Annotated in this window: 51 protein-coding genes and 1 pseudogene (2 of these 52 cut by a window edge); 31 read left to right on the top strand and 21 right to left on the bottom strand. The window is 61.2% G+C overall.

The window, feature by feature from the left end; genetic code table 11:
* The 3 genes from AAEZ10_RS11270 to AAEZ10_RS11260 form a co-directional block, all read right to left on the bottom strand.
* A protein-coding gene (locus tag AAEZ10_RS11270; protein WP_076563682.1) for a LysE family translocator crosses the window boundary here: on the bottom strand, positions 1-294 show its beginning. The gene continues 321 nt to the left of window position 1, outside the view; the window shows 294 of its 615 coding nt (coding positions 1-294); it begins with the start codon at positions 292-294; its stop codon lies off the left edge, out of view.
* Positions 295-395: 101 nt separating this feature from the next.
* Entirely contained in the window at positions 396-665 is a 270-nt protein-coding gene (locus tag AAEZ10_RS11265; protein WP_073472521.1) for a hypothetical protein, read from the bottom strand.
* A 101-nt stretch (positions 666-766) separates the two neighbouring features.
* Positions 767-1,129, bottom strand: coding sequence for an antibiotic biosynthesis monooxygenase (locus AAEZ10_RS11260; RefSeq protein ID WP_016770724.1), 363 nt, complete (start codon positions 1,127-1,129; stop codon positions 767-769).
* Positions 1,130-1,222: 93 nt separating this feature from the next.
* Between AAEZ10_RS11260 and soxR the strand changes: the two genes are divergently transcribed.
* The 10 genes from soxR to AAEZ10_RS11210 all read left to right on the top strand — a co-directional run bounded on the left by soxR (position 1,223) and on the right by AAEZ10_RS11210 (position 8,723).
* Positions 1,223-1,675 carry a redox-sensitive transcriptional activator SoxR gene (gene soxR / locus AAEZ10_RS11255; RefSeq protein ID WP_350569200.1) on the top strand — a complete coding sequence of 151 codons (453 nt, stop codon included), beginning with the start codon at positions 1,223-1,225 and terminating at the stop codon, positions 1,673-1,675.
* A gap of 111 nt (positions 1,676-1,786) precedes the next feature.
* Positions 1,787-2,245 (top strand): VOC family protein, encoded by a 459-nt coding sequence (locus AAEZ10_RS11250; protein ID WP_073472514.1) that lies wholly within the window; start codon positions 1,787-1,789, stop codon positions 2,243-2,245.
* A gap of 214 nt (positions 2,246-2,459) precedes the next feature.
* Positions 2,460-3,659: a PepSY-associated TM helix domain-containing protein gene (locus AAEZ10_RS11245; protein ID WP_041478473.1), complete on the top strand. Its 1,200-nt coding sequence runs from the start codon at positions 2,460-2,462 to the stop codon at positions 3,657-3,659.
* Complete coding sequence (locus AAEZ10_RS11240) at positions 3,656-4,198, top strand: PA2404 family protein (RefSeq protein WP_073472512.1); 543 nt, start codon at positions 3,656-3,658, stop codon at positions 4,196-4,198. Before AAEZ10_RS11245 ends, AAEZ10_RS11240 begins: the two co-directional genes overlap by 4 nt.
* Positions 4,195-4,533 (top strand): hypothetical protein, encoded by a 339-nt coding sequence (locus tag AAEZ10_RS11235; RefSeq protein ID WP_016770802.1) that lies wholly within the window; start codon positions 4,195-4,197, stop codon positions 4,531-4,533. Before AAEZ10_RS11240 ends, AAEZ10_RS11235 begins: the two co-directional genes overlap by 4 nt.
* The gene (locus AAEZ10_RS11230; protein ID WP_350569197.1) at positions 4,530-5,105 is read left to right on the top strand and encodes a DUF6162 family protein; all 576 of its coding nucleotides are present in this window, start codon (positions 4,530-4,532) and stop codon (positions 5,103-5,105) included. Before AAEZ10_RS11235 ends, AAEZ10_RS11230 begins: the two co-directional genes overlap by 4 nt.
* Positions 5,106-5,140: 35 nt before the next feature.
* Positions 5,141-6,070 carry a metal ABC transporter substrate-binding protein gene (locus AAEZ10_RS11225; protein WP_056788579.1) on the top strand — a complete coding sequence of 310 codons (930 nt, stop codon included), beginning with the start codon at positions 5,141-5,143 and terminating at the stop codon, positions 6,068-6,070.
* The gene (locus AAEZ10_RS11220; RefSeq protein WP_350569194.1) at positions 6,067-6,918 is read left to right on the top strand and encodes a metal ABC transporter ATP-binding protein; all 852 of its coding nucleotides are present in this window, start codon (positions 6,067-6,069) and stop codon (positions 6,916-6,918) included. The genes AAEZ10_RS11225 and AAEZ10_RS11220 overlap by 4 nt, the downstream gene beginning before the upstream one ends.
* Complete coding sequence (locus tag AAEZ10_RS11215) at positions 6,918-7,817, top strand: metal ABC transporter permease (protein WP_007917717.1); 900 nt, start codon at positions 6,918-6,920, stop codon at positions 7,815-7,817. Before AAEZ10_RS11220 ends, AAEZ10_RS11215 begins: the two co-directional genes overlap by 1 nt.
* Entirely contained in the window at positions 7,818-8,723 is a 906-nt protein-coding gene (locus tag AAEZ10_RS11210) for a metal ABC transporter substrate-binding protein (RefSeq protein ID WP_024013667.1), read from the top strand.
* Between the two features lie 176 nt (positions 8,724-8,899).
* Here AAEZ10_RS11210 and AAEZ10_RS11205 read toward each other — a convergent pair whose 3' ends face one another.
* The 5 genes from AAEZ10_RS11205 to AAEZ10_RS11185 form a co-directional block, all read right to left on the bottom strand.
* Positions 8,900-9,124 (bottom strand): MbtH family protein, encoded by a 225-nt coding sequence (locus tag AAEZ10_RS11205; RefSeq protein WP_016770808.1) that lies wholly within the window; start codon positions 9,122-9,124, stop codon positions 8,900-8,902.
* An 82-nt stretch (positions 9,125-9,206) separates the two neighbouring features.
* The gene (locus AAEZ10_RS11200; RefSeq protein WP_122707200.1) at positions 9,207-10,619 is read right to left on the bottom strand and encodes an aspartate aminotransferase family protein; all 1,413 of its coding nucleotides are present in this window, start codon (positions 10,617-10,619) and stop codon (positions 9,207-9,209) included.
* A gap of 106 nt (positions 10,620-10,725) precedes the next feature.
* Positions 10,726-11,247 carry a GNAT family N-acetyltransferase gene (locus AAEZ10_RS11195; protein ID WP_122707202.1) on the bottom strand — a complete coding sequence of 174 codons (522 nt, stop codon included), beginning with the start codon at positions 11,245-11,247 and terminating at the stop codon, positions 10,726-10,728.
* 215 nt (positions 11,248-11,462) lie between these two features.
* On the bottom strand, positions 11,463-12,785 hold the full coding sequence (locus AAEZ10_RS11190) for an ATP-binding protein (protein WP_038860405.1): 1,323 nt from the start codon (positions 12,783-12,785) through the stop codon (positions 11,463-11,465).
* On the bottom strand, positions 12,785-13,465 hold the full coding sequence (locus tag AAEZ10_RS11185; RefSeq protein WP_016770812.1) for a response regulator: 681 nt from the start codon (positions 13,463-13,465) through the stop codon (positions 12,785-12,787). Before AAEZ10_RS11185 ends, AAEZ10_RS11190 begins: the two co-directional genes overlap by 1 nt.
* 253 nt (positions 13,466-13,718) lie before the next feature.
* Here AAEZ10_RS11185 and AAEZ10_RS11180 point away from each other — a divergent pair, with 253 nt between their 5' ends.
* The 4 genes from AAEZ10_RS11180 to dsbG all read left to right on the top strand — a co-directional run bounded on the left by AAEZ10_RS11180 (position 13,719) and on the right by dsbG (position 17,869).
* Positions 13,719-14,411: a hypothetical protein gene (locus AAEZ10_RS11180; RefSeq protein ID WP_071173086.1), complete on the top strand. Its 693-nt coding sequence runs from the start codon at positions 13,719-13,721 to the stop codon at positions 14,409-14,411.
* A gap of 97 nt (positions 14,412-14,508) precedes the next feature.
* Positions 14,509-16,242 carry a protein-disulfide reductase DsbD gene (dsbD, locus tag AAEZ10_RS11175; protein WP_350569190.1) on the top strand — a complete coding sequence of 578 codons (1,734 nt, stop codon included), beginning with the start codon at positions 14,509-14,511 and terminating at the stop codon, positions 16,240-16,242.
* Positions 16,242-17,123 carry a TlpA disulfide reductase family protein gene (locus AAEZ10_RS11170; protein ID WP_137216170.1) on the top strand — a complete coding sequence of 294 codons (882 nt, stop codon included), beginning with the start codon at positions 16,242-16,244 and terminating at the stop codon, positions 17,121-17,123. Before dsbD ends, AAEZ10_RS11170 begins: the two co-directional genes overlap by 1 nt.
* A complete protein-coding gene (dsbG, locus tag AAEZ10_RS11165; RefSeq protein WP_110601469.1) occupies positions 17,099-17,869 on the top strand; it encodes a thiol:disulfide interchange protein DsbG in 771 nt (256 codons plus the stop codon). The genes AAEZ10_RS11170 and dsbG overlap by 25 nt, the downstream gene beginning before the upstream one ends.
* A 126-nt stretch (positions 17,870-17,995) precedes the next feature.
* On the opposite strand, the gene AAEZ10_RS11160 is transcribed toward dsbG, so the two are convergent.
* The gene (locus AAEZ10_RS11160) at positions 17,996-18,808 is read right to left on the bottom strand and encodes an alpha/beta fold hydrolase (RefSeq protein ID WP_281895385.1); all 813 of its coding nucleotides are present in this window, start codon (positions 18,806-18,808) and stop codon (positions 17,996-17,998) included.
* A gap of 192 nt (positions 18,809-19,000) precedes the next feature.
* Positions 19,001-31,999 carry a non-ribosomal peptide synthetase gene (locus tag AAEZ10_RS11155; protein WP_350569187.1) on the bottom strand — a complete coding sequence of 4,333 codons (12,999 nt, stop codon included), beginning with the start codon at positions 31,997-31,999 and terminating at the stop codon, positions 19,001-19,003.
* A gap of 370 nt (positions 32,000-32,369) precedes the next feature.
* Between AAEZ10_RS11155 and AAEZ10_RS11150 the strand changes: the two genes are divergently transcribed.
* On the top strand, positions 32,370-32,924 hold the full coding sequence (locus AAEZ10_RS11150; protein WP_008088195.1) for an RNA polymerase factor sigma-70: 555 nt from the start codon (positions 32,370-32,372) through the stop codon (positions 32,922-32,924).
* A gap of 136 nt (positions 32,925-33,060) precedes the next feature.
* Here AAEZ10_RS11150 and AAEZ10_RS11145 read toward each other — a convergent pair whose 3' ends face one another.
* The 3 genes from AAEZ10_RS11145 to AAEZ10_RS11135 form a co-directional block, all read right to left on the bottom strand.
* On the bottom strand, positions 33,061-34,074 hold the full coding sequence (locus AAEZ10_RS11145; protein ID WP_350569185.1) for a GNAT family N-acetyltransferase: 1,014 nt from the start codon (positions 34,072-34,074) through the stop codon (positions 33,061-33,063).
* 85 nt (positions 34,075-34,159) lie between these two features.
* Positions 34,160-34,957 carry a substrate-binding periplasmic protein gene (locus AAEZ10_RS11140; RefSeq protein WP_073472484.1) on the bottom strand — a complete coding sequence of 266 codons (798 nt, stop codon included), beginning with the start codon at positions 34,955-34,957 and terminating at the stop codon, positions 34,160-34,162.
* A 94-nt stretch (positions 34,958-35,051) separates the two neighbouring features.
* Positions 35,052-35,675 carry a TetR/AcrR family transcriptional regulator gene (locus tag AAEZ10_RS11135; RefSeq protein WP_122707222.1) on the bottom strand — a complete coding sequence of 208 codons (624 nt, stop codon included), beginning with the start codon at positions 35,673-35,675 and terminating at the stop codon, positions 35,052-35,054.
* Between the two features lie 184 nt (positions 35,676-35,859).
* On the opposite strand from AAEZ10_RS11135, the gene AAEZ10_RS11130 reads away from it, so the two are divergent.
* The 9 genes and pseudogenes from AAEZ10_RS11130 to ppnP all read left to right on the top strand — a co-directional run bounded on the left by AAEZ10_RS11130 (position 35,860) and on the right by ppnP (position 45,186).
* Positions 35,860-37,644: an acyclic terpene utilization AtuA family protein gene (locus AAEZ10_RS11130; RefSeq protein ID WP_350569182.1), complete on the top strand. Its 1,785-nt coding sequence runs from the start codon at positions 35,860-35,862 to the stop codon at positions 37,642-37,644.
* Between the two features lie 12 nt (positions 37,645-37,656).
* Entirely contained in the window at positions 37,657-38,541 is an 885-nt protein-coding gene (locus AAEZ10_RS11125) for an SDR family oxidoreductase (RefSeq protein ID WP_073472477.1), read from the top strand.
* Between the two features lie 3 nt (positions 38,542-38,544).
* Entirely contained in the window at positions 38,545-40,161 is a 1,617-nt protein-coding gene (gene atuC, locus AAEZ10_RS11120) for a geranyl-CoA carboxylase subunit beta (protein WP_076563700.1), read from the top strand.
* Between the two features lie 30 nt (positions 40,162-40,191).
* Positions 40,192-41,349, top strand: coding sequence for a citronellyl-CoA dehydrogenase (gene atuD / locus AAEZ10_RS11115; protein WP_056788533.1), 1,158 nt, complete (start codon positions 40,192-40,194; stop codon positions 41,347-41,349).
* Positions 41,346-42,143: an enoyl-CoA hydratase/isomerase family protein gene (locus AAEZ10_RS11110; protein WP_350569179.1), complete on the top strand. Its 798-nt coding sequence runs from the start codon at positions 41,346-41,348 to the stop codon at positions 42,141-42,143. Before atuD ends, AAEZ10_RS11110 begins: the two co-directional genes overlap by 4 nt.
* A 112-nt stretch (positions 42,144-42,255) precedes the next feature.
* Positions 42,256-43,753 (top strand): annotated as a pseudogene (locus tag AAEZ10_RS11105) (acetyl-CoA carboxylase biotin carboxylase subunit); the annotation flags it as partial.
* Positions 43,726-44,217, top strand: a complete 492-nt coding sequence (locus tag AAEZ10_RS27925; RefSeq protein ID WP_502947685.1) for an acyl-CoA carboxylase biotin carboxyl carrier protein subunit — start codon at positions 43,726-43,728, stop codon at positions 44,215-44,217. The pseudogene AAEZ10_RS11105 and the gene AAEZ10_RS27925, both read left to right, overlap by 28 nt.
* A gap of 70 nt (positions 44,218-44,287) precedes the next feature.
* Complete coding sequence (locus AAEZ10_RS11100) at positions 44,288-44,830, top strand: 3'-5' exonuclease (protein WP_016770826.1); 543 nt, start codon at positions 44,288-44,290, stop codon at positions 44,828-44,830.
* Positions 44,831-44,901: 71 nt separating this feature from the next.
* Positions 44,902-45,186 (top strand): pyrimidine/purine nucleoside phosphorylase, encoded by a 285-nt coding sequence (gene ppnP / locus AAEZ10_RS11095; protein WP_024013687.1) that lies wholly within the window; start codon positions 44,902-44,904, stop codon positions 45,184-45,186.
* A 72-nt stretch (positions 45,187-45,258) separates the two neighbouring features.
* Here ppnP and AAEZ10_RS11090 read toward each other — a convergent pair whose 3' ends face one another.
* Positions 45,259-46,065 (bottom strand): MOSC N-terminal beta barrel domain-containing protein, encoded by an 807-nt coding sequence (locus AAEZ10_RS11090; RefSeq protein WP_122746639.1) that lies wholly within the window; start codon positions 46,063-46,065, stop codon positions 45,259-45,261.
* Positions 46,066-46,251: 186 nt separating this feature from the next.
* Positions 46,252-47,187: a chemotaxis protein CheV gene (locus AAEZ10_RS11085; protein WP_016770829.1), complete on the bottom strand. Its 936-nt coding sequence runs from the start codon at positions 47,185-47,187 to the stop codon at positions 46,252-46,254.
* 454 nt (positions 47,188-47,641) lie between these two features.
* Here AAEZ10_RS11085 and AAEZ10_RS11080 point away from each other — a divergent pair, with 454 nt between their 5' ends.
* The 3 genes from AAEZ10_RS11080 (at position 47,642) to AAEZ10_RS11070 (ending at position 50,126) form a co-directional block, all read left to right on the top strand.
* Positions 47,642-48,112, top strand: a complete 471-nt coding sequence (locus tag AAEZ10_RS11080; protein WP_110601741.1) for a hypothetical protein — start codon at positions 47,642-47,644, stop codon at positions 48,110-48,112.
* 464 nt (positions 48,113-48,576) lie between these two features.
* Positions 48,577-49,470 carry a sensor histidine kinase gene (locus AAEZ10_RS11075; protein ID WP_122700119.1) on the top strand — a complete coding sequence of 298 codons (894 nt, stop codon included), beginning with the start codon at positions 48,577-48,579 and terminating at the stop codon, positions 49,468-49,470.
* A complete protein-coding gene (locus tag AAEZ10_RS11070) occupies positions 49,467-50,126 on the top strand; it encodes a response regulator (RefSeq protein WP_041478445.1) in 660 nt (219 codons plus the stop codon). The genes AAEZ10_RS11075 and AAEZ10_RS11070 overlap by 4 nt, the downstream gene beginning before the upstream one ends.
* On the opposite strand, the gene yegS is transcribed toward AAEZ10_RS11070, so the two are convergent.
* Positions 50,110-51,027, bottom strand: coding sequence for a lipid kinase YegS (gene yegS / locus AAEZ10_RS11065; RefSeq protein WP_016770833.1), 918 nt, complete (start codon positions 51,025-51,027; stop codon positions 50,110-50,112). The two genes, AAEZ10_RS11070 and yegS, sit on opposite strands and share 17 nt — an antisense overlap.
* A 315-nt stretch (positions 51,028-51,342) precedes the next feature.
* Here yegS and AAEZ10_RS11060 point away from each other — a divergent pair, with 315 nt between their 5' ends.
* Positions 51,343-51,651: a hypothetical protein gene (locus tag AAEZ10_RS11060; protein ID WP_016770834.1), complete on the top strand. Its 309-nt coding sequence runs from the start codon at positions 51,343-51,345 to the stop codon at positions 51,649-51,651.
* A 59-nt stretch (positions 51,652-51,710) separates the two neighbouring features.
* On the opposite strand, the gene AAEZ10_RS11055 is transcribed toward AAEZ10_RS11060, so the two are convergent.
* Positions 51,711-52,937 carry a molybdopterin molybdotransferase MoeA gene (locus AAEZ10_RS11055; RefSeq protein WP_130929298.1) on the bottom strand — a complete coding sequence of 409 codons (1,227 nt, stop codon included), beginning with the start codon at positions 52,935-52,937 and terminating at the stop codon, positions 51,711-51,713.
* Positions 52,921-53,460 (bottom strand): molybdenum cofactor biosynthesis protein B, encoded by a 540-nt coding sequence (gene moaB / locus AAEZ10_RS11050; RefSeq protein WP_350569172.1) that lies wholly within the window; start codon positions 53,458-53,460, stop codon positions 52,921-52,923. Before moaB ends, AAEZ10_RS11055 begins: the two co-directional genes overlap by 17 nt.
* Before the next feature lie 81 nt (positions 53,461-53,541).
* On the opposite strand from moaB, the gene mobA reads away from it, so the two are divergent.
* Together mobA and AAEZ10_RS11040 are read left to right on the top strand one after the other, a co-directional pair.
* A complete protein-coding gene (gene mobA / locus AAEZ10_RS11045; RefSeq protein WP_350569170.1) occupies positions 53,542-54,144 on the top strand; it encodes a molybdenum cofactor guanylyltransferase MobA in 603 nt (200 codons plus the stop codon).
* Positions 54,145-54,222: 78 nt separating this feature from the next.
* Positions 54,223-54,444: a YgdI/YgdR family lipoprotein gene (locus AAEZ10_RS11040; RefSeq protein WP_016770600.1), complete on the top strand. Its 222-nt coding sequence runs from the start codon at positions 54,223-54,225 to the stop codon at positions 54,442-54,444.
* A gap of 82 nt (positions 54,445-54,526) precedes the next feature.
* On the opposite strand, the gene AAEZ10_RS11035 is transcribed toward AAEZ10_RS11040, so the two are convergent.
* The 3 genes from AAEZ10_RS11035 to AAEZ10_RS11025 all read right to left on the bottom strand — a co-directional run bounded on the left by AAEZ10_RS11035 (position 54,527) and on the right by AAEZ10_RS11025 (position 56,154).
* A complete protein-coding gene (locus tag AAEZ10_RS11035) occupies positions 54,527-55,417 on the bottom strand; it encodes a pseudouridine synthase (RefSeq protein ID WP_350569168.1) in 891 nt (296 codons plus the stop codon).
* A 70-nt stretch (positions 55,418-55,487) separates the two neighbouring features.
* Positions 55,488-55,805, bottom strand: coding sequence for a hypothetical protein (locus tag AAEZ10_RS11030; RefSeq protein WP_016770837.1), 318 nt, complete (start codon positions 55,803-55,805; stop codon positions 55,488-55,490).
* Positions 55,806-55,914: 109 nt separating this feature from the next.
* Positions 55,915-56,154, bottom strand: a complete 240-nt coding sequence (locus AAEZ10_RS11025) for a glutaredoxin family protein (protein ID WP_122746645.1) — start codon at positions 56,152-56,154, stop codon at positions 55,915-55,917.
* A gap of 198 nt (positions 56,155-56,352) precedes the next feature.
* Between AAEZ10_RS11025 and AAEZ10_RS11020 the strand changes: the two genes are divergently transcribed.
* Positions 56,353-56,841: the start of a cation:proton antiporter gene (locus AAEZ10_RS11020; protein ID WP_350569166.1), read on the top strand. It continues 1,224 nt past the right edge of the window; only the first 489 of its 1,713 coding nucleotides appear in the window; it begins with the start codon at positions 56,353-56,355; the stop codon falls past the right edge of the window.

Below are 56,841 nucleotides of genomic sequence, written 5' to 3'. Positions count from 1 at the left end.
GACCGGGCCGGAGTGGGCGATCTTCCACGCCAGATACAACAAATACGCCGCGCCGACATAACGCAGCACCGTATACAGAATCGGATAGGCCTGAAACACGGCGCCAAGGCCAAAGCCCACCGCTACCACCAACAGGAAGAAGCCGCAGCTGATGCCGAGCATGTGCGGAATGGTGCGGTTGAAACCGAAATTCACTCCGGATGCCAGCAACATGGTGTTGTTCGGCCCCGGTGTGATCGAGGTGACAAGGGCAAACAGGGCAAAGGCCAACAGCAGATCAAGCGAGAGGTTCATCGAGGCAGTCCATCCAGGGTCGTTCAGCTGTTGACCCTATCCCACACGGCCCGGCAAACCCACGGACAGTTAGGGAAAACTTCAAGCAGTACAGTTTGCTTTCAGCTCGGACGACCGTGCAGCTGTATGGCACGTTCGGCGCTCATCTCACCCTGTTGGTCGAAGCCGAAAGTCTTCTGCGGCTGACCGAGCAATCGGGCTTTTTTCGCGTGGTATTCGTCGAACGACAAGCCGCTGCGGTTCAGCGCTTCCAGCGCCAGTTCGCGGGATTCTTCAGCGGTGTAAGGGCGCAGCTCGGGCGAAACATGGCCGGCACAACCGGCAAGTACGGAAACAGCGAGCATCAGCGAAACAGTCAGTAAACGGTTCATGGGAGCGTCCTGGCGAGCAATGTGGGGTCGATGGAGAAAGGCTACGCCCGGGCACGCTCGCGCAGAAATCAACGCTCTCAATAGTGGCTATCAGCTTTGCGTTAATACTGGCTGACCGGCAAACGGCAGTGCAGCGCGTCGTCGTGGCTGCGGGCGATACTGCTGTGCACCTGGAACGAGTTGAAGGTCACAGTTTTCGCCCGATGGGTACGGATCAATTGCCAGAAATCCTCCTCGCCGCTTTCGAAACTGCGAAAGGCCGCCTCCCCCGCTTCGCGACTTTGCCACTGCAAAAAGCTCAGCACGCGGCGGCCGTCGTCGCTGGCCTGCACGCTGGCGCTGAGAAACCCGTCGTAACGCTGGGCCAGCCCCTCGGTCTGCGTGGCCAGTGCCGAGACCAGCGCCGCTTGCTGGCGGGGTTCGATTTCGAATTCGATCAATTGGGTAAAGCTGCGATTGCTCATGGAAAGCCCCCACTCATCTTGAAGCGAGCCTTGCGACCCGAAGAGCTGCAGGGTAAAACCTCTAGTTAAGTCAAGGTCAAGGGTATTTTCAGCATGATCAGCAAAGACCAGGTGCACAAGCCTCTCACCGTGGGTGAGGTTGCGGCGCGCAGTGGCGTCGCGGTCACGGCGCTGCACTTTTATGAAGCCAAAGGTTTGATCAAGAGTGAACGCAATGCCGGCAACCAGCGCCGCTATCCACGCGCCGTCCTGCGCCGGGTGGCGTTGATCAAAGTCGCGCAACGGCTGGGGATACCGCTGGCGGAAATCGGCGAAGCGCTGAAGATCCTGCCGCAGGATCGCGCGCCATCGGCGGCGGACTGGAAAATGCTGTCTGAACAATGGCAGCGCGAGCTCGACGAACGGATCAGGCAATTGACGCTGATGCGCGATCAGCTCACCGGGTGCATCGGCTGCGGCTGTCTGTCCATGGAAGCGTGTCCGTTACGCAATAAAGGCGACATGCTCAGTGACCGAGGGCCAGGCCCGCACTTTCGCGATGAGTGATGAGGCTGCTCGTCGGCGAACAATTTGCGCAGCGAGGACGGTTCTATAGTGATTGCTCCGGGTAAATCCGGTTTAACCACATCTGTTGAAAACAAAAACAGGGAGAACGTCATGAGCGTCAAACCCATTCCCGAGGGGTATCACAGCATTACCCCGTATCTCGGCATCCAACAGGCCGCCGAGGCCATCGAGTTCTACAAGAAAGCCTTCAATGCCAGCGAAGTCATGCGCCTGACCATGCCCGACGGCAACATCGGCCACGCCGAGCTGCGCATCGGCGACAGCGCGATCATGCTCGGCACGCCTTGCGACCAAGGGCCGTTGAGCAATCCGCAGCAGGCAGTGTCGATCGGCTTGCACCTGTATGTCACCGATGTCGACCAAGCCTTTCAACAGGCGCTGGATGCAGGGGCGCAAAGCGTCTCCGAGGTCAAAGACCAGTTTTACGGTGATCGCAGCGGCACGCTGAGAGATCCGTTCGGCCATCTGTGGTTTCTCGCCACGCACAAAGAGGATCTGAGCGAAGAGCAGATTCGCCAGCGTGCGATGGAGATGTTCAGCCAAGGCTGAGGGCTTTTTGCCTCGGATCGACCGGCAAAAATGCACTGCCGATGTAATTGCGAAACATTTACTTTCATATCCGCTTTCGGGATTTTCTTCGCTCATCCGTCTTATAGGAATGCAGGCCGTTCGCGTAGGCAAAAGCCACGAACGGCCTCCCGGGGAGTTCCGTGCTGCGAAGCCCGTAGCCCGGCCCCTTCCACCGCAATCAAGACGCGCAATCATGTCGAAGAAATCCCGTTCCAAACTGTGGTTCCTGGTGCATAGCTGGCTGGCGTTGCCGATCTGGTTCTTTGTGCTGATCGTCTGTGTCACCGGCACGCTGGCGGTGGTCAGCCAGGAGATTGTCTGGCTGGCCAACCCGCAAATGCGCGCCAGTCAGCCGTCGGACGATGCGCCGCGACTTAGCTACGACCAGATTCTCGCCGCGATCAAACAGGCCGAGCCGCAAACCCTGGTGCAGAGCATCAATCGTCCGGACGAGTCGCACTTTGCCCTCGATGTCGAAGTCAGCTACCCCGACGGGCGCTCGTTGACGGTCTATGTCAATCCGTACACGGGGGTCATTCAGGGCACCGCGCCGGCGTTCGATTTCAAGGCGTTCACCCGCGCCCTGCACGGCTGGTGGCTGGTGCCGTTCACCAACGGCTACAGCTGGGGCTGGTATCTGGTGTCATTGCTCGGCGTGCCGATGCTGGTGTCGCTGATTACCGGGCTGGTGGTCTACAAGCGCTTCTGGAAAGGTTTTCTGCGCCCGACCCTGCGCGTTCGCCATGGTGCGCGGATCTTCTGGGGCGACTTCCATCGCCTGTGCGGCATCTGGTCGATCTGGTTCATCGCGGTGATTTCCATCACCGGCATCTGGTTCCTGATCAAAGCGATCCTGTTCGATAACCAGATTTCCATTTCCAGCGAACCGATCATTCCGGCGATGTCCCGCGAAAGTGTGCCGATCTCGGCCGCCGGCACCCCGCCGCCGCGCATCAGCCTGGACCGCGCCATCGAAATCGCCCAGCAGAAGATTCCGGGGCTGGAAGCCAGCTACGTCAACCTGCCGGGCAATGCCTACTCGCACATGAGCGTCAGCGGCCGTGGCTGGTATCCGCTGATGTATCAGACCGCGACTCTCAACCCGTACAACGGCGAAATGGCTTCCTCACGGTTGCTGTCCGATCGGTCCTCGCTGGAATTCGTCACCGAATCCATGCGCCCGCTGCACACCGGTGACTTCGGTGGCATCTGGATCAAGTTGATCTGGTTCTTCTTCGGTCTGTTGCTGAGCATGATGATCCTCAGCGGCCTGCTGATCTGGACCAAGCGCACCGCGCTGGCCACCGCCAATGCGCTGAAACGCGAGGACAAGAAAAACCGCGTCACCGCCCAACCGGCGCTGCGCCGTGAAACTTCGGAGGCGAGCCTGTGAATAAAGCCATCTCGGTCACACCGCCGTCGCGCCTGTCGCGTTTCTGGCACAAGTGGCGTTTCCACATCAATGTCCTGCTGTTGCTGATCCCGCTGGGCTTCATGCCGAAATACTTTGCCGATGCTTCGCTGTTTCGCGGCGACAGTGGCCTGGGCCAGCGTGAAATAGGCAACGTTCAGGTCGGCCCGTGGAGCCTGCGCCTGGCCGAACTGCGTGACGAGGCGCCGCACCTTAGCGGTCCGGCCGGCTATATGAAGGATTTCACTGCCGCCGTTTGTGATACCTGCGTCGAGCAGGTCAAGGCTACTTACCTGCGCATCGGCAAGCCGCGCAGTCTGCGCGCCGCCGGCACGATCTTCTTCGGTACGCCTTATCGCATGGGCACGCAAATGCCGATCCCGGCGAAGACCAAACCTGACGCCGAGCTGTGGATCACCATGGAAGGCTGGGACGGCAGCATGCACCAAGCCGCGATTCCCCTGAGCCAAGCCTCCCCCGCCACGGTTGCGTGGCTGAACAAACAAGGAGCCAAACCATGACTCGCTCACCCCTTCAGACCCGTTTGCTCGCCAGCGCCGCGCTGCTGCTGAGCGCCGGTTTCAGCGCCAGCGCCCTGGCGCACAACCCGATGTGCGAATGCAAAGCCATCGATGCCGAACAGATCAAATGCACCGGCGGTTTCTCCGACGGCAGCGGCGCGCCGGGGGTGACCCTCGATGTGATCGGCTACGACGAAACCATTCTGGTGCCGGGCAAATTGGGTGATGACTCGACGCTGACGTTCAAGAAGCCCGGCAGCGAGTTCTATGTGCTGTTCGACGCCGGCCCAGGCCACGTGGTGGAAATCGACCAGGCGGATATCGAAGCCCCATGAGTAGCCCGACGACGCAAGTGGTACGCCCGGCCGGCGCCGGCCATGAAACCCTCAACGTGCTGCTGTTGTGCCTGCTGATCCTCGCGGTCGCCGGCTCGGTGGTGGCGTGGCGCGGGGTTTCCCATGAACCGGAGCCGGTCGCCAGCAACCAGTACGACGCCCGCCGCGATCTCAGCGCCGCCGAGCAAGGCATTTATGCCGACCTGCGCGTGACCCTCGACGAAATCCGCTTGCTGCGCGAAGAGCAACAAGCCCTGCCGACGCCACAAATGCTGGCCGACGAAGGTTTCGCGCCGTTCGCGCAGGACGCCAGTTCGGTCAGCCGTGGTGGTCACGCATGGCATATGCTCGCCGAACGCGCCTATTTCGGACGCAGTGCGACGCCTGATGTCGCCGGTTCATTTCTGATGCGTGTCGGCACTGACGCCAACGCGGCGCCGGACATCTGGCTCAAGCGCAGCGCCGATCCCGCGCCTGCTGAAGATCTGTCTGACGCCGCGCTGTCCGCCGCTGGCTGGAAACAGATCGTCGCGCAATTCGATGCCGGGGTTACCCGCGAACATCGCCATTGATTCCTCGCCTTTATCCGAGAGAAGACTGCTTGCCCATGTCCATTTCATCTCCTCGCCGTCCCTTGTTACGCCTGTTTCTGCTTGGCCTGTGCGCCTGCCTGCTGAGCCCGTTGGCCAGCGCCGAGCAAGGCAAACGCCTGCGCATCGGCATCACCCTGCATCCGTATTACAGCTACGTCGCCAACATCGTCGGCGACAAGGCCGAAGTGGTTCCGCTGATTCCTGCGGGCTTCAATCCGCACGCCTACGAACCGCGCGCCGAAGACATCAAGCGCATCAGCGGACTGGACGTGATCGTGCTCAACGGCGTCGGTCATGACGACTTCGCCGACCGGATGATCGCCGCCAGCGAAACTCCCAACGTCAAAACCATCGAAGCCAACGAAAACGTGCCATTGCTGGCGGCCACCGGTGTCGCTGCGCGCGGCGCCGGCAAAGTGGTCAATCCGCACACGTTCCTGTCGATCAGCGCCTCCATCGCCCAGGTCAACAACATCGCCCGCGAGCTGGGCAAGATCGATCCGGACAACGCCAAGACCTACACGCAAAACGCGCGCGCCTATGGCAAACGCCTGCGGCAGATGCGCGCCGACGCGTTGGCCAAACTGACCCAGGCGCCCAACGCCGAACTGCGCGTGGCCACTGTGCATGCGGCTTACGACTATCTGTTGCGTGAATTCGGTCTGGAAGTGACGGCCGTGGTCGAGCCGGCCCACGGCATCGAGCCAAGCCCGAGTCAGCTGAAAAAGACCATCGACCAGTTGCGTGAACTCGACGTCAAAGTGATCTTCTCCGAGATGGATTTCCCGTCCAGCTACGTCGACACCATCCAGCGCGAATCCGGAGTGAAGCTGTACCCGCTGTCGCACATTTCCTACGGCGAATACACCGCCGACAAGTACGAAAAGGAAATGACCGGCAACCTCAACACCGTGGTTCGGGCGATTCAGGAGTCGGGGGCATGACGTCGAAAGAAACCTTGATCCCTGACAACACCAATAACCCGGTGGGAGCGAGCCTGCTCGCGAAGGCGCCGGATCAGGCAACACCTTCGCTGAATGACGCACCGCATTCGCGAGCAGGCTCGCTCCCACAGGGGATAACCGGGCCATCGCTGGAGTTTACGGAAGTGAGCCTGACGCTGGGGCGCACGACGATTCTCGACAAGGTCAGCTTCCAGGTGCAGCCCGGCAGCGTGCATGCGCTGGTCGGCCCCAATGGTGGCGGCAAGAGTTCGCTGATCAAAACGCTGCTGGGGCAGATGCCGCATCAGGGCCAGCTCAGCCTGCACTGGCCCGGCGAGCCCGGCACCATTGGTTACGTTCCGCAGGCGCTGGAGTTTGATCGCGGCTTGCCGATGACCGTCGACGATTTCATGGCCGCCATGTGTCAACGCCGTCCGGCCTTTCTCGGTTTAAGCAAACACTACGCCGGCGCCATCGGCGAGGCACTGGAGCGCGTCGGCATGCAGGACAAGCGCAAGCGGCGCATGGGCGCGCTGTCCGGCGGCGAGCGGCAGCGGGTGCTGCTCGCGCAGGGCTTGATTCCGGCGCCGCAACTGCTGGTGCTCGACGAGCCGATGTCGGCCCTCGATGAGGCCGGGATCCAGGTGTTCGAACGTCTGCTGACTGACTGGCGCGCGGCGGGGATCACGGTGTTGTGGATTGAGCATGACCTGGAAGCGGTGGGTCGGCTGGCCGATCGGGTTACCGGCCTCAACCGCCGCGTGCTGTTCGATGCCACACCGCAACAGGCACTGACTCCGGAGCGTCTGCTGACGCTGTTTTCCACCCATCCACGGAGCGCGGTCTGATGAGTTACGAAGCCTTTCGTTTGATGGTCCAGGGTTGGGCGTCTTCCGGTTATCTGCCGGAAGCGCTGGCCTACGGCTTTGTCGTCAACGCCCTGCTCGCCGGCCTGCTGATCGGCCCGGTGCTGGGCGGGCTCGGCACGCTGGTGGTGGTCAAGCGCTTTGCATTCTTTTCCGAAGCAGTCGGCCATGCCGCGTTGACCGGTGTCGCCATCGGCATCCTGCTCGGCGAACCCTACACCGGCCCGTACGGCAGTCTGTTCGGCTACTGCCTGCTGTTCGGCATCCTGCTCAACTACCTGCGCAACCGCACCGGGCTGGCACCGGATACGCTGATCGGCGTGTTTCTCTCGGTGTCACTGGCACTGGGCGCGAGCCTGCTGCTGATTCTCGCCGGCAAGATCAACGTGCACATTCTGGAAAACGTGCTGTTCGGTTCGGTGTTGACCGTCAACGGCAATGATCTGGCGGTGCTGGCGATCGTCGGTTCGCTGGTCATGGCCCTCGCCCTGCCGCTGTACAACCGCATCATGCTCGCCAGTTTCAATCCGCAACTGGCGGCGGTGCGTGGCGTAGCGGTGAAGACCCTGGATTACCTGTTCGTGATCCTGGTGACCTTGATCACCGTCGCGGCAGTGAAGGTGATTGGCGCGATTCTGGTCGGTGCCTTGCTGGTGATTCCTGCGGCAGCGGCGCGCTTGCTCAGTCAGTCGCTGAAAGGGTTTTTCTGGTGCTCGGTGCTGATCGCTACCGTCAGCACCCTGTGCGGGATTCTTGCGCCGATCGTCTTCGATCTGCCGATCCCGTCCGGCGCCGCGATCATTCTGGTCGCCGGCATCGCTTTCGCCCTCGCCGCCATTGCGCGCGGCGTCGTCCCCAGCCTGAAAGGGAACCTTGGATAAATGGCTTTTTCATTGCGTAACCTGACTCTGGCCATGGCCCTGTGTGGCGTGGTCTGCACTCCGTTGATGGCGGCTGAAACTGCGAAACCGTTGCGCGTTCTGGCCTCGTTACCGATCACCTATGGATTGGGCGAAGCATTGCTCAAGGGTACCGACGTCAAACTTGAACGTGCGGCGCCGGCCAACCTTCCGGGTAGCCGTCAGACTGCGTATTTCACCGGCCGTGGCGCTCCGGCGCTGAGCAAACTGGCCACCGACGCGGACGCGGTAATCGGTCTGCGTTCGCTGTGGGCCGATGATCCGCTGTACCCGATCGCGCGGCGCAGCAATATCCGTATCGTCGAAGTCGACGCTGCGCGCCCGGTCGACGGCGCCCTGCCCGGCATCGCCGTGCAGCCGGGCCTGCAGGTTGATGGCCTAAACAGTCAGCCATGGCTGGCGAGCAACAACATGGGGCGCATGGCCGATGTGATGGCGGCGGACCTGGTGCGCCTGGCGCCGAGCGCCAAGCCTGCAATCGAAGCCAACCTGGCGGCGTTGAAACAGCGTTTGCTGAAACTCAGCGCGGACACCGAAGCGCGTCTGGCCGAGGCGGACAACCTGAGCGTGATGAGCCTGAGCGATCACTTCGGCTATCTGATTGGCAGCCTCAACCTTGAACTGGCTGGACAGGACGCGCGGCCTGATGCCGATTGGACCCCAGAGGAGTTGAAGAAGCTGACGGCGACGCTAAAGGACAATGACGTGGCAGTGGTGCTGCACCATCGCCAGCCCGCGGAGCCGGTGAAAGCAGCGATTGCCGAATCCGGCAGCCGTTTGGTGGTGTTGAGTACCGATGCGGCGGATCCGCTGGCGGAGCTGGAGGGGAATGTGGATTTGTTGCTCAAGGGGTTGAGCGGAGCGTAGTTTCAGTAAGTCCGCGTGATCGTTCTTCGCGAGCAGGCTCGCTCCCACAGTTGAAATGCGATTCCCTGTGGGAGCGAGCCTGCTCGCGAAGAGGCCCGCACCCACAACGTCACTCTCCAGACATGAAAAAACCCGCTGACCATCACTGGTCCAGCGGGTTTTTTATGCCCGGTCGCTTATTGCGCCGCGACTTGCGCATCCATCTTCTGGCGCAGGCTCAGTGGGCGCATGTCGGTCCAGACTTCTTCGATATAGGCCAGGCATTCCTTTTTCAGGCCGCTCTTGCCCACGGTGCGCCAGCCTTGCGGCACAGCTTTGTAATCGGGCCAGATCGAGTATTGCTCTTCGTGGTTGACCACGACCTGAAAGAGGATGTCCTCGCGGTCGAATACTGACGTCATGCTGGTTCTCCATCGTTGTAAGGTCGGCTGCACAAAGAATGCAGCCGGGTATGTAGAAAGAACGTTCGCCGCGCGGAAAAATTTACAGCGCGGTGGTGGCAGCGGCCAATGCGCGGCCGAAGATCTCGGCCACCCGATCGATTTCCGCGGCAGTGATCACCAGCGGCGGCAGGAAGCGCACCACCGCGCCATGGCGACCGCCCAGCTCCAGAATCAGGCCACGCTTGAGGCATTCACGCTGGACCAGCGGCGCCAGACGCGCAAACGCTGGCGGATGACCGAGCGCGTCGGGCGCGCCGTTCGGGTCGACCAGTTCAACGCCGAGCATCAGGCCGCGACCACGAATATCGCCCAGCTGCGGGAAGTCGCGTTGCAGGATGTGCAGATGCTCGCTGAGTCGATCACCCATGGCGGCTGCGTGCTCGCAAACCTTGTGCTCCAGCAGATAGCGCATCACCGCTGAACCGGCGGCCATGGCCATCTGATTGCCACGGAACGTGCCGGCATGGGCGCCGGGTTGCCAGGTGTCGAGCCAGTCGCGGTAAACCACCACCGCCAACGGCAGGCTGCCACCGATGGCTTTGGACAGTACAACCACATCCGGAACGATACCCGCGTGTTCAAAGGCAAACATCTTGCCGGTACGGGCGAAACCGCTCTGGATCTCATCAACGATCAACGCCACACCGGCCTTCTCGGTGATCCGGCGCAAGCCGCGCAACCACTCGACATCCGCTGGAATCACCCCGCCCTCACCCTGTACCGCCTCAACGATCACCGCCGCCGGCAATTGCACCCCGGCCTCGGGATCGTTGAGCAGGCTTTCCAGATAACTCAGATTGGCGTTGACGCCCGCTGCGCCGCCGAGACCGAACGGGCAACGGTAATCGTAGGGAAAAGGCATGAACTGCACGCCGTTGCTGAGCAACGCACCAAGTGGTTTTTTCGGCCCCAGGCTGCCCATCAGGCTCAACGCCCCCTGACTCATGCCGTGATAACCGCCGGAAAATGACAGCACGGTGCTGCGCCCGGTTGCGGTGCGCACCAGTTTCAGCGCTGCTTCCACGGCGTCGGTGCCGGTCGGGCCACAAAACTGGATCTTCGCTTGCGCCGCCAACTCCGTCGGTAGCAGCCCGAACAGGTCCTGGACGAATTGATCCTTGACTGGCGTAGTCAGGTCGAGGGTGTGCAGCGGCAACTCATCGGCCAGCACTTGCTGGATCGCCTCGATCACCACCGGGTGGTTATGCCCCAGCGCCAGCGTGCCGGCTCCAGCCAGGCAGTCGATGAATGTACGTCCTTCAACATCCTCGACATACAAGCCCTTGGCACGCTTGAGCGCCAAGGGAATACGCCGAGGATAACTGCGCGCGTTGGACTCCTGCCGGCTCTGCCGCGCCAACAACGGTGATTCGTTGAATTCGAATAACGTTTCCGCCGGCGCCGAGGCGACCCGGGCCGACGACGCTTCGATAAGACTGGTGGCGACTGACATCTCTCGACCCCTCAATTCGCTATGGATAGTGACCAGAACAGCACACCGACAGGTGCGCGTTCCGGTCGCGGGGCGCACTTGCAGGTTTTCCTGTTCTGGAAACGCTTCAGCGCGGTGCGGATTTACACCCGTGATCGAGTTGTCCGGCCGGTGAGGACAAAGGTTTGCGCAGCGGCACGGTTTGCAAGCCGTTGCAGAGACCGGGTAGCGCTGCCTGTTGGTAACCCAGGTGCCGATAGAACCCCTCGGCGGTGCGCGTGCTGTTGAGGTGAGCATTGCGCACACCGCGAACCCGCAACCAGCCTTCGACATTCTGCATCAGCGCCCGGCCGACGCCTCGGCGGAAGGATTCCGGCTGGACGTAACACAGCAGGATTTCGCCACTGACCCGAGCCATGCCGACACCAACCGGTTTGTCATCAAGCAAAGCGACGCAGAGATAGAAATGTGGGTCGGCGAGCCGGCTACTGATGAAATCGGCGGGAGAACGGTTGAGCCAGTCGCTGACGAGAAGTGGATGGTTGCGGTGATCGAGTGCACATCCGATACGGATCGAACGCTCGACAATACGGTTGATGATGCCGGTGTCGGCCAGGGTGGCCGGACGTATGCAGACGGGTGCTTCCATGGCGCAGTTCCCTCAATCCATTGAGTCAAAGCTGGGTTGACCTTAGCCCCAACCCTGGCGGATAGCGAACGCCGAGAAGTTACATTTGATGTGGCAGAACATGTTCTTTTGTGAGAGCGAGCCTGCTCGCGAAAGCGTCGGACCAGTCAACGTCGATGTTGAATGACTTCCGCATTCGCGAGCAGGCTCGCTCCCACAGGGGATCCAAGGTGAGATCAGAGGGTTTGCAACGGCATGGTCAGTTCGACCCGCAAGCCATCCGGGCGGCTGTCGAAATGCAGGGCACAATCACAGCGCTGGACAATCGCCTGGACAATCGCCAGCCCCAAGCCGCAGCCGGTGCTCTGGCCGTTGCGCCAGAAGCGCTGGGTCAGATGCTGCAAATCATCTGGCGCAATGCCAGGGCCATGGTCACGCACGACAAAACGCACGCGATTGCCGATGTTTTCCAGATGGACCTCGACCGCGCAATCTTCAGGCGTATGGCGCAGGGCGTTGTCGAGCAGGTTACGCAGTGCAGCAATCGCCAGCACAGCAGGCATTTGCAGCGGCGCGGCGGACAAGTCGTCCGGCACGTGCAGTTTGATCCGCAGCCGCTCGCCGCCAGTGGCGTCCTGGATCGCCAGTCGGGCCACTTGCTCGGCGCTGCATTGCGAGCCGTCATCGAACGACAGGCTGCCTTCGACCCGCGCCAGCAGCAGCAACTGTTCAAGGGTGCGGTGGAGGCGATCGGCGCCCTCCTCGGCGCGGGCCAGCGATTGATCGCGGGCGCTGCCGTCGGTCATGCGCGCGACTTGCAGGTGGGTCTTGATCGCCGTCAGCGGACTGCGCAGTTCATGCGCGGCGTCACCAGTGAGGCGACGCTCACGCTCGATGGTCTTGCCGATGCGCTGGAACAACTGATTCTGGGTTTCCAGCAACGGCTTCAATTCGCTGGGAAACGCCTGCAGCTGCAATGGCTCAAGGGAATCGGCATTGCGCCGCATCAGCGCCTCGCGCAGACGATTGAGTGGTGCAAGACCCTGACCGATGCCCAGCCACAGCAGGCACAGGCAGCCCAGCAAGGCCACACCGACCGGCACCGAAGCAGCGAGCAGAATCGACATGTTCAAGGCTTCGCGCTCGATCTGCCGATCCGCCGTAGTGATGCGCACATCGCCCCGGGCCAGGGTGAAACTGCGCCACGGGGCGCCGTCGATCATTTGATCGTGGAAGCCCATTTTCTCGGCTTCCAGCGCTTGCTCGGGGTTGTTGTGGCTGCGCGCGAGAATCTCGCCGCGCAATGAGCTGACCTGACAGGCCATGCCGCCGGGAATGTTCAGCTGTTCAGCACTGAAGTGGGTGCCCTCGCCTTTGCTCGGCAGCGTCGGCAATTGCTCAAGCAAACCGGCGACCATGCGCGCCGAAGCGACCAGACGCTGGTCGAGGGAGAACATCATCTGATTGCGCAGATCGCTGAGCATCCACGCCGCCGCCAGCGCCCAGATCAGCGCGAAGGCAGCGCCGAGCGTCAGGCTCAGGCGCAGGCGCAGACTCATCACTTGCCTTGCTCTCCGCCATCGGCAGGCCCGAGGCGATAGCCCAGACCACGCACGGTTTCGACGATGCCTTTGCCAAGCTTGCTGCGTAGGTGATGGATGTGCACGTTCAGTGCGTTGCTTTCCAGTTCATCGTTGAAGCCGTAGACGCTGTCCTTCAACTGTTCGGTGGACAGCACCCGGCCGCGATTGTGCAGCAATGCCTGCAACAGCGACTGCTCGCGGCGCGACAGGTCCACCGGTTGCCCGGCGAGGCGGGTTTCGCGGCTGCTCGGGTCGTAAGTAAGCGCGCCATGCTCGATCAGATTCACGCTGCGCCCGGCCACGCGGCGCAACAGCGTCTGCAAGCGAGCGAACAGTTCGCGCAGGTCGAAAGGCTTGAGCAGGTAGTCGTCGGCGCCGGCCTGCAGACCGTCGACACGATCGGTCACCGAGTCACGGGCAGTGAGGATGAGAACCGGGATTTCCAGGCCGCTCTGCCGCAATTGCTGGAGCAACTTTAGGCCATCTTCGTCGGGCAACCCGAGATCGAGAACCATCACGTCGAATTCGGCGACCTTGAGCATCGCCCGCGCCTTGGACGCGGTGTTGACATGCTCGACGGTCAGGCCCTGTGCCTTGAGCCCGGCGACGATGCCGCTGGCGATCAGCTCATCGTCTTCGCAAACCAGTACGTGCATAGGGGCTCCGGAAATAAAAAAGGCGAGTGAAGCAGGCAAGGATTAAGGGGCAATTATGGCGGCACACGTCGACTTCGCAAAGCTGCACGAGAATGCAGTCAGGTTGTCGCAGCCCAGCAACCGACGCGAGCATGCCATGCAAACTTTATTACCCCGTTACCCATCCGGAAACAATTCCAGCCTTTATCGCCAATGCAACTTCATCTAGTTTCAACCGGCAACTTCAACCCCAAACTTAAATGGACTTTTAAACATGACCAACTTGAATAACTTTGTTGCCATAGACTGGCGCTCCGGCCCTGATCGAATTTATTTTTTCTTCAAGGACACCGATACCTATTCGCGCTTTGATATTGGCGACAATAGTGTCCCATCCAATTATCCAGCCGCCACGGCAGGCAACTGGGACAACTTTGCCCCGTATACCAAAGATCTGCGCTTTGGCTTGACTACCACTTCCTTCGGCTGGAACGCCGGAAGTGACGAGGATATTGCCTGGCTTTTCTTCTATGACGGAACAACTCCGATGGTCTGCAAATACGATCAGGACAGCGATAAAGTTGCCGCCTTCTACAAGGTAGCCGACTCGGTATGGAAGCCGATTCTTCCATATTTTGACAAGATCATCGCCGGCACCTGGTTTCAACTGACCGGCTACCCTTTCCTGTTTCGATTCATCCTCGATGACGGCCACTACCTGTCTTTCGACTACAAGGCCAAGACCGTCAAGTACAACCGTTTCGGCGAATATCAGCTGGGCGCGCTGAAACCTTACAAGGACCGGATAATCACAGCGGCGCAGAATGACCGGACATTTGCAGACAGTTACTGGTATATCTTCCTGACCAATAATCAGTACCTCACTTACAACATTCAGTCCGATCGACTCGTTGCCGGCCCCAGAACCATTGATGACGGCAATTGGCCCGGCCTGCTGCGTGGTTGATTGGTCAATCCCGGAGAGCCTAGTAGGATAGGGTTAATTATCGGTTAATCGCCGCCGCCCATCCTGCACCCCACTTGCACAGGGACAAGGCTCCTCCATGCGTCATTTTTTTCTTCTGTTTGCTCTACTGGTTTCCGGTCTGGCTCAGGCCGGAAACAATCCGTTCGAGTCCAAGCCGGATTTTTTACCCGTCGACAAGGCATTCGTACTCACCTCCGAGCGTCTGGACTCGGGCGAAACCCAGCTGTTCTGGCAGATCACTGACGGCTACTACCTGTATCAGAAACGTTTGAAATTCGACGGACTGGCCGCCGACCAGCAGCCAGTGTTGCCTGAAGGCGAATCCCACAGCGATGAGTTTTTCGGCGAGCAGCCGGTGTACCGCCAAGGCCTGGAAGTGAAAATCCCGGCGGCCGCCAGCGGTCAGATCAAGGTCAGTTATCAGGGCTGCGCCGATGCCGGTCTGTGCTATCCACCGCAAACCCGGGTGATCGATCTGGGTGGCAAAGCCGCAGCAACAACGGGCGCTGAAGCCCCGGATCAGGCTTTGGCCAGCAGTCTGCAACAACGGGCGCTGGGCTGGAGTCTGCTGGTGTTCTTCGGACTCGGCCTGCTGTTGGCGTTTACTCCGTGTTCGCTGCCGATGCTGCCGATTCTCGCCGGGATGATTGTCGGCAGTGGCGCCACACCACGGCGCGGGTTTGCCTTGGCCAGCAGCTACGTGATCTGCATGGCGCTGGTTTATGCGGCGATGGGCGTGATTGCTGCGCTGCTCGGTGCGAACCTGCAGGCGTGGTTGCAAAATCCTTGGCTGCTCGGTGCGTTTGCCGCCATTTTCGTGGTGCTGGCATTGCCGATGTTCGGCTTCTTCGAGCTGCAACTGCCGGTGGCCCTGCGTGATCGTCTTGAACATGCGTCGCGCAGCCGCAGCGGCGGCAGCCTGATCGGCGCCGGCGTGCTGGGCGCATTGTCCGGTCTGTTGGTCGGGCCGTGCATGACCGCGCCACTGGCCGGCGCGCTGCTGTACATCGCGCAGAGCGGTAACGCGTTGCACGGCGGTCTGATTCTGTTTGCACTGGGCATCGGCATTGGTGTGCCGCTGTTGCTGCTGGTCACCGTGGGCAACCGTTTCCTGCCGAAACCCGGCGCGTGGATGAACCTGCTCAAGGGCATATTCGGCTTCCTCTTTCTTGCCACTGCATTGTTGATGCTGCGCCCGGTACTGGACCCGTCGTTGTGGTTGGGGCTGTGTGGCGCACTGCTGTTGATCGCCGCTTACAGCGCCTGGAAACAATCCGCAGGGTTTGGCCGCGTCGCGCAGATGTTTGGCGCCCTGTCCTTGCTGCTCGGTTTGTGGGGCAGCTTGTTAGTGATCGGTGCGGCGGGCGGCAGTGATGATCCGTATCAGCCATTGCAGGTCTACAGCGCCGGCCCTGTCGCCAGCGCGGCGCCGACGGGTCACGATGCCTTCAGCACAATCAAGGAACCGGCGGCACTGCAACGCGAACTCGATGCAGCCAAGGCTCAGGGCCAGTGGGTGTTGCTCGATTACTACGCCGACTGGTGCGTGGCGTGCAAGGTCATGGAGAAGAAGGTGTTCGGTGAGGCCAAGGTCATGCAGGCCCTGAGCGACGTGCGCCTGCTGCGCCTGGATGTGACCGCCGACAACGCTGCGAGCCGTGAGCTGCTCAGTCGCTATAAAGTGCCGGGGCCGCCGACGTTCATCTGGATCGGCGCTGACGGCGAAGAACGCCGCAGCCAGCGCATCACCGGCGAGGTCGATGCCGATACTTTCCTGCAACGCTGGTCCGCCACCCGAGATGCCAACTGATGCTGACGTTCACCCTCGGCACCTTCGCCATCGCGCTCAACCACCTGCTGCTGATCAGTGCTCTGGCGCTGGCGACGTTTGTCGGCTGGCGGGTGGCCAAGCGTGGCGGCGATAACCCCGAGTCGGCGCTGTTCAGCCTGTTTTTGCTGGGCATGCTCGCGGCGCGCGTTGCGTTTGTCGCGCTGTACTGGTCGCACTATCGCAATGACCCGTGGCAGATCATCGATCTGCGCGACGGCGGTTTCCTCGCTTGGCCCGGGGTCATCGTGCTGTTGCTGGCGGCGTTGTATCGCGGCTGGCGCCGGCCCGCTTTGCGTCGACCGTTGGGTTTCGGCGTGGTCAGTGGCGTGGCGTTCTGGCTGCTTGCCACCCTGTCGCTGAATATCTACGAACAGGGTACGCGCCTGCCGGATATATCCCTGCGCAACGCCGCTGGCGAAACCATCAAGCTCAGTGAGTATCAGGGCGGGCCGCTGGTGATCAACCTCTGGGCGACCTGGTGCCCGCCGTGCCGGCGAGAAATGCCGGTGCTGGAGAATGCCCAGCAACAGCGCCCTGACCTGACATTTCTGTTCGTCAATCAGGCCGAAAGCATGCAAAGCGTGGCGACGTTCCTGGAAACCCAGGGCCTGAGCCTGAACAACGTGCTGTTCGACCGCCGCGGCCGTCTCGGTCAGGCCGTGGGTTCCATGGCGTTACCGACTACGCTGTTCTATAGCCCGGACGGTCGCTTGCTGACCAGTCACCTCGGTGAACTGTCGAACGCCAGCCTCGCCCGCGCCCTGGAAACCTTCGACACTTCGCCTTCAAGCCCGAATCAGGCCGTTGCCCCGGCCAACTCTGCAAGGAAACTGCCATGCCCCGCCTCCGCCACCTGCTGACGCTGACCCTGGGCACTGCCCTGCTGCACTTGCCGTCGGTGCAGGCTGCTGAAGAACTGCCCGCCGCAATCAAAAAGATCGAAGCCAAGGGCGCGAAAATCGTCGGCCAGTTCGACGCCCCCGATGGCCTGCGCGGGTACGCCGCGCAATACCAGAATCGCGGCATGGCGCTGTACCTGACCCCGGACGGCAAACACGTCGTGGTGGGTAATCTGTACGATGCCGACGGCAAGGACCTGAGCAGCGAGCCGTTGCAGAAACTGGTCTACGCACCGATGTCCAAGGAAGTCTGGGCCAAGTTCGAGGCGAGCAACTGGATTCAGGACGGCAACAAGGATGCACCGCGCACGGTGTACCTGTTCAGCGATCCGAACTGCCCGTACTGCAACATGTTCTGGGAACAGGCGCGGCCATGGGTCAAAGCCGGTAAAGTGCAGTTGCGCCACATCATGGTCGGCATCATCCGCGAAGACAGCCCGGGCAAATCAGCCGCGCTGCTGGCGGCGAAAGACCCGGCCAAGGCTCTGCAAGATCATGAGAGCGCCGGTAAGGGCAGCGCCCTCAAGGCCTTGAAAGACATTCCGGTCGCCGTGCAGAGCAAACTCGCGGCGAACATGCAGTTGATGGAAGACCTTGAACTGCAGGCCACCCCGGCGATTTTCTATATGGATGACAAAGGCGAACTGCAACAACAGCAAGGCGCGCCTTCGCCGGACAAGTTGGTGAAGATTCTCGGGCCTAAGTAGTTTTTTCATTGCTTGGACCGGCTCTTTCGCGAGCAGGCTCGCTCCCACAGTTGACTGCATTCCCTCAGCCAGAATGCGATTAACTGTGGGAGTGAGCCTGCTCGCGAATGAAGCTCACTCGGTGTGTCAGTTGCGCTCGGCCAGAAACGCCAGCAGCGCCTCAGTCACAAACCCGGGATTCTCCAGATTGGAGATATGCCCCGCCTCCGGCACCAGCACACACGGGCAACCAATCAACTCAGCCATTTCCCGGGCTTCCGAGGGTGGCCGGGGTTTGTCCTGGTCACCGCACAGCACCAGCGTCGTCGCCGGGTTCAGCTCGCTCAGACGTGGCAACAGGTCGTTGCGGCCAAACGTGATGCGGCCCATCGGCACAATGCTTTCGCGCAGACGCTCGGGCGAGTAGCCCTTCAATTTCGAGCGGAAATCCTGATACAGCGCCGACTGCGGGTCGATGCCCGGGCGGAAGAAGATCGGTACGACGATGTCGAGCAATTGTTCGGAGATAGTGCCGCTGTCTTCGATCTGCTTGAACAACGAGAAGTAATATTGCCGGGTCGGTTCCGGCTCGACGCCGACGTAGGTGTCCATCAGCACCAGACCGTTGAGACGTTGCGGTGCGGACAGTGCCAAACGCGCGCCCCACATGCCGCCGACCGACAGCCCCACCAGAGTGACGCGGTCGATGTCCAGGTGATCGAGCAAGGCCTGCGCCTGTCGGGCGATGTCGTCCAGCGATGTGGTGCCTTCGGGTAACTTGCCGGACTCGCCATGCCCCCACAGATCCACGGCAATGACGCGATAGTGCGGGGTCAGCGCGGCGATCTGCGGCGCCCACATCGCTTGGTCCCAAAGGTAACTGCCGGCCAGCAACACGGCGGGGCCGGTGCCTTGATCAATGTAGTGCAGTGCTTGTCCGTCAACCGTGAAAAAGGGCATCGACCACCTCCGCGAGAAAAAACAGAACCGGCAGACTGAGCTGCCGGTTGTTGATCGTCAAGGATGGAAATGTACGGCAATGTACAGACGCCATTCGCGAGCAGGCTCGCTCCCACAGGGGTTTTGTAAACACCACAGATCCTGTGTGGGAGCGAGCCTGCTCGCGAAGAGGCCGGCCCAAGCGCTGAAGAACTACAACCCCTCCAGCTCCGCCATCAGATCATTCAACCGATCAACCTTCTCCTCCGTAATATCACTGGCCGCCAGCCCATCGATGTATTCAGCGAGTTCCTCCACCGTGCTGCATTCGAACATCGCGCGCAGCGGCACATTGCGTTGCAGGGCTTTTTGTACCCGCGATGCAATTTGCGTAGCCAGCAGCGAATGCCCGCCCAGTTCGAAGAAATTGTCGCGCACGCCGACCTTTTCCACTTTCAGCACCTCAGCCCAGATATCAGCCAGGGTCTGCTCCAGCTCACTGCGCGGCGCCAGATAATCCGCACTCTGCAACTGACCGATCTCCAACGCCGGCAAGGCTTTGCGGTCGAGTTTGCCGTTGGCATTGAGCGGCATCTGCTCCAGCCATAGCCAGTGCAGCGGCACCATGTATTCGGGGAGTTCGGCGCGCAGGCGTTGCTTGATCCGCTCCAGGCGTTCGCCCGGATTGAGCGCAGCGTCGGCCGCGACCAGATAACCCACCAGATGCTTGCCGTTGACGCCCTCCTGCACACCAACCGCGGCGTCGCGCACTTCCGGTTGTTCATGCAGGCGCGCTTCGATTTCACCGAGCTCGATGCGGTAGCCGCGAATCTTCACTTGATGATCGACGCGGCCGACGTATTCCAGCACGCCGTCGGTGCGGCGCCGTGCCAGGTCACCGGTGCGGTACAGGCGTTCGCCCGGCGCGCCGAACGGATTCGGCACAAACACCGGCGCGGTGCGCAGCGGATCGCTGACGTAACCGCGACCGACGCCGGTCCCGGCAACACATAACTCACCCACCGCGCCCAACGGCACCAGATCCAGCGCGCCATCGACCACGAACAGCAAGTTATTGTCGGTCGGCGTGCCGATCGGCAAGTAACTGCCGCGCGTCGAGGCCATGTCGACACAGAAGAACGCCACGTCGTCGGAACATTCCGCCGGGCCGTAAGCATTGACCAGACCAATATCCGGGTAACGCAGCAGCCATTGATGCGCCAGTTCCGGCGGCATCGCTTCACCGGTCGGCAGCATCCAGCGCAAGCCGTCGAGGCTCAGACGCTCGGAGCCGAGCATGCCCTGAATCAGCGACGGCACACTCTCCAGCACAGTGATGCCCTGCGCCTGCACATGCGCCAGCAGACCTTGCGGATCGTGGGCAATCGCGTTCGGCACGATGTCGACCCGCGCGCCGAACAACGGCGCGGCGAGGAACTGCCAGACGGAAATGTCGAAGCTTTGCGAGGCGGTCTGCGCAATCACATCGGCCTCGCTCAAGTCGAGGTACGGACGTTTGCTCAACTGGTTGTTGAGCATGCCGCGCTGCTCGACCATCACGCCTTTAGGCAGCCCGGTCGAACCCGAGGTGTAGATCACATAGGCGAGATTATCCGGGCCACTGTGGATGCCCGGATTGTGCGCCGCTGCCGCCGACGCCTGCACCTCTTCCCACACCAGCAGGCGCGGACGATTCGAACAGCCAAACTCCTCGAGCAAGGTCTGCGCCTGTTCACGGCAAGCGGCGCTGCACACCAGCAACGGCGTGCGGCTCAGCTCAATGATGCGACTCAGACGCTGGCTCGGCAGGCCCGGATCCAGCGGCAGATAACCAGCGCCGGCCTTGAAGCTGCCGATGATCATGCCGAGCAGGTCGAGATTACGCTCGGCCAACAGCGCCACCGGTTGGTCCATGCGCACACCGGCAGCGACCAGGGCATGGCCGAGGCGGTTGGCGTTGTGACTCAGTTCGGCATAGCTCAATTGCTGATCGAGGCAACTGGCGGCGATGCGCTGCGGATGCGCCGCGACCTGCGCTTCGAACAACGCCACGTAGCTTTGCTCCAGCGGATAGTCATGGCCGCTCTGGTTGCAACCGTACAGCAGGAAGTCGCGCTCTTCGTCGCCCAGCAGCGGCAAATCGGCCATGTCGCCATGGAAGCCGTCGACCAGCGCCAGCAGCAGGCGCTTGAACTCAGCGAGCATGCGCTCGACCGTCGATTCGTCGAAGTAACGCTGGTCATACGACAAATGCAGGCCAAGGTCGTCGCCCGGGTAACACACCGCCGTCAGCGGGAAGTTGGTGTGGGTGCGGCCGGAATCCGAGGTCGCATTCAGGCTCTGTGCACGATCAAGCACCGAGACTTCCACCGGGGCGTTTTCGAAGACAAAGAGGCTGTCGAACAGCGGCTGGCCTTTGGGCAATTCGCTCTGCTCCTGGATATTCACCAGCGGCAGGTATTCGTACTCGCGCAGTTGCATGTTGCTGTCGAGCAACGCGCTGAGCCATTGACGCACACTGCTGCGCTGATCGTCCGCCGGCATCTTCACGCGCAGGGCAATGCTGTTGATGAACAGGCCGACGGTGCGTTGCATTTCCGGCATGTCTACCGGCCGACCAGCGACGGTGACGCCGAAGAGCACGTCGCGATCGCCGCTCAGGCGCCGCAAAACCAGAGCCCACGCAGCCTGGGCGAAAGTGTTGACGGTCAGTTGATGGGCCTGTGCCAGTTCCCGCAGCCGTGCGCCGTCCTCGACATTGAGGCGGGTGTAACGGTCGCCGACGATCATGCCGCCGCTTTCACCGGCGTGTTCGCGCAGGAACGGCCGGTCGCTCGGGATCGGCGTGGTGCGCTCGAAGCCTTGCAGATTCTGCCGCCACCACTGCCGCGCCTCGGCCAGGCTCTGGCGTTGCAGCCAGCCGATGTAATCGCGATAACGCGGCGGCACGCTCAACTGCGCTTCGCGTCCTTCACCGAGGGCGGTGTAGATTTCGAAGAAGTCGTTCATCAGCAGAGAACGGCACCAGGCGTCGATGAGGATGTGGTGGTTGCTCATCATGAACCAGTAACGCGCCGCGCCGACCTTGATCAGGCGCAGGTGGAATGGCGCCTGATTGAGCAGATCGAACCCGGCCTCGCGCTCGCTTTTCAGCAGCGCTTGCAGCTTCGGTTCCTGCTCGGTCTCGGCGACGGCGCTCCAGTCCAGATACTCGATCGGCGTGCGCCCCGGCGTGTGAATCACTTGCAGCATGTCTTCGCCGACGTTCCAGCAGAACGACGCGCGCAGTGCTTCATGACGGGCGATCACCGCTTGCCAGGCCTGGGCGAAACGCTCGGGATCGAGCTCGCTGTTGATGCGGTAACGATCCTGCATGTAGTACAGGCCGGTACCCGGCTCGAGCAGGGTGTGCAGCAACATACCTTCCTGCATCGGCGTCAGCGGGTAGACATCTTCGATGTGCGCGGCCGGCACCGGCAGCGCATCGAGTTGCGCCTGAGTCAGTCTGGCCAGCGGGAAGTCCGATGGCGTCAGGCCGCCGGCTTCGTCTTGCAGACAATGGGCGATCAGGCTTTGCAACTCAACGAGGTAGGCGGCGGCCAGATCGTTAATGGTTTGCGCCTCGTAACGCTCGGCACTGAAAGTCCAGCGCAGCAGCAGTTCACCACCGTAAACCTGACTGTCAACACTCAGCTCGTTGGGCAACGGCGCCTGCGGATCGTGGGCGGCACCGATTGGCTCATCGAGAGGACGGAACAGCGCATCGCTGCCGAAGCTCTGGTCGAACTGGCCGAGGTAGTTGAAGGTGACCTGCGCCTGCGGCAGCGCGGCCATGTTCTGGCGGCAGCCGTCATCAGCCAGATAACGCAACACGCCATAACCGAGACCTTTATGCGGAACGGCGCGCAATTGTTCTTTGATCGCCTTGATCGAAGCGCCCTGCCCGGCGGCCTCTTCGACATTGTGCGGAGTCAGGCGCAGCGGATAAGCGCTGGTGAACCAACCGACGGTGCGGGTCAGATCAATCTCGTCGAACAGGGTTTCGCGACCGTGGCCTTCCAGTTGAATCAGTGCCGAGGGCTGGTCGCTCCAGCGGCACAGCACACGGGCCAGCGCGGTCAGCAGCAGGTCGTTGACCTGCGTGCGATAAGCGCTCGGTGCCTGTTGCAGCAACTGTCGGGTGCGCTCGGCATCGAGGCGTACGCTGACGGTTTGTGCATGGCGATTCTGCCTGCCGCCCTGCGGGTTTTCGCAAGGTAGATCGGCGCTTGGCCCGGCCAGTTGCGTTTGCCACCAACCGAGTTCTTCACGCAGGGATTCGCTGCCGGCATAAGCCTGCAAACGCGCGGCCCAGTCCTTGAAGGCGCTGGTTTTCGCCGGCAGTTTCAGCGGCTGCGCAGCGTCGAGTTGGCGATACGCGGTTTGCAGATCATCCAGCAACACGCGCCAGGAAACGCCGTCGACGACCAAGTGGTGGATGGCGATAAACAGACGTTGCTGAACATCCGCAACATCGACCAGCACCGCGCGCAGTAACGGGCCGTTGTGCAGATGCAGACTGCGTTGCGCGTCGGCGAACAGGGCTTCGCACTGATCCAGCGAATCGACGCTGACTTGCCAGAGCACATCCTCATTCGTCAGCGCTTGATGCGTCGCTTGCCATGCATCATCGGTTTCAGTGAAACGCAGACGCAGCGCATCGTGCTGTTCGATCACCGCCTGCAAAGCTTGCTGCAATCGTTGCGGCTCGAGGCGCACAGTCGGTTCCAGCAACAGCGCCTGATTCCAGTGCTGACGCTGGGGAATGTCCGTATCGAAGAACCAGTGCTGAATCGGTGTCAGGCGCGACTCGCCGACCACCAGGCCCTGCTCGGCCGTCACTTGCTGGGTGCGGCTGGCCACGGCGGCGAGCGTTTGCACGGTCTGATGCTGGAACAGGTCGCGCGGGCTGAAATGAATGCCCTGCTGACGCGCGCGGCTGACCACCTGAATCGACAGAATCGAGTCGCCGCCGAGTTCGAAGAAGTTATCGTTGAGGCCGACCTGCCTGACGTTAAGCACGTCGCACCAGATCTGCGTCAGGGTCTGCTCCAGCTCATTGCTCGGCGCGACATAGTCCTGACGATTGAGCTGCGGGTCCGGCGCCGGCAAGGCGCGGCGGTCGAGTTTGCCGTTGGCGGTCAGCGGCATGCTTGCCAGCAGCATCAGCTGGGTCGGCACCATGTAGTCCGGCAGTTGCGCCTTGAGGTGCGACTTGAGCGCTTCGCGCAGTTCAGCCTGTCGCGCTTCGCCGTGTCCGGCGACATCGGTAACGAGGTAACCCACCAACTGCTTGCCACTCGGCGCATCCAGCGCCAGCACCACCGCTTCGCGGATCGTAGGGTGATCGAGCAGGCGCGTTTCGATTTCGCCCAGCTCGATGCGGAAACCGCGGATTTTCACTTGATGGTCGATCCGGCCCAGATACTCGACCAGACCATCGGCACGCTGGCGCACCAGGTCGCCGGTGCGATACATGCGCCCGCCATCAGCGGCAAATGGGTCAGCGACAAAACGCTCGGCGCTGATGCCCGGGCGGTCGTGATAGGCCTGAGCCAGACCGGCGCCGCCGACAAACAATTCACCGGTCGCGCCTTGCGGCACCAAGGCCAGATCGGCGTCGAGAATGTAGGCGACTCGCGCCCCGATCACGCTGCCGATCGGCACACTGCCGGCGCCCTCTTCCAGCACCTGCGGCGCCAGACTGGCCAGCGGCATGACCACGGTTTCGGTCGGGCCGTAAGCATTGAAAAACTGCGCCGGTTGGAATGCCGCGCGGATGCGCTGCAGATGCTCGCCGGTAAGCGCTTCACCGCCGGTGATGATCATGCGCACCGGGAGGACTTCATTCTGCGTGGCAAGGAACTGCGCCAACTGGCTGCCGTAGCTCGGCGTGAAGCCGAGGACGTTGATCCGATGCGCACGAATCAAGCCGCAGATTTCTTCCGCGTCCCACTGCCCTTGCGCCCGCAACACCACCTGCGCACCGCTGAGCAGCGGCACCAGCAAACGTTCGGTGGCAGCGTCGAAGTTGATCGAATAGAAATGCAGTTCACAGTCGTCCGGGCGCATGCCGAAGCGTTCGATCACGGCCTGGCAGTGCATGGCGATTTCACCGTGGGAGACCACCACGCCTTTCGGTTTGCCGGTCGAGCCCGAGGTGTAAATCAAGTAGGCCTGATGTTGCGGCAGGCTGATAAACGGCAACTCGCTGGCCGGATAGTCGGCCAATCCCGGGCTGTCGTCTTCCAGACACCAGCGCGCCACGCCCGATGGCAAATCACCTAGGGCCTGGAGCATCGCCCGATCGCTGAGCAGCAGACCGATGCGGCTGTCTTCGATCATGTAATGCAGACGGTCGAGCGGGTACTCCGGATCCAGCGGCACATAGGCGCCGCCAGCCTTGAGAATCGCCAGCAGGCCGATGACCATTTCCAGCGAACGCTCCAGCGCCAGACCGACCCGCACTTGCGGGCCGACGCCGCGCTCACGCAGCGCCCAGGCCAGACGATTGGCCCGGGCATCGAGTTCGGCGTAGCTCAGGGTCTGTCCGGCGAAGGTCAGCGCCGGCGCGTCTTGGCGCGCCAGTGCCTGTTCGGCAAACAGATGATGAATGCACTGGTCGAGACGATGCTCGCCCGGCTCGATGCCGAGGCTGTCGAGCAGCTGCTGTTGCTCAGACTTATCGAGCAAAGGCAGTTCGCTGAGACGTTGCTGCGGATCAGCGATCAACGCTTCGAGCAGGTTGCGCCAATGCCTGGCCATGCGTTCGATGGTCGGCTCGTCGAACAGATCGGTGCTGTAAGTCAGGCAGCAGCCGAGGCGATGGTCGAGGTCGGTGACTTCCAGATTGAGATCGAACTTGGTCGCCCGCGCATCGTTGGCCAGATACTCGACAGTCATCCCAGCGAGGGTGCGGCTCTGCTGGAATTCCCAGCGCTGCACGTTGCACATCACCTGGAACAGCGGGTTGTAGGCCGCACTGCGTGGCGGCTGCAAGGCTTCGACCAAATGATCGAACGGCAGATCCTGATGGGACTGGCCTTCGATCACGGTGTGGCGCACCTGCTCGAACAGTTCGCCGACCGACATCTGCCCGTCGAGCTGGCAACGCAGCACTTGGGTGTTGAGGAACGCACCGATCAGCCCTTCGCTTTCCGGGCGAATGCGGTTGGCCACCGGCGCGCCGATGCGCAGGTCGGTCTGGCCGCTGTAGCGGTAGAGCAATGTGGCGAGCGCGGCGGTCATGGTCATGAACAACGTCAGACCGTTTTGCGCGTTGAACGCCCGCACCCGCGCAGCGAGATCGTCGCTCAGATCGAAACGGAACAGCTCGCCCTGATGGCTCTGTACCGGTGGACGCGGGCGGTCGCCGGGAAGTTCGAGGAGCGGATGTTCGCGACCGAGCTGCGCGGTCCAGTAATCGAGCTGGCGCTGGCGCTCGCCGGACTCCAGCCAGTTGCGCTGCCAGACGCTGTAGTCGAGGTATTGCACCGGCAGCGGCGCGAGCGGTGATTCGCGCTCATCGACGAACGCTTCATACAGCGCACTGAGTTCACGGGCAAAGATGTCCATCGCCCAGCCTTCGGTGACGATGTGGTGCAGGGTCAGGACGAAGTAATGCTCGTGCTCGGCAGTCTTGACCAGGCAGGCACGCAGCAGCGGGCCGGTTTCCAGATCGAACGGCTGGTGCGCTTCTGCATCGGCCAGTTGCTGGACTTGTAGCTCCCGGACTTCTGCCGGCAGGCTGGAGAAATCCTTCCAGCCCATGCGCACGCCGGTCTCGGCATGCACCTGTTGGCGGGCGACGCCGTCAACGCTGGGGAAGGTAGTGCGCAGGGTTTCATGGCGCAGGATCAGCGCCTGCAACGCCGCCTCGAAATGCTCGACATGCAGCACGCCGCGCAAGCGCGCCATGCCGCCGACGTTGTAAGCCGGGCTGTCCGGTTCCATCTGCCAGAGGAACCACATGCGCTGCTGCGAATAGGACAGCGGCACCGCTTGGCTGCGGTCGATTTTTGCAATCGGCAACTGTTGATTGGTGCGGCCGCTGGCCTGGATCAGGCGAATCTGTTCGGCGTAATCGCCCAGTTCGCTGTGCTCGAACAAGGTGCGCAGCGGCAGTTCGACGTCACAGGCCTGACGTGTGCGCGAAATGATTTGCGTGGCCAGCAGCGAATGACCGCCGAGAGCAAAGAAATCATCACGCAGGCCAACCTGCTTCAGACCCAGCACTTCGCGCCAGATCGCGGCGATTTGTTGCTCCAGTTCGCTGACCGGTTCGATGTGTTCACGCACTTGCCATTGCGGCTCGGGCAAGGCGCGGCGATCGAGTTTGCCGCTGGGGCTCAGCGGCATCGAATCAAGGCGCAGCAATTGTGCGGGCACCATGTATTCCGGCAGCTCGGCAGCGAGGGCAGCTTCCAGCCGAATAATTTGCTCATCGGCATTTTCATGCGCATCGCTCGCCGTGAAGTAGCCGATCAGTTGCGCGCCGGCAGCGGTTTCGCGCACCAGGACCACGGCTTGGGCGACGCCATTTTGCGCCAGCAGTCGCGCCTGGATTTCTTCCGGTTCGACGCGAAAGCCGCGCAGTTTGACCTGCTGATCGAGGCGACCGAGGTATTCGATCACGCCATCCGAGGACCAGCGCGCACGGTCGCCGGTGCGGTACAAACGGGCACCCTGCTCGCCCAGTGGGTCGACGACGAAGCGTTCAGCGGTCAACGCCGGACGGCCGAGATAACCACGCGCCAGACCGATGCCGCTGATGCACAGCTCACCCGCCACACCCGCCGGCACCGGATTGAGATCGGCATCGAGAATGCGGCAGACCACATTGCCCAGCGGCCGGCCAATCGGCGAGCGCTCACCATCGGCGGCACTGCAATGCCAATGGGTGACGTTGATTGCGGTTTCAGTCGGGCCATAACGGTTGTGCAATTGCACCGCTGGCAATTGCGCGAGTACCCGGTTGCGCAACTCGGCGGGCAAGGCTTCACCGCCGGAAAACACCCGGCGCAGGCTGGTGCATTCGGCACTCAGCGGCTCGTCGATGAACAGCGCCAGCAGCGGCGGGACGAAGTGCAGCGTGGTCACGCCGTATTGCTGGACCAGTTGCGCGATGCGATGCGGGTCGCGGTGCTCGCCGGGGGCGGCAAGCAGCAGACGCGCGCCGGTGATCAGCGGCCAGAAGCATTCCCACACCGAGACGTCGAAACTGATCGGCGCTTTTTGCATCAGCACGTCGGTTTCGTCGAGACGGTAAGTGTCCTGCATCCATTGCAGGCGCTCGGCCAGCGCGGCGTGGGTGTTGCCGACGCCTTTCGGTTGCCCGGTGGAACCCGAGGTGTAAATCACGTAGGCGAGGTTGTCGCCGTGCAGTCGCAGGCCCGGTGCCTGGCTCGGCCATTTATCCAGGTGCAAGGCATCCATGGCGATCACGCTGACGCCATCGCTGGCCGGCAGACGCTCGAGCAATTGCGTCTGAGTCAGGAGCAGTTCGACGCCGCTGTCGCGGAGCATGTACGCGAGACGCTCGGCCGGATAATCCGGATCAAGCGGCACATAGGCGCCGCCGGCCTTGATGATCGCCAGCAGACCGATCAGCAGTTGCGGCGAACGCTCGGCAGCAATGGCCACGCACACGTCCGGGCCAACGCCTTTGTCGCGCAGGTAATGGGCGAGCCGGTTGGCCTGCGCGTGCAGCTCGGCAAAATCCAGACTACCGCCGTCCCACACCAGCGCGGTGCGTTGCGGGGTGTTGCGCAATTGTTGCTCGAGCAGTTCCGGCAGCCATTGTTGCGCCGGGGTGCACGGAGCGACGCTCCAGTCCTTCTGCTGATTCTGCTCGCTGGCGGCCAGCAAGCGCAGATCGCCGATGGCCTGCTGTGGCTGTTCGCAGACCTCGCTGAGCAGATTATGGAAATGCTCGGCCAGACGCTCGATGGTCGCAGCATCGAACAGTTCGCTGGCGTAGTCGAACGCCAAGCTCAGACGCCCGTTGCGATCCTCTTCGCTGTGCAATTGCAGATCGAACTTGGCCTCGCGGCTGTGCCACGGCAGCTCTTCGGCGAGCAGACCGGGCAGGCGCTTGAGCGCACTGAGGTCGCGCTGCTGATGGTTGAACATAACCTGGAACAAGCCCTGATCGCGGGCCTGCGGGAACGCTTCGAGCAGTTGTTCGAAGGGCAGATCCTGATGGGCCTGGGCGCCGAGTGCGGCCTGGCGCGTCTGGTTCAGCAACTCGGCAAATGTCAGGCGTGAATCGATCTGCGCACGCAACACCTGGGTATTGATGAAGAAGCCGATCAGGCTTTGGGTTTCCAGGCGCGGACGGTTGGCGTTGGGCACGCCGATGCGAATGTCGCGCTGACCGCTGTAGCGGTGCAGCAAACTTTGCAAGGCAGCGAGCAGAAGCATGAACGGCGTGGCCTGGTGGGCCTGCGCAGTCTGGCGGATCGCCTCGCTGAGTTTGCTACTCAAGCGCACGCTGTGGCGCGCGGCGCTGTGGTTGTGTCTGGCCGAGCGCGGGTGATCGGTGGCCAGTTCCAGTGGCGGATGTTCTTCGCCCAACTGCGCTTTCCAGTACGCCAGTTGCCGCTCGCCCTCGCCTTGCGCCAGCCATTGCCGCTGCCAATTGCCGTAATCGGCGTATTGCGTGGGCAGCGCTGCCAGTGTCGCCGGCGTCCCTTGGGTTGCCGCCGCGTAGAGGCGCGAGAATTCGTCGAGCAGGATATTCAGCGACCAGCCGTCAGCGATGATGTGATGCAGGGTCACCAGCAGTTGATGTTCTTCGTCATCGAGACGCACCAGTGTCACCGCCAGCAACGGGCCTTTTTCCAGATCGAACCGAGTGCGCGCCTCGTCTTCGCGAATCTGCTCGGCACGGGCTTCACGCTCGGCCATTGGCAGGTCGCTGATGTCGATCAGTTGCAGGTTGAATGCGGCAGCGGCAAGCACTTGCTGCAATGCCACGCCGTCACGTTCGAAGAAACGTGTGCGCAAGGATTCGTGGCGTTCGATCAGTTGCTGGAAGCTGTTGCGCAAGGCGTCTTCGTCGAGTTCACCACGCAGGCGCAGGCCGCCGGGAATGTTGTAGGCGCTGCTCTGTGGATCGAGTTGCCAAGTGATCCACAGACGGTTTTGTGCCAGCGACTGCGGCATCGGCTCACTGCGCGACAACATGCTGATCGCATCTTGGGCGCTGCCGCCTGTCTGTTGTTGCTGCGCCACAGCGGCGGCGAAGGCAGACAGGGTTGGCGCTTCGAACAGCAGGCGCAGGCTCAGCTCGGCACCGAGTGCTTCGCGAACCCGCGCCACCACTTGCGTGGCAGCGATCGAGTTGCCGCCGAGCAGGAAGAAATGGTCGTCGCTACTGACCTGCTTGACGTTGAGTTGCTCGGCCCAGACTTGCCCGATCAACGCTTCAAGGTCCGAAGTGCTGCTGGTCGCGGTTTCCGTTGCGGCTGTGATCGGAGGGAACAGCGCGTAACTGTCGAGACCGCCATCGGCCAGACGATTGCGGCACGCCGAGCGCTGCAGTTTGCCGCTGGAGGTTTTCGGCAACGCGCCCGGATTGAGCAGCACCACCACGCTTGGCGCCTCCTGATACGCCTCGGCCACGGCTTGGCGAATGGCTTTGATCAGCGCATCTGGCGCGAGGATTTTTTGCACGCTGCGGCTGATTTCCGCAGCGATGCCGATGCCCTCTTCGCCGTTTTGAGTGACCGCGAACGCCGCCACGCGGCCCTTGCGCACCACTTCGACTTCGCGCTCGACAGTCTGCTCGATGTCCTGCGGGTAGAGGTTGTGGCCACGGACGATGAGCATATCTTTCAGGCGCCCGGTGACGAACAGTTCGCCGTCACGGATAAAACCCAGGTCGCCGGTGCGCAACCAGGTACGGCCGGCGTGCTGAACAAAAGTCTTGGCGCTGGCTTCGGGGTTGCGCCAGTAACCGTGGGCGATGCTCGGGCCGGCGGCCCAGACTTCGCCGACGGCGTTATCGGCGAGTTCTTCGAGGGTATTGGGTTCGACGATCAGCACCGCGTGCTCAGGCTGGCTGATGCCGCAACTCATGACCGCGCTGCCGTCGCCCGGCTCGGCGCGGTTTTGCGCCAGCGCCTGATCGTCCATGCGCAACGCCGGGATGCCGGTGCCGCGCGGTGTGCCAGCGACAAAGAGGGTGGCCTCGGCCAGACCGTACGAGGCCATGAAACTGTTGTCGCTGAAACCGCAAGCAGCGAATTTTTCCGCGAAGCGCTCGAGGGTATCGAGACGGATCGGCTCGGAACCGGAATAGGCCACGCGCCAACGGCTCAGATCGAGGCGCTCAAGGGCCGATTCGCTGACCCGCTCACTGCACAAACGGTAGGCGAAATCCGGCCCGCCGCTGATGGTGCCGCCGTATTCGGCGATCGCTTCCAGCCAGCGCAACGGACGGCCGAGGAAGTAGGCCGGCGACATCAGAATGCACGGCACGCCGCTGAAAATCGGTTGCAGCAGACCACCGATCAAACCCATGTCGTGATACAGCGGCAACCAGCTGACGATGACGTCGTCCGGGTTGACGTCGATGCCGAAACCGTGACGGATCAGCAGTTCGTTGGCGACCAGATTGCCATGGCTGACCTGCACGCCCTTGGGCAGCGCGGTGGAGCCGGAAGTGTATTGCAGAAAGGCGATGTGCTCGGCTGGCAGGCTCGGTTCAACCCACTGTTCGGCCAGCGTGCTGTCGAGAGTGTCGACACACAACAGCGGCGGCGCGCCGTCGATTTTTTGCAAGGCATCGCGCAGGTCGGCGCTGGTCAGCAACAGCTTGGGCTCGGCGTCGGCGATGATCGACAGCAAACGCTCCTGATGATGACGACGCGCGGATTCCGGCGGATAGGCCGGCACCGCAATTACACCGGCATACAGGCAGCCGAAAAACGCCGCGACGTAATCCGCGCCACTGGGAAACAGCAACACCGCACGCTCACCGAATCCAGCCTGAGCCTGCAACGCAGCGGCGATGGTGCGCGCGCGTTGATCCAGTTCGCGATAGCTGAGCACCACAGCCTGCTCCGGGTTTTCGGCGAGAAAACGCAAGGCCAGTCGGTCCGGCGTCAGGGCCGCGCGACGCTTGAGGGCATGGACCAGGGTGCTGGGGAGTTCGAACGCGTCGGTCATGAGGTTTCCTGCCTGAATTCGGCTTGCAAGTGGAATCGGGTGGCTGCGTCACACCTGTCGAGAGGCGTGCGGGGCGCGGTCTGTGCCGACCGCGCAAGGCATCGGAATGCGCTGAGGCCGGGGATCTGCACCCGGGCCATTCACCAATGAGAACGGATGGACTGTGGAAATAATTAGTCGGCAGGCGCGACGTCCAGCGGGGCCAAGGTGCGGCGGCGTGTCGCAGCTCGCAAAACACATCGACTTACAGCACTACTTCTCTTTCTCATTTGACAATCATTATCATTCAACATAATTTGTCGCTCGATGTGTAGGACGGCGCCGTCCCCCGAGGCCCTCCCACTAACCTATTGGCAGCAAGGTGATTTCCATGACGGAACAAGTATCCACAAGCAGGTGCGATTCACCGCTACTTCAGGCATTCGTCGACAATCGACTGATTCTGGTCAAGATTGCAGCCCGCATTACCGGTTGCAGGTCTCGTGCCGAAGACGTGGTTCAGGATGCGTTTTTCCGACTGCAATCGGCGCCGCCGATCACGTCGTCGATCAAGGCTCAGCTGAGCTACCTGTTCCAGATCGTGCGCAACCTCGCCATCGATCACTACCGCAAGCAGGCGCTCGAACAGAAATACTCAGGCCCGGAAGAGGAAGGCTTGAACGTGGTGATTCAGGGCGCTTCGCCGGAAACTTCGCATATCAACTTCTCGACCCTCGAACACATCGCCGATGCGCTGACCGAGCTGCCCAGCCGCACCCGTTATGCCTTCGAGATGTACCGTCTGCACGGCGTGCCGCAAAAGGACATCGCCAAGGAACTGGGCGTATCGCCCACCCTGGTCAACTTCATGATTCGTGATGCGCTGGTGCACTGCCGCAAGGTCTCGGGCAGTCGGCGGGATGCGGTGATTGCGGGTCGTCGTTAGGATCCGGATTTTGCGTCAAGCCATTCGCGAGCAGGCTCGCTCCCACAGGATTTGATGAATGACACAAATCCAGTGTGGGAGCGAGCCTGCTCGCGAAAGCGGCCTCAGACTCAATGCAATACCGAGGCCGAACGCATCAGGCCAGGCTGCACCGATCAAAAAACCGCTCCCGCCCCAGCATCATCAGCGCCGCGCGCTTGTGCGGAAAATCGAATTCCTTCTCGCAGTGAAAGCACTGGTTGTGCATATGGCCGATCATCTTCGCGTTGTCGGCACGCGGTTCGGCGACCACGCGCTGGGTCCGTGGATCATCGAGAAACAGGTAATGCACCAGCGCCGATAACCAGCTCGCCACTTTATGCGGGCCGCGATGACTTTCTTCGCCGACCAGCATGTGAATGCCACGGTCGTAATCGCCGGCATCGTAGAACGGCGCGATGCGATCTTCCTTGGCCCAGTAGGCTTCGAAATAAGCGAACGGCTGATCATCGAAACAGCCGATCAGCGTCAGCGTGTGCGGATCGGCATCGAGCTTGTTGAGATAGTCGCGATGCTGCTCAAGGCTGCCCTCCTCCTGCCAGAAACTCGCCACGCGCGGGCTGTTCTGCCAGCGATTGAAGCGCGACAGATCTTCCTCGATTTCCAGCGTTCGCAAGGAAATCCACGCGCCGAGCCGCGCATCGAAACGCCGGTAGACTTCACCGCGCGGCTTCACCGGTCGCAGCGGATGGCGCTTGCCATGGCTGATGACCATTTGCTGCGGATAGCTGCCGGTCAGTGAAGTGCCCAGCCACGGCTGCGGCAGTTGCCAGAACAGCGTGCGCTCGCAGCGATACTCGCCGGCGACTTCGGTATTGATCAGCAGACCACTGCGCAAGGCTTCGGACGGCGGCTGATCGAGTTGCCAGGTCAATTGCTGGCACGCCGGATCACGGGCGAACAGCCAATAACAGGCGGCCCACAAGGCTTGCCCGGGCGGCAGGGCAAAACGTTCATCAAGCTGAATCGGGCCATTGGCCTCGCGGTCCAGGCGCAGCCGAATCAGCGGTTGCCCGTCCAGGCTCAGGCTCAAGCGGCTCTCGGTAGCATCAGCGATCAATTGACTGCCCGAGGGCAATGCCAGAGCAGTCAGGTCATTCAGATTGGACATGGGTCAGGCTCACGTAATCGTCGACAGTTCAACGAAGTGACGTGAGCCGGGAGGGGAAATTTAAGCGCGAGAGGCAATTAGCGCTTCAGTGATGAGGCGCCGGCATCACGGCAATCCTGTAGGGCTCGAAAATCCTCAGCAATTCGCCGTTGTCGCGCAAACGCTGCAACAGGTTGCCGAAGGCTTCGCCGGTGATCGGAGCGTTTGGCCGCAGAATCGCGTAATGGTGATAGATCTGATCGGTACGCTGCGACGCCAGCAGTTCATCGCGGACCTTCTCGTTGCGCAGCAGGTAATCGAACAGATAGGAGCGGGTGACCAAGGCAATGTCGGCGCGTCCGCGCAGGACCATCAGCAGGTTGCTGTCGTGGGAATAGGTCAGCGTGGCGTTGTAGTTGTGCGCGAGGTATTTCGGGTCGGCGTTGAAGTTGGCAAATTCGTAGTGATAACCGCTGAACAGCGCCAGACGTTTGCCCGACAGGCTCGAGAAGTAGTTTTGCTGGCGGCCGTCTTCGCGTTGCGCGACGAAAATCTCGGCGTCTTCCAGGCCCATGTCGACGTCGTCGTGGGGAATGTCCTTCCAGCCCCACTCGGGGTTCTCGAAGATCGCCATATCGATGCGGCCCTGCTTGAAATCACCGAAACGGCGCGGGATCGACGTCGGCACCAGGACGAACTGATAGTCGCTCTGCGAGCGGTTCAGCGCCTCGATCAATTGCGGCAACAGGCCCGTGTCGGCGCCGTTTTCCGGGCGAATCGTATAAGGCGGGAAATGCGCGGCGCCGACCCGGACCAATTGCGCTGACTGAGCGGGCAATACCCATAACGCAGCCAGCGCAGCGAGCATCAGCCCGGCGGCTGTCCGAATTGGCGAAGACTTCAAAACACCCCACTCCCCGAAAAAAAATAGCGATCAATGCATTCAAGCTAGGCGGTTTCGCCGACTTAGCCAGTTTGTCGGCCGGTCCGACAACCGTTCAACGCGCTTCGAGGACCAGAATCAGCGCTTCATCGGCGAGCTGATCGAGGCTCAAACTGCCGCCGGCACGGAACCAGGTGGTGGTCCAGGACAGTGCGCCGGTAAGGAAACGTCGGGTAATAAAAACGTCGCCGCGAATATAGCCGGCGTCCTTGGCCTCGCTCAGAACCTGCAGCCAGATGTCTTCATAAACGTCACGTAAAGCAAGGACTTTAGCCTGGCCGTCTTCGGACAATGAGCGCCATTCGTACACCAGCACCGCCATCGCCTCGCCGCTGCCGCCCATGATCGACTGCAATTCGCAGCGAATCAGCGCCAGCACTTTTTCGCGCACGTCGCTGGCTTCGGCCAGGGCTGCGCGCATCAGCGCGGTGTTGTAGCGGATGGTTTCCTCCATCACCGCGCGGAGAATTTCATCCTTGCTTTTGAAGTGATGAAAAATACTGCCCGACTGAATGCCCACAGCGCTGGCCAGATCGCGCACTGTGGTGCGCTCGTAGCCTTTGTTGCGAAACAGGTGAGCCGCCACTTGCAGCAATTTGCCGCGGGCGCTGTCCGGGTCGGTCAACTGGCCCTGGTCGACCAGTTCGCGCATGACCCGCAGGGCTTTTTGCTCGTCCACCCGTTCTCTCCTACAGTCGATCAGTGTGTTGCCCCCTGTAACCGCAGGGTTGCGCGCAATTTAAGCCGCGCGCGGGCACCAAGCAAGCGCTTGGGCAGAAGAATGTTTCGCCTGTTTACAAACCAAGCGCTTGCTTGGTAGCCTCCAGACACTTCTGTCGCAGGTCCCTGAGTCGGAGATAAAAATGCCAACCACCGTGCGAATCGGCTGCGCCAGTGCTTTTTGGGGCGACACTTCCACTGCTGCCGCCCAGCTTGTCTCCGGCGGAAACCTGGATTATCTGGTGTTCGATTATCTGGCCGAGATCACCATGTCGCTGATGGCCGGCGCGCGCCTGAAAGACCCGCAGGCCGGGTTCGCGGGTGACTTCGTTGAAGTGCTGGCGCCGCTGCTGACGCAACTGGCCGAACAGAACATCCGCGTGATCAGCAATGCCGGCGGGGTCAATCCGCAGGCTTGCGCGGCGGCCCTGCAAGCGGCCTGTGACCAGGCTGGGGTCCAGCTGAAGATCGCCGTGTTGCTCGGCGACGACTTGCAAGGACAGCTCAAAAAACCCGCCGATATCCGCGAAATGTTCAGCGGCGCGCCGCTTCCGCGCATGTGCGTGTCGACCAACGCCTACCTCGGCGCGCCGGGAATTGTCGAAGCGTTGCGCCTGGGTGCCGACATTGTCATCACCGGCCGGGTGGTCGACAGCGCCGTAGTCAGCGCGGCGCTGGTCCACGAATTTGGCTGGTCGTGGCATGACTACGACAAACTCGCCCAGGCCGCGCTGGCCGGGCACATCATCGAATGCGGCGCGCAGTGCACCGGCGGTAATTTCACCGACTGGCGCGAGGTGCCGGATTACGAGCACATCGGTTTTCCGATCGTCGAGGTCAGCGCCGATGGCCAGTTCCTCGTCAGCAAACCCGAAGGCTCCGGCGGCCTGGTCACACCATTGACGGTCGGCGAGCAGATGCTCTACGAAATCGGCGATCCGCAGGCCTATCTGTTACCCGACGTGATCTGCGATTTCAGCCAGGTCAAACTCCAGCAACAGGGCAAAAACGTCGTGCAGGTGCACGGGGCCAAAGGCCTGCCGCCCAGCGACAAATACAAGGTCAGCGCCACGTACCCGGACGGTTTTCGCTGCACCGCCAGTTGCCTGATGGCCGGTATCGACGCGGTGGACAAGGCGCGGCGGGTCAGTCAGGCGATCATCGACAAGACCGCCGAGATGTTCAGCCTGCGCGGCTGGGCGCCGTACAGCGAAACCCATGTCGAACTGCTCGGCAGCGAAGCCACCTACGGCCCCCACGGCCAGCGCCGCGACAGCCGTGAAGTGGTGATCAAAATCGCCGTGCGCCATCCCGACAAACGCGCACTGGTACTGTTTTCCAGAGAGATCGCCCAGGCCGCGACCGGCATGGCGCCGGGCTTGACCGGCATCGTCGGCGGTCGTCCGACCGTATACCCCCTCATCCGTCTGTTCTCTTTCCTCATCGATAAAAGCGCCTGCACCCTGCAAGTCGACATCGCTGGTGAGCGCCATCCGTGCGTCCTGCCCGACCCGGTGGCTCTGGACAGTGCAAATTTGCCGATCGCCCATCAGCCACCCCGACCCCAGGGCCGCGCCGATGCCAGTGTGGCGTTGGTGAAACTGGCGGTGGCGCGCTCCGGCGACAAGGGCAACCACAGCAATATCGGCGTGATGCCGCGCCATCCCGATTACCTGCCGTGGATCGCCGAAGCGCTGACCACCTCGGTGGTGGTCGACTGGATGCGCCACGTCCTCGATCCGCTTCTCGGGCGTGTCGAACGCTGGTATCTGCCCGGCACCCACAGCCTTAATTTTCTTTTGGAAAACGCCCTTGGCGGTGGCGGTGTCGCCAGCCTGCGCATCGACCCGCAGGGCAAAGCCTTCGCCCAGCAACTATTGGAAATCCAGATCCCGGTGCCGCAAAGCATCGCCGAACAGCTCGACTAGAGGATGGTGTGCATGGCTTACGCGTCGATTTTCCGCGCCGATCTGTTCAGCGGCCAGAACCTGATTGTCACCGGCGGCGGCAGCGGCATCGGTCGCTGCACCGCCCATGAACTGGCGGCGCTCGGCGCCAATGTGCTGCTGGTCGGGCGCAAGCCGGAAAAGCTCGAAAAAGTCGCCGCCGAAATCACCGAGGACGGCGGCCGCGCGCACTGGAAGGCCTGCGATATCCGCGATGAAGAAGCGGTCAAGCAACTGGTCAAAGAGCTGATCGCCGAACACGGGCCGATCCACGGCCTGGTCAACAACGCCGGGGGCCAATACCCGTCGCCCTTGGCCTCGATCAATCAGAAGGGCTTCGAAACCGTGCTGCGGACCAACCTGGTCGGCGGCTTTCTGATGGCCCGCGAAGTGTTCAACCAGTCGATGAGCAAACACGGCGGCAGCATCGTCAACATGCTTGCCGACATGTGGGGCGGCATGCCCGGCATGGGCCACTCGGGCGCCGCGCGTTCGGGCATGGACAACTTCACCAAGACTGCCGCGTTCGAGTGGGGTTACGCCGGGGTCCGGGTCAACGCGGTGGCGCCGGGCTGGATCGCCTCCAGCGGCATGGACACTTACGAGGGCGCATTCAAAGCAGTGATTCCGACCCTGCGCGAGCATGTGCCGCTCAAGCGTATCGGCACCGAATCGGAAGTCAGTGCGGCGATCGTGTTTCTGCTCAGCCCGGCGGCAGCGTTCATCAGCGGCACCACGGTGAAAATCGACGGCGCCGCCAGCCTCGGCAGTCGTGCCTGGCCGCTGCACAAGGCCAGCCACAGCGAATCGTTCAACGGTTTTCACCGCGCGTATTTACCAGAAGTGTTGCGTCCCGACGTGCTCAAGGACAAGGAATAAGCCATGGCGCAGATTCAGTCGCAACTCGATCCGCACAGCGAAGCGTTCGCGCGCAACCGCGCGGCCATGCTCGCCGCCATCGAGCAGGTGCAGCAGCTCGAACAGAACCTGCTGAACAAGGCCGCCGAAGCCAAAGACAAATTCAGCAAACGCGGGCAACTGTTGCCCCGCGAACGCCTGAACCTGTTGCTCGACCCCGGTGCGCCGTTCCTCGAATTGGCCAGCCTCGCCGGCTACAAGTTGCATGACGACAAGGACGGCAGTTCGGCCGGTGGCGGGCTGATTGCCGGCATCGGTTATGTCTGCGGCATCCGCGCGATGGTGGTCGCCAACAACAGCGCGATCAAGGGCGGCACGATCTCGCCGAGCGGCCTGAAAAAATCCCTGCGCCTGCAACAGATTGCTCGGGAAAACAAACTGCCGATGATCACCCTCGCCGAAAGCGGCGGTGCCAATCTCAACTACGCGGCGGAGATTTTTGTCGAAGGCGCGCGCAGTTTCGCCAATCAGGCGCGCATGTCAGCCATGGGTTTGCCGCAGATCACCGTGGTACACGGCTCGGCCACGGCGGGCGGCGCCTATCAACCGGGGTTGTCGGATTACGTGGTGGTGGTGCGCGGCAAGGCCAAGCTGTTCCTCGCCGGCCCGCCATTGCTCAAAGCGGCGACCGGCGAAGTGGCCAGCGATGAAGAACTCGGTGGTGCCGAAATGCACGCGCAGGTCGCCGGTACCGCCGAATATCTCGCTGAAAACGACGCTGACGGCATACGCCAGGTCCGCGACATCATGCGCATGCTGCCATGGAACGAGCAGTTGCCCTGGCTGCCGCAGCCGCAATTCAAAGAGCCGCTTTACCCCATCGACGAACTGCTCGGGCTGATCCCGGACGATGCAAAAAAGCCCTACGACGTGCGCGAAATCATCGCGCGGATTGCCGATGAATCGGACTTTCTCGAATTCAAAGGCGAGTTCGATCAGCAAACCCTTTGCGGCCAGTTGAAAATCCAGGGCCGCGCCTGCGGCTTCATCGGCAACAACGGCCCGATCACCCCGCAAGGTGCGAGCAAGGCGGCGCAGTTCATCCAGTTGTGCGACCAGAGCCAGACGCCGCTACTGTTTTTCCACAACACCACGGGTTTCATGGTCGGCACCGAATCGGAACAGCAAGGGGTGATCAAGCACGGCTCGAAACTGATTCAAGCGGTGGCCAACGCACGGGTGCCTAAACTGACCATTGTCGTCGGCGGTTCCTACGGCGCCGGCAACTACGCCATGTGCGGGCGCGGGCTCGATCCGCGCTTCATCTTCGCCTGGCCCAACAGCCGCACGGCAGTGATGGGCGGCGCACAGGCCGGCAAGGTCTTGCGCATCGTTACCGAAGCCAAACAGCTCAAGGACGGCATCGAGCCCGATCCGAAAATGCTCGACATGCTCGAACAGATGACCGCGCAGAAACTCGACAGCCAATCCACTGCCCTGTACGGCAGCGCCAACCTGTGGGACGACGGCCTGATCGACCCGCGCGACACCCGCACCCTGCTTGGCTACTTGCTGGATATTTGCCACGAAGCCGACAGGCGCACGCTGCAACCCAACAGCTTCGGCGTCAGCCGCTTCTGACCGCCACGGATCCTACGGAGAACAACAACAATGATCTTCACCCCGGAACACGAAGCCCTGCGCCGCACCGTTCGCCAGTTCGTCACCCACGAGATCAACCCGCACGTCGAAGAGTGGGAAAAGGCCGGGCGCTTTCCGATCCATGAGATTTTCCGCAAGGCCGGTGAGCTGGGCCTGCTGGGCATTTCCAAGCCGGAAAAATTCGGCGGCATGGGCCTCGACTACAGCTATTCGATCGTCGCCGCCGAAGAGTTCGGCACCATTCATTGCGGCGGGATTCCGATGTCGATTGGCGTGCAGACCGACATGTGTACACCCGCCCTCGCCCGCTTCGGCTCCGATGAGTTGCGCGAAGAATTCCTGCGCCCGGCGATCACGGGCGAACAGGTCGGCTGCATCGGCGTTTCCGAAGTCGGCGCCGGCTCCGATGTCGCCGGACTGAAAACCACGGCACGCAAGGACGGCGATGACTACGTGATCAACGGCAGCAAAATGTGGATCACCAACTCGCCGAGCGCCGATTTCATCTGCCTGCTCGCCAACACTTCCGACGACAAGCCGCACATCAACAAGTCGCTGATCATGGTGCCGATGAACACCCCGGGGATCAGCCTCAGTTCGCACCTGGACAAGCTCGGCATGCGCAGCTCGGAAACCGCGCAGGTGTTCTTCGACAACGTGCGCGTGCCGCAGCGCAACCGCATCGGCCATGAAGGCGCCGGGTTCATGATGCAGATGCTGCAGTTCCAGGAGGAACGCCTGTTCGGCGCGGCGAACATGATCAAGGGCCTGGAATATTGCATCGACAGCACCATCGAGTACTGCAAGGAGCGCAAGACCTTCGGCAACGCGCTGATCGACAACCAGGTGATCCACTTCCGTCTCGCCGAATTGCAGACCGAAATCGAATGCCTGCGCGCGCTGGTCTATCAGGCCACCGAGCAGTACATCAAAGGTCAGGACGTCACGCGCCTGGCGTCGATGGCCAAGCTCAAGGCCGGACGCTTGGGCCGGGAAGTCAGCGACAGCTGCCTGCAATATTGGGGCGGTATGGGCTTCATGTGGGACAACCCGGTGGCCCGTGCTTATCGCGATGTGCGTCTGGTATCGATTGGCGGCGGCGCCGACGAAATCATGCTGGGGATCATCTGCAAACTGATGGGCATTCTGCCGGGGAAAAAGAAATGAGCCGCCTGCCCGATTGCCAGACGCTGTTGCTGGAACTGCATGGCGGCGTGCTGCACATCACCCTCAACCGTCCGGACAGCCGCAACGCGATGAGCCTGCAAATGGTCGCCGAACTGCGCGCAGTGCTGGCGGCGGTGCGTGATGACCGCACAGTGCGGGCCTTGGTGCTCAGCGGAGCCCGCGGGCACTTCTGCGCCGGTGGCGACATCAAGGACATGGCCAATGCCCGGGTTCAAGGGGCGGACGCTTACCGTGAGTTGAACCGGGCGTTTGGCGCGTTACTGGAACAAGCCCAACATGCGCCGCAAGTGCTGATCACGGTGCTGCAAGGCGCCGTGCTCGGCGGCGGCTTCGGCCTGGCTTGCGTCAGCGATGTTGCGATTAGTGATCACCAGGCGCAGTTCGGCTTGCCGGAAACCAGCCTTGGCCTGATCCCGGCGCAAATCGCACCGTTTGTGGTGCAACGGATAGGCCTGACCGAAACCCGCCGACTGGCCCTGACCGCAGCGCGTTTCGATGGCCACGAGGCGCATCGTTTGGGGCTGGTGCATTTCGTTGAACAGGATGCGCAAGCGTTGGCCGAGCAACTGGATGAGGTCTTGCAACAGGTGCTGCGCTGCGCACCCGAAGCGAATGCGATGACGAAAAAATTGTTATTGGCCAGCGCCGGGCAGCCTTCGAGTGAATTGCTCGATGAGGCGGCGCAGTGGTTCAGCGCGGCGGTAACCGGAGGCGAGGGAGTCGAGGGGACCATGGCTTTTATGCAGAAACGCAAACCTCGGTGGGTCAGCTAAAAGCTTCGCGAGCAGGCTCGCTCCCACAGGTCGAAATGCATTCCAAATGTGGGAGCGAGCCTGCTCGCGATGAGGCCATTCCATTCACCGCTATCATTTCAGGAACCCCACCATGCCTACCCTCCACAAAATCCTGATCGCCAACCGCGGTGAAATCGCCTGCCGCATCCAGCGCACGGCCCAGGCGCTGGGCTATCGCACCGTCGCCGTGTTCAGCGACGCCGACGCCGATGCGCTACACGTACAAATGGCCGATCAGGCCGTGCACATCGGCCCGGCGCCGGTACAGCAGTCGTACCTCAACATTGCGGCGATCCTCGACGCCGCCCGCCGCAGCGGCGCCGACGCGATTCACCCGGGCTACGGCTTTCTCTCGGAAAACGCCGATTTCGCCCGCGCCTGCGCCGAAGCCGGGATGACTTTCATCGGCCCCAGCGTCGAAGCGATCGAACTGATGGGCAGCAAACGCCTGTCGAAAATCGCCATGCTCGACGCCGGCGTGCCATGCATTGCCGGCTATCAAGGCGCAGCGCAGGACGACGCGACCCTGCTGGCCGAAGCCGAGCGCATCGGCTATCCGCTGATGATCAAGGCCAGTGCCGGTGGCGGTGGACGTGGCATGCGCCTGGTGCACGAGGCCAGCGAACTGGCGGCGCAACTGCGCACCGCGCGGTCCGAAGCAATGAACGGTTTCGGCAGCGACGAGTTGATTCTCGAACAGGCATTGATCGAACCGCGCCACGTCGAAGTGCAATTGTTCGGCGACCAGCACGGCCATCTGGTCTATCTCGGCGAACGTGATTGCTCGATCCAGCGCCGTCATCAGAAAGTCATCGAAGAAGCGCCGTGCCCGGTGATGACCGCCGAGCTGCGCCAGGCCATGGGCGAAGCGGCGCTTAAGGCCGGGCGCGCGGTGGATTACGTCGGCGCTGGCACCGTGGAGTTCCTGCTCGACGCGCGCGGCCAGTTCTACTTTCTGGAGATGAACACCCGTCTGCAGGTCGAGCATCCGGTGACGGAATTGATCACCGGGCTGGATCTGGTCGCATGGCAGTTGCTGGTTGCCGAGGGCCAGCCGCTACCGCTGACGCAGGAGCAGATCCGTCTCGACGGTCACGCCATGGAAGTGCGCCTCTACGCTGAGGATCCCGCTGCGGATTTTCTTCCGCAAACCGGCCGAATTGCGGCATGGCAACCGGCTTCGGAGCACGGGGCGCGGATCGATCACGGTCTGCTTGAAGGCCAGTCGGTCAGCCCGTTCTACGACCCGCTGCTGGGCAAACTGATCGCCCACGGCGCAACCCGCGAAGAGGCGCGGCGCAAGTTAGTGCGTGCGGTGCAGGACACCGTGCTGCTTGGCGTGCAAAGCAACCAACGCTTGCTCGAAGGCCTGCTGCAACATCCGCAGTTCATCAGTGGCGATTTCAGCACCGCCTTCATCCAAGAACATTTTTCCAGCCATGCCAGCCTCAACACTTATGTGCCGACAACGGCGCAACTAGCGATTGCCGTGGTGTTGTTCTATCACGCCAGCGCCCTGCCCCATCGCGCCCCATTGAATGGCTGGCGCAACAACGCCGGCGTGCCGTTGCACTATCGACTCGGCAGTGACGAGCAGGGCTGGACGCTGTCGGTGCTGGCGCGCAAAACCGGCGAGTTGGTCGTGCAGGCTGGCGAAAGCACTGTGGCGGTGAAAATCATTGAGCACGCCGCGCAATCAATCACCGTCGAAGTCGACGGCCTGCGCCAGCGCCATGCCTATCGTCTGCACGATCGGCAGCTGTGGCTGTTCACCCATCCGGGCAGCCTGCGCCTGGAGGATCGAACTCATGCGCCGATCGACAGTCAGACCAGCGTCGCCTCCGGCACCCTGAAAGCCCCGATGGACGGTGCCATTGTCGATGTGCTGGTCAGCGAAGGCAGTACGGTCAGCAAGGGTCAATTGCTGGTGGTACTGGAGGCAATGAAAATGGAGCATCCGTTGAAGGCCGGCATCGATGGCGTGCTCAAACGGGTGCAAGTGAAGGTCGGCGATCAGGTAAAAAATCGTCAGGTTCTGTTGCAGGTCGAGTAGTCGCCCGGGCACAAGCGCGGGGTTTGACTACGCTCTGATAAATCAGAACGCGGAAATCAGGAACCCTGCGATGCCCCATTGGCTGGTCATAGATCTGGAAGCCACCACAGACGAGGGTGGCTGGCCGGTCACGGAGATGGAAATTATCGAGATCGGTGCGACTCTGGTCGACCGCGCCGGGCGCGAGCAGGATCACTTCCAGCGCTTCGTCAAACCGACCCGCCGGCCATTGCTGACGCCATTCTGTCGGGAGCTGACACACATCACCCAGGCCAACATCGATTCGGCGCAACCGCTGAGCGAGGTCTGGCCGGCCTTTGAGCGTTGGCTCGCGCAGCATCAAACTCGTCTGGAAGGCTGGGCCAGTTGGGGCGGTTACGATCGCCAGCAATTGCTCCAGGAGTGGCAACGCCTGAACATCGACAGCGGCCTGAGCAAAGTCCCGCACATGAACCTCAAACAGCGCTTCGCCAAGGCCCGCCGCCTGGAACGACCGCTGGGGCTCAACGGCGCGTTGCAACTGGCGGGCATGCAGTTCAACGGCCAACAACATCGCGCGCTGGAAGATGCCCGCAATACCGCGCGGTTATTGCCGCTGGTCCTGCCGCTTTAGACGCGTGACGGCGCGAAAAGCCTTGTGCATACTGGCCGCCCCCTTTTAAGCCCTTTTCGAGGAATCCGCCCATGTTTAAAGTCAACGAGTACTTCGACGGCACCGTCAAGTCGATCGCCTTTGGCACCGCTGAAGGTCCGGCGACCATTGGCGTCATGGCCCCGGGCGAATACGAATTCGGCACCAGCCAGCGCGAGATCATGCATGTGGTTTCCGGCGCGCTGAGCGTAAAACTGCCAGACAGCAGCGACTGGGAAACCTTCGCCGCCGGCAGCCAGTTCAACGTTCCGGCCAACAGCAAGTTCCAACTGAAAGTCGAAGTGGATACCGCTTACCTGTGCGAATACCGCGGCTGATCCCGCCGGTTTCACCGCGCAAAAAAATGCCCGCGTCCAAAAGACCCGGGCATTTTTCGTTTCAGGGAAAGTCTATTCGAGAATTTCCACCGGCATGCCGACTTCCAGGCGGCCATTGCCGTCGTTGACCAGATTCTGCCCGAACATCGCGCCATCGGCGGTGCTGCGGTGTTTCTGTAACGTCGCGAACGGCTCACGATCGGCGCTGCGCTCACCGGTTTGCGGGTCAACAGTGGTCATGATGCAACGCGCACATGGCTTGACCACGCGGAATTCGATATCGCCGATGCGAATGCGTTTCCATTGGTCCTCGGCGTAAGCCGCGCTGCCTTCGATCACCAGATTCGGACGGAAGCGCAGCATCTCCAGCTCTCGCCCTACCGTTTCCGAGAGGGCCAGCCGCGAGGCTTCGCCGATCAGCAGCAATGGATAACCGTCGGCGAACGCCACTTGATCGTCATCCTTGCCGAACCCCGACTGCGTGGTGCGTGCCCGCTCGAGCGGCATCTGCACCAGACGTGTCGGCTTGCCGAGGAAGTCGCTGACAAACCGCGCGGCTTGATCACCGGCGTCCGGCACCCGCAGGGTGTCACGCCAGATCGTCACACCGCGCAGCTCGGCGTCGGCAGCGGGCAGCGCGACTTCGATAGATCCCTGCTCGGGAGCGCTGAGGGTCAAACCGCCGCCGGCATTCCATAACGCCGACAACTGACTCATCTTCGCTTCGGCACGCTGGGTCAGAAAGCGCCCGCTGGCCTCGTCCACCAGCATCCAGCGTCGGTCGCCCGCCAGCCCGAGCTTGTCCAGCTCAATGCTTTGCAGCATTTCGCCCTTGCCGGATTTCAACGGGTAACGATAAAGCGCGCTCAGACGCAGCATGGCCAGCTCCCTGATGGAAAAACGCCACCCTATACGAGCTTCGATACCGAATCAAAGCCGTCATTAATGTAAGTACAGTTCTGTGGGAGCGAGCCTGCTCGCGAAGAGGCCGGCACCTTCACCATCAATGTGTCCGACCCTGCGCTTTCGCGAGCAGGCTCCCACAGGAAGCAAAATGTGCGTGTTTCAGGCCGGCACGGCGTCGAGCATCAGACGCTGGCGTACCACATCAACCAGTTTATCCGGCTGGAATTTGGAGAGGAAGTTGTCGCAGCCGACCTTCTTCACCATCGAGTCGTTGAAACTGCCCGATAGCGAGGTGTGCAGCACGACGTACAGGCCACGCAGGCGAGGGTCGTTGCGGATCTCCGTGGTCAGGCGATAACCGTCCATTTCCGGCATTTCCGCATCGGTGAAGATCATCAGCAGTTTATCGGTCATATGCACGCCGGTATCGGCCCAGGCCTTGAGCATGTTCAAGGCTTTCAGACCGTCGCTGGCAATGTGCATCTTCACCCCGAGCTGGCCGAGGGTATCGCGCAATTGCGATAGCGCTACGTTGGAGTCGTCCACCAGCAACACTTCGCGGCCACGGGCGCGCTCCAGTACCGGGTCGTCGAGTTTCTCGCGCGAGACCTTGGCGTTGTACGGGACGATTTCAGCGAGGACTTTCTCGACGTCGATGATCTCCACCAGTTGATCGTCGACCTTGCTGATCGCGGTCAGATAATGCTGGCGGCCAGCACTGGTCGGCGGCGGCAGAATGGCTTCCCAGTTCATGTTGACGATGCGGTCGACACCGCCGACGAGGAAGGCCTGCACCGAACGGTTGTATTCGGTGACGATGATCGTGCTGTTCGGGCCCGGCACCAGTGGGCGCATGCCGATTGCCTGGGACAGGTCGATCACCGGCAGGGTCTGCCCGCGCAGATTGACTACGCCGCAGACGAAAGGATGACGCTGCGGCATCAGGGTCAGCTTGGGCAGTTGCAGCACTTCCTGAACCTTGAACACGTTGATCGCGAACAGCTGGCGTCCGGCCAGGCGAAACATGAGGATTTCCAGGCGATTCTCACCCACCAGTTGCGTGCGTTGGTCTACCGTGTCGAGAATGCCGGCCATCAATGACTCCTGGGCTTGTTCTGATGAATTCACTATGGGGGTTTATCGGCTGCATTCAGCTAATCTTGATTGCTGTAAAGCGCGTCGCTAAAAATGCCATAAACGGCCATTGATGTCACACTGACATCATGCTTTACTGGCAATCGTGATTTCATCTGCTAGATTCATTGCGGCGCGACCTCGGTTTGCACGTTAGGTTCCCGCGCCTAAGGGATTCCCCTAGGATCAATCAGGCCCAACCTGATATTCGCCATTTCCAATAGCCATTACTGTGACGCCATTCTCATTGCATGAACGGAGTCAGGCTATTGTGTGCGATCGCAATTCAGTGGCAACCCACCCTCTGGAACCCCTCGGTCCGTGCACCTGCACCGCCGGGCGCGATCTGCCGACGATTCACGATCGTCGCCACACACGGCCATCCGTCAACCAACACGACGTGGTGGAGATGAACATGCCAATCGACCGTAAAGACTGGGCGCAACGCTTCCCCGAATTTCTGGTCGAGGCCGAAACGCTTCTCGCCAAGTCCGAAGAATGCCTGAGCCATCTGCAACTGATCAGCAATGACAAGGATGCCATCGACTGCATGCTCGGCACTCTGCTGAAGCTGGCCGGCCGCGCCGAAGCCTTGGCACTGGAAGCAATCTCCGAGTTTTCCCTGCACATCTACAGTCTGCTGAATCTGACCCAGGATCGCGTCGATCTGCACGAACAGGCCCTCGATGCCTTGCGAGACTGTTTCACCCTGATGGCATGGCAGCTTGAGCTGGTCGATCATAAAACCGGACAACTGAGCCTTGATGGCAGCGAGCAGACGGCCCTGCTTGAGGCCTTCGCGGCACAAATGGGCCAGGACACGTTCGAGCCGAAGATGATGAGCAAACGTTTGCTCTCTGGGTCTCTGATAGCTCACCAGGCTTGAGAAAACCGGCCGCGAAACTGTCGTAATTGAATAGTGCATACCTGCCAGCGACAATCCGAGGCAAATAATCTGCCCGACCAACGGCTGATTTCCAGATGCCGCCATCAGGGTTTTCCCTGTGTGCTCCCCGAGACACTTCCAGGCAAAATCGAAGTCGTCCAACTACAAAAACTCCAACTTTTTCCAATATGGAACTTGCGTCCACGATCCGGTATTTCCTGACTGAATGGACATATATAGCGACCGCGACCAACGGTATGTTAAGTGGTATTATGCCGCCGGTTAATTACCTGCTGTTTAATGGCACAGTGACTTCAGCGTTTCATTAGCAATGTTACTGCCGGTCAATGATTGCTTAACGAATGCGGTATGAATCAATAACATAATTGACAGTATTTCCACACAGAGATCCGCCAGTCACCGGTCGGTCTGCCCGCAGCGAACATCCATTGGCTCCATCCGTTATGTACGCCAGTCTCAAGTCACTCATTACATGGCCACCTTCTCGGGAAAACGCCCGGCGCTTCACACTTGTTCTGTGTGTTCTGGCGACCTTGGGCAGCCTGCTGGCGTATGTTGTTTCCGCACGCCTTCCCTTGGGATTGCTGGCACTCGACGTTGCCGCCACCGCGTGCGTCTGGGTGCAATATCGCTTGTCGCGCAAATCGATCAAGTTTCAGCCACAAGAGCTGGCTGATCGACTGCTGCAAGTCCAGGAAAACGAACGCCATCGCCTCAGCCGTGAACTGCACGACGATATCGGCCAGTTGCTCACTGCCGCCAAGCTGCAAAGTGACTGGCTCAAACGCCGCCTGCCGGAAGATCTGCAGGAACAATGCAAGGTTCTCTGTGACACGCTGGATGAAACCCTGACCAAGGTGCGTGACGTCTCGGCGATTCTCAATCCACGTCAATTGACCAGCCTGGGACTCGAAGCCAGCCTGCGTGCGCATTTGCTCAAGACACTGGCCAACACGCCGGTCAACTGGAGTCTCGATTGCCAGCAACGGCTCAACGGCATCCCCGAGGAAATGGCCGTCGCCGCGTTTCGCATCGCCCAGGAAGCCGTGACCAACATCCTCCGGCACGCACAGGCAAAAAACCTGTTGATTCGGGTACAGCGATTGCCGCAAGGTCTGACGCTGTTGATCAGTGATGACGGCCTGGGTTTCGCCCCGGCGGCCGACCCGGCCAGAGAAGGTCAACGCGGCATGGCCGGAATGGCCGAGCGTATCGAACAGTTGGGCGGCACATTGAGCGTTATCAGCGAGCCGGGCAAAGGCACTCGAATCGAAGCACTTTTCCCGTGGGCGCCTCGGGCACTCGAACGGGCCAGTACGAATAAGGTTATGCGTTGACTTGTAACTTACTTCTGGTGGATGACCACTCGCTGATCAGAGCCGGCGTGCGCGCTCTGGTATTGGATATTCCCGGTTACGCGGTAATCGGCGAAGCCAGTGATGGTTCGCAATTGCTTGAAATGGTCGAGCAATTGAGCCCGGACATCGTATTGCTGGATATCTCAATGAGAGAAACCGGCGGCCTGGAAGCGCTGCAACGGCTCAAGCGCGTGCGGCCGCAGAGCAAAGTGCTGATTCTGTCGATGCACACCGATCCGGCGCTGATCATGCAGGCGCTGGAGTCCGGTGCCCATGGCTACCTGCTCAAGGACACCACGGCCACCGAGCTCGAGCACGCGCTGGAAGCCCTGCGCAACAACGAACGCTACCTCAGCCCGGCCATCGCTCATACGGTGATCAATCAGGCACTGACGCGAAACCAGAAAAGCCAGCCGGACATCGCCGATTCGCACAATCTGACCGCGCGCCAGCTGGAAATCCTTCGCCTGATCGTGCGCGGCAAATCGACCCGGGAAATTGCCAACGGCCTGGGCTTAAGCGTCAAGACCGTGGAAACCCACCGCGCGCAGATCATGAAACGCCTGCAAATCTACGACGTGGCGGGTCTGGTGCTGTTCGCTGTGCGTGAACAGATCATCAGCCTTGATGACTGATTGACGGTTGTTGGCCCAATAACGGCGAGTCCTTCGGCAGATGCACCTGCAACGCTGCAGGTTTCGCAACAAATCGCAGACTGTCGCCTTCCAGCGGCTCGCCATCGAGATTGATGCTCAGCCCTTCGGCGACCTTGATCTCGACCCACGGCAATCGCGCTCGCACAAACATATTGTCGAGGCCGAAGCCCTCGCTCAGCAGATTCTTCAACGTGCCGACCAGCTCCTGCGGTGCTGGCAAAATGCTGATATCCAGCAAACCATCGTCGACTCGCGCCTCGGGGCACAGCACATGGCCGCCACCCGCCTGCCGTCCGTTGCCGATTCCCAGTGCGAGCAGTTCACCCTGCCAATGAAAATCCGGGCCTTGCAACTCGCCGTAAGCGGCATGCAGCTCGCTGAACCGGGTCAGGCCGGTAAACAGATAAGCGGCGCCGCCCAAAACCTTTTTCAAGTCTTCCGAAGTATTGGCGGTCACCTGGCTGCCGAATCCGCCGGTCGCCATGTTCAGGAAAATCTGCCCGCCCACCTCGCCCAAGTCGATATCCGAGGGCTGAACGTCCAGTAGCTCAAGGGCTTCGGCCGGCTCCAGGGAAATACCGGCGGCACGGGAAAAATCGTTGGCGGTTCCCAGCGGCAGGAGGACGAGACTGGCTTTTTGCGGATGCTGCGCCAGCGCCTCGGCAATATCGCGCAACGTGCCATCACCGCCACCGGCGATGATTTTGCTGTAGCCGGCCGCCAACGCTTCCTCGACCAGACGCTGAGCGTCGCCAGCCTCCCACGTCACTCGCACAGCCAGCTCCCAGCCTTGCTCACGCTTGGCTTCGACGGCAGCGCGGACATCCTCGTTGAGTGCCTGTTTGCCATGCAAGATCAGCAGTGCCCGGCGTTCACTCATAACGTCACTCCAAGAATTGAAATCGATTGAAACATCTTGACCACTGCGCGCGTTAAAAAAGCCGCAGGGATGGCAATTAATTGCTTTTCAAACGGCCAGCGTCCTACACAGCGGTATTTTTTCGTACGGAACAAGAGGAATCGGCTTAATTGACCCCGTCCGATCATTGGGTCACCGTGTGCCGGCAGCACCAACTTTCAACTCAATAACACAAGGATGTGCCGGTAATGAACGGATACCCCGCGATTCATTTCCATGAATCGAGCAATGGAATAATCAGCAAGCGTGCAGTTGCTACGACCAGCGAGTACTTCCATGCGCAACCATGAAACCAAGGCACCGGTGAGCCCGGTCGCCGCTCTCGCCGAAAGTCGTGCCAGCAAGAAACCAGACTTCTGTAACAGCGCCAAGACCCCTGGAGAGTTTGATATGGAACCCCGAGTCAGCGAGCTGGAGACTCACTTCAAATACATGCGCCGCGACATGGACGAAGTGCTCAATGATGTGCGGACGATCAAACACCGTCTGGCGTATTCGGCGGGTGCCACCGCTGTCATCCTTGGACTGCTGGGATGGGTGGCCAACAGCCGATTCGACCAGTTGGTGACGTTGATCAGCAACTGACCGAATCATTCGTTGCACGCGCCGTGCGTATCAGCCGACGCGTGCATGGACGAGATGGCCTACCCCAGAAGGTCACTGAGGGGAATGAAGCTCACTTCATCACCCTCGCTCAGCGTGCGGCCCTCTCGGACTTCCACCAACCCGTCGGCCCACGCCGCGCTACGCAGCACACCCGAACTCTGGTTGCGGTAAATGATTGCGCGCCCCTGCTCCAAACGCCCGCGCAAATATTCACGACGGTTGCCGGCCACCGGCCAGACAAAGCCTGCTGGCACTGCAAACTTGAGCGGCTCGACATCTTGCACACCCAGGCGTCGCAACAGATAAGGCCGCGTCAGCAAGGCGAACGTCACCAGCGTAGAGGCGGGATTGCCGGGCAGGCCAATCACCGGCACGTTGCGGAAATGACCGAACGTCAATGGTTTTCCCGGCTTGATGGCCAGCTTCCACAAGGCCAGTTCGCCTTCTTCACGCAGGGCAATGCCGAGGAAATCCGCCTCACCGACCGAGACACCGCCGGTAGACAGAATCAGATCGACGTCTTGTAATTCGCCCAGCCGCGCCCGCGTGGTGGGCAGATCGTCCGGGAGAATTCCGCCATCAATCACTTCACAACCCAGACGCTGCAGCCAGCTGCACAAAAGCACGCGGTTGCTGTTATAGATCTGGCCCGGCCCCAATGCCTGACCGGGTTCAACCAGTTCGTCCCCAGTGGACAGAACCGCCACCCGCGGCTTGCGCACGACGTTAACCCCGGCACAGCCAAGCGAAGCAGCCAGGCCTTGCTCAATCGGTCCGAGCCGGGTTCCAGCTTGCAGCACCAATTCGCCGACCGTGGTTTCCTGCCCTTGCGGACGAATGTTCTGCCCGGCTTTCAAAGGTTCAAGAAAGCGCACTCGGCCGTCGGCCTGAACTTCGGCGTTTTCCTGCATCTCGACACAGTCGGCACCCGGCGGCAGCGGTGCCCCGGTGAAGATGCGTGCGCAGGTGCCTGGTTCCAAAGGTTGTGGAGATCGCCCGGCGAAGACCTTTTGACTGACCGGCAGCGGCTCGCCTTGCCAATCCGCCAGGTTCAAGGCGTAGCCGTCCATGGCGCTGTTCGGCCATGGCGGCAGATCCAGCGTCGAGATCAGATCTTCCGCCAGCACCCGCCCTTCGACTTGAGCCAGCGGCAAGTGCTCGCGCTCGACAATGCGCGACGCATCGGCCATGGCCAGCAAACGCTCGAGCGCCGTTTCGACAGGCAGCAAACTGCCGGTCTTGCCCGGCTTACCCACGGGATTCACAAGGCGCCGCCTGCTTCAGATGGGTGACGAAGTTGCAGGGACGATGACGGGCGTCCAGTTGCTCAGCGAGAATGCCGTCCCAACCGGTGCGCACTGCATTGGTCGAACCCGGCAGGCAGCACACCAGCGTGCCGTTGGCCAGACCAGCCAAGGCCCGGGACTGCACGGTCGAAGTGCCGATATCGGCTACGGAGATCTGGCGGAACAGTTCGCCAAAACCGTCGACCTGCTTGTCGAGCAGGCATGCCACCGCTTCCGGCGTGCTGTCACGCCCGGTGAAGCCGGTGCCGCCGGTGATCAGCACAACCTGAACCACGTCGTCGGCAATCCAGTTGGCGACTTGCGCGCGAATTTTGTAGAGATCATCTTTAAGCAAAACCCGCTCGGCCAGCGCGTGACCGGCCGCGATCAAGCGATCAACGAAGACCTGGCCGGAGGTATCGGTTTCCAGGGTTCGGGTGTCGCTGACAGTCAGCACCGCAATATTGAGCGGCTCGAAAGGTACATCAGCCTTGGCTTTCATAGGCTCTTCCAGTTGTAGGGGAAACAGCCCGGTGTTATATCACAGCGGCTCATTTTTCCGCCGCCCCTCTGGAGAGTCGTCATGCCCTCGAACAACCCATTGCCAGCCTGCTCCGTCCTGCTTCTGGCCGGTGGACGCGGTCAACGCATGGGCGGTCAGGACAAGGGGCTTATCGAGTGGCTGGGCGAGCCGTTGATCGCGCATTTGCAGCGCAAGGTACGGCCGTTGACCGACGATCTGATCATCTCGTGCAACCGCAATCGCGAGCGTTATGCCGGGTTTGCCGATCAGTTGGTAATGGATGATGAAGGCGATTTCCCCGGGCCGCTGGCCGGTATTCGTGCAGGACTGAAAGCGGCGCGCCATGCGCATTTGCTGGTGTTGCCGTGTGATGTGCCGCGAATCGACAAGGCCTTGCTGCAAGACATGCTGACCACTGCCGATCAGCAACGTGAAAAACCTTTAATGCTGCGCCACGGCGAGCACTGGGAACCGCTGTTGTGCGTGATTCCGGTGGCGCTGTTGCCAGCGTTCGAAGCAGCCTGGAATGCAGGTGAACGCAGCCCGGGGCGGGTGATGCGCAGTCTCGGCGCCGTCGCATTGCAATGCCCTGACAACGACCCGCGACTGGCCAACCTCAACACCCCGGAATTGTTACATCTGCACAACACTGTGTCAGACTGACATTATCCAAGGAACTCTCACGCCTTGTTTACGTCTCAAGCTCAGTAACCAGAAGATTTCCCATTCGGAGACACACTCATGACTCAACGGACCCTCGCCACTTTCATGCTCGCACTGGGCCTGGCAACCCTCGCAGGTTGCTCCTCGCCAACAGTGATCACCTTGAATGACGGTCGCGAAATCCAGGCCGTCGACACCCCGAAATACGATGATGATTCGGGCTTCTACGAGTTCCAGCAGCTGGACGGCAAAGAGACCCGCATCAACAAGGATCAGGTTCGTACCGTTAAAGAGCTGTAAGGCTCCGCGTCGTTACCGGATACAGAAAAGCCCGCATTGTCATGCGGGCTTTTTCATGGGCGCTCGGAAAGCAGTTTCAGCATTACCACTGCAAGGTGATTTGACTCTCGAACTCCCGCAACTCACCGGTCACCGGGTCGATGAAGCGCAGGCCTTGCGCAAGCAGCTTCAACGGGTTGGCGTAGTCGTCCTCGACATCTTTCAACACAGTCGGATAAAACGGATCGTTGCAAATACTCGCTCCCAGCGCCGTCATGTGCACCCGCAGCTGATGCTTTTTGCCGGTCACGGGATACAGGCCATAGCGCCACAGATCACCATTTTTCTCACGCACTTCGACCGCCGTTTCGGTATTGCAGGCGCCAGGCCCTTCTTGCATACGGAAAAACGGCTCGCCATCGATCAAACGGCTCGTGTGCACCAAAGGGAAATCCAGCTCGGGCAGCGCCGGGGCGATCGCTTCGTAGCGCTTGTCGATCTGCCGGGTCGGGAACAATGACTGATAGGCCGAGCGGGTCTGCGGATTGGCCGAGAAGATCACCAGCCCTGCGGTGTGCCGGTCAATGCGGTGCAGCGGCACCAGATGCGGATTGTCCAGCCGACGGATCAGCCGCCGCAGCAGGGTTTGTTCGACATATTCTCCGGCCGGGGTGACTGGCAGAAAGTGAGGTTTGTCGGCCACCACCAAGTGTTCATCGGCATAGAGAATCGACTCGAGAACCGGGATCGGCTTTTCGTCCGGCACCTCACGAAAGTAATGAATGCGCAGCCCTTCCCTGTACGGCAAGTCCAGCGCAATTGGCTGGCCCTGCGCATCCAGCACCCGTCCGCGAGCAATCCGGTCAAGCCACTGTTCGCGGCCGATGGCACTGAAGTGCTCGCACAGGCAATCGAGTACCGTCAGCCAGGAACCGGGCGGCAGGTACAAGGTGCTGGCCTGATTGTGCGCAGCGGAAAATACGGGACTGGACATACGAAACAGAATTCCTCAATGCAAGCCGGCATTATCCAACAGTGAGGCAAAGCCACCTAGCGCAGTTTCATCAGGCCGGAATCGACTTGAGGGCCGCCGCTTCGGTGAACTCCTTCAGCCAGCGCAAGACATCGACCGCCTCCCAGCGCCCCGGGTCGTACAACGCGTATAACAGTCCCTGATAACCGACCACATCCAGCTGCTTGTGATAACCGGCGCGTTGAAAAAGGGCTTCGATTTCGGCAAAGCAGGTATTGAAATGCAGCTTGTTGAATGGCGTCTTGCCTTCCGTGACCAGCCCGTCCAGGCGCAATTCGAGGACGGCCTCGCGCACCACGTCCACCGACATCCGGTTAACGCTGCTCTTCAACTGTTCGACATTGACCACGGTTCATCCCTCTGACTCGATTGCTGTATGGACATACAGTAACCGAAGAAGTCAGCGAGCGCCAACGCAAGGATGTATCGCTGCGACCAGCGGAAGGATCAAGGCAAAATCAACAGCCTAAAAATGCCACCACCTGGTCGGCGCTGAACGGCCAATCCAGCTCCGCGCCAGTGTCAACGCGCCGCAGTACCGGGATGCGCAAGCTGTATTTTTCGAACCACGATTCGTCTTCGGCAATGTCCACCAGTTCAACCAGCAGACCATGCTCGACGAAGGGCATCAGCTCGGCTTCGGCGACTTCACACAGGTGACACCCGAGGGTGCCGAACAGCTGACATTCAGGAGGCATGACGGCATTACCGGAAAACAAGTGAGCCCATTCTAGGACGCCACTAAACCCTCGTCGACCCGGCGCCGCTCAAAGGACCCAGCGCTCCCGGCGCAAAATCCTGACGCAAATCATTCAGCGCAAATTGCAAATGCGTCATCCTCGCGGACTTTTTGCCTCTACGCTTCAGAGGCCAACGCCCTGACAGCGGAGTGTCCCGTGTTTGCAAATCTGTTGATCATCCTCGCCTCATCCCTTGTGGTGATTGCCCTGTTCCGGCGCCTGCGACTGCCGCCGGTGCTGGGTTACCTGTGCGTGGGATTACTGGTCGGGCCGAACGCATTCGACTGGGTCAATGAGAGCGAACATCTGCCGGATGTCGCCGAGCTGGGCGTGGTGTTTCTGCTGTTTTCGCTAGGCCTGGAGTTTTCCCTGTCGAAGATGATTGCGCTGCGTCAGGTGGTGTTTCGCCTCGGCAGTCAGCAAGTGCTGATCAGCGCAGCGCTGCTCGGCACCCTGTTGATGGGCCTGGGTATGCCGCTGATGCCGGCGCTGTTGCTCGGTGCCGGTTTATCGCTGTCATCCACGGCGATCGTGACCAAGGAGCTGGGCAGTCTTGGTGAAGTGTTCAGCAGCCACGGCCAGAACGCGGTCGGCGTGTTGCTGTTTCAGGACGTTGTCGCGGTATTGCTGCTGACACTGGTTCCG

The sequence above is a fragment of the Pseudomonas sp. H26/SER47-MNA-CIBAN-0231 genome, from assembly GCF_040310465.1.
GTDB lineage: Bacteria > Pseudomonadota > Gammaproteobacteria > Pseudomonadales > Pseudomonadaceae > Aquipseudomonas > Aquipseudomonas atacamensis.
Note: the sequence above shows the minus strand (reverse complement) of the source record. Positions and strands in the feature narration are given on the sequence as shown.

What these genes read in the sequence shown, in the direction of transcription:
- AAEZ10_RS11265 (WP_073472521.1), bottom strand. Translation starts at nt 665, where the DNA reads ATGAACCGTTTACTGACTGTTTCGCTGATGCTCGCTGTTTCCGTACTT.
- AAEZ10_RS11260 (WP_016770724.1), bottom strand. Translation starts at nt 1,129, where the DNA reads ATGAGCAATCGCAGCTTTACCCAATTGATCGAATTCGAAATCGAACCC.
- soxR (WP_350569200.1), top strand. Translation starts at nt 1,223, where the DNA reads ATGATCAGCAAAGACCAGGTGCACAAGCCTCTCACCGTGGGTGAGGTT.
- AAEZ10_RS11250 (WP_073472514.1), top strand. Translation starts at nt 1,787, where the DNA reads ATGAGCGTCAAACCCATTCCCGAGGGGTATCACAGCATTACCCCGTAT.
- AAEZ10_RS11245 (WP_041478473.1), top strand. Translation starts at nt 2,460, where the DNA reads ATGTCGAAGAAATCCCGTTCCAAACTGTGGTTCCTGGTGCATAGCTGG.
- AAEZ10_RS11235 (WP_016770802.1), top strand. Translation starts at nt 4,195, where the DNA reads ATGACTCGCTCACCCCTTCAGACCCGTTTGCTCGCCAGCGCCGCGCTG.
- AAEZ10_RS11230 (WP_350569197.1), top strand. Translation starts at nt 4,530, where the DNA reads ATGAGTAGCCCGACGACGCAAGTGGTACGCCCGGCCGGCGCCGGCCAT.
- AAEZ10_RS11225 (WP_056788579.1), top strand. Translation starts at nt 5,141, where the DNA reads ATGTCCATTTCATCTCCTCGCCGTCCCTTGTTACGCCTGTTTCTGCTT.
- AAEZ10_RS11220 (WP_350569194.1), top strand. Translation starts at nt 6,067, where the DNA reads ATGACGTCGAAAGAAACCTTGATCCCTGACAACACCAATAACCCGGTG.
- AAEZ10_RS11215 (WP_007917717.1), top strand. Translation starts at nt 6,918, where the DNA reads ATGAGTTACGAAGCCTTTCGTTTGATGGTCCAGGGTTGGGCGTCTTCC.
- AAEZ10_RS11210 (WP_024013667.1), top strand. Translation starts at nt 7,818, where the DNA reads ATGGCTTTTTCATTGCGTAACCTGACTCTGGCCATGGCCCTGTGTGGC.
- AAEZ10_RS11205 (WP_016770808.1), bottom strand. Translation starts at nt 9,124, where the DNA reads ATGACGTCAGTATTCGACCGCGAGGACATCCTCTTTCAGGTCGTGGTC.
- AAEZ10_RS11200 (WP_122707200.1), bottom strand. Translation starts at nt 10,619, where the DNA reads ATGTCAGTCGCCACCAGTCTTATCGAAGCGTCGTCGGCCCGGGTCGCC.
- AAEZ10_RS11195 (WP_122707202.1), bottom strand. Translation starts at nt 11,247, where the DNA reads ATGGAAGCACCCGTCTGCATACGTCCGGCCACCCTGGCCGACACCGGC.
- AAEZ10_RS11190 (WP_038860405.1), bottom strand. Translation starts at nt 12,785, where the DNA reads ATGAGTCTGCGCCTGCGCCTGAGCCTGACGCTCGGCGCTGCCTTCGCG.
- AAEZ10_RS11185 (WP_016770812.1), bottom strand. Translation starts at nt 13,465, where the DNA reads ATGCACGTACTGGTTTGCGAAGACGATGAGCTGATCGCCAGCGGCATC.
- AAEZ10_RS11180 (WP_071173086.1), top strand. Translation starts at nt 13,719, where the DNA reads ATGACCAACTTGAATAACTTTGTTGCCATAGACTGGCGCTCCGGCCCT.
- dsbD (WP_350569190.1), top strand. Translation starts at nt 14,509, where the DNA reads ATGCGTCATTTTTTTCTTCTGTTTGCTCTACTGGTTTCCGGTCTGGCT.
- AAEZ10_RS11170 (WP_137216170.1), top strand. Translation starts at nt 16,242, where the DNA reads ATGCTGACGTTCACCCTCGGCACCTTCGCCATCGCGCTCAACCACCTG.
- dsbG (WP_110601469.1), top strand. Translation starts at nt 17,099, where the DNA reads ATGCCCCGCCTCCGCCACCTGCTGACGCTGACCCTGGGCACTGCCCTG.
- AAEZ10_RS11160 (WP_281895385.1), bottom strand. Translation starts at nt 18,808, where the DNA reads ATGCCCTTTTTCACGGTTGACGGACAAGCACTGCACTACATTGATCAA.
- AAEZ10_RS11155 (WP_350569187.1), bottom strand. Translation starts at nt 31,999, where the DNA reads ATGACCGACGCGTTCGAACTCCCCAGCACCCTGGTCCATGCCCTCAAG.
- AAEZ10_RS11150 (WP_008088195.1), top strand. Translation starts at nt 32,370, where the DNA reads ATGACGGAACAAGTATCCACAAGCAGGTGCGATTCACCGCTACTTCAG.
- AAEZ10_RS11145 (WP_350569185.1), bottom strand. Translation starts at nt 34,074, where the DNA reads ATGTCCAATCTGAATGACCTGACTGCTCTGGCATTGCCCTCGGGCAGT.
- AAEZ10_RS11130 (WP_350569182.1), top strand. Translation starts at nt 35,860, where the DNA reads ATGCCAACCACCGTGCGAATCGGCTGCGCCAGTGCTTTTTGGGGCGAC.
- AAEZ10_RS11125 (WP_073472477.1), top strand. Translation starts at nt 37,657, where the DNA reads ATGGCTTACGCGTCGATTTTCCGCGCCGATCTGTTCAGCGGCCAGAAC.
- atuC (WP_076563700.1), top strand. Translation starts at nt 38,545, where the DNA reads ATGGCGCAGATTCAGTCGCAACTCGATCCGCACAGCGAAGCGTTCGCG.
- atuD (WP_056788533.1), top strand. Translation starts at nt 40,192, where the DNA reads ATGATCTTCACCCCGGAACACGAAGCCCTGCGCCGCACCGTTCGCCAG.
- AAEZ10_RS11110 (WP_350569179.1), top strand. Translation starts at nt 41,346, where the DNA reads ATGAGCCGCCTGCCCGATTGCCAGACGCTGTTGCTGGAACTGCATGGC.
- AAEZ10_RS11100 (WP_016770826.1), top strand. Translation starts at nt 44,288, where the DNA reads ATGCCCCATTGGCTGGTCATAGATCTGGAAGCCACCACAGACGAGGGT.
- ppnP (WP_024013687.1), top strand. Translation starts at nt 44,902, where the DNA reads ATGTTTAAAGTCAACGAGTACTTCGACGGCACCGTCAAGTCGATCGCC.
- AAEZ10_RS11090 (WP_122746639.1), bottom strand. Translation starts at nt 46,065, where the DNA reads ATGCTGCGTCTGAGCGCGCTTTATCGTTACCCGTTGAAATCCGGCAAG.
- AAEZ10_RS11085 (WP_016770829.1), bottom strand. Translation starts at nt 47,187, where the DNA reads ATGGCCGGCATTCTCGACACGGTAGACCAACGCACGCAACTGGTGGGT.
- AAEZ10_RS11080 (WP_110601741.1), top strand. Translation starts at nt 47,642, where the DNA reads ATGCCAATCGACCGTAAAGACTGGGCGCAACGCTTCCCCGAATTTCTG.
- AAEZ10_RS11075 (WP_122700119.1), top strand. Translation starts at nt 48,577, where the DNA reads ATGTACGCCAGTCTCAAGTCACTCATTACATGGCCACCTTCTCGGGAA.
- yegS (WP_016770833.1), bottom strand. Translation starts at nt 51,027, where the DNA reads ATGAGTGAACGCCGGGCACTGCTGATCTTGCATGGCAAACAGGCACTC.
- AAEZ10_RS11060 (WP_016770834.1), top strand. Translation starts at nt 51,343, where the DNA reads ATGCGCAACCATGAAACCAAGGCACCGGTGAGCCCGGTCGCCGCTCTC.
- moaB (WP_350569172.1), bottom strand. Translation starts at nt 53,460, where the DNA reads ATGAAAGCCAAGGCTGATGTACCTTTCGAGCCGCTCAATATTGCGGTG.
- mobA (WP_350569170.1), top strand. Translation starts at nt 53,542, where the DNA reads ATGCCCTCGAACAACCCATTGCCAGCCTGCTCCGTCCTGCTTCTGGCC.
- AAEZ10_RS11040 (WP_016770600.1), top strand. Translation starts at nt 54,223, where the DNA reads ATGACTCAACGGACCCTCGCCACTTTCATGCTCGCACTGGGCCTGGCA.
- AAEZ10_RS11035 (WP_350569168.1), bottom strand. Translation starts at nt 55,417, where the DNA reads ATGTCCAGTCCCGTATTTTCCGCTGCGCACAATCAGGCCAGCACCTTG.
- AAEZ10_RS11025 (WP_122746645.1), bottom strand. Translation starts at nt 56,154, where the DNA reads ATGCCTCCTGAATGTCAGCTGTTCGGCACCCTCGGGTGTCACCTGTGT.